The 55,596-nt window shown below is 63.4% G+C and carries 56 protein-coding genes and 1 riboswitch (2 of these 57 only partly in view); of the genes, 43 read left to right on the forward strand and 13 right to left on the reverse strand.

From position 1 onward, the window contains the following. From ACZ5YV_RS01170 to ACZ5YV_RS01185, 4 genes are all read left to right on the forward strand, one after another. Nucleotides 1-194: the 3' portion of an NAD(P) transhydrogenase subunit alpha gene (locus ACZ5YV_RS01170; RefSeq protein WP_464788217.1), read on the forward strand. Its footprint begins 925 nt before the window's first position; the window shows 194 of its 1,119 coding nt (coding positions 926-1,119); the start codon falls outside the window, past its left edge; its stop codon occupies nt 192-194. 127 nt (nt 195-321) lie between these two features. Then, a complete protein-coding gene (locus tag ACZ5YV_RS01175; protein ID WP_464788218.1) occupies nt 322-603 on the forward strand; it encodes a proton-translocating transhydrogenase family protein in 282 nt (93 codons plus the stop codon). Next, nucleotides 600-1,253, forward strand: a complete 654-nt coding sequence (locus tag ACZ5YV_RS01180; RefSeq protein ID WP_464788219.1) for a hypothetical protein — start codon at nt 600-602, stop codon at nt 1,251-1,253. Before ACZ5YV_RS01175 ends, ACZ5YV_RS01180 begins: the two co-directional genes overlap by 4 nt. Before the next feature lie 57 nt (nt 1,254-1,310). Continuing rightward, nucleotides 1,311-2,003: an aspartate/glutamate racemase family protein gene (locus ACZ5YV_RS01185; RefSeq protein ID WP_464788220.1), complete on the forward strand. Its 693-nt coding sequence runs from the start codon at nt 1,311-1,313 to the stop codon at nt 2,001-2,003. 101 nt (nt 2,004-2,104) lie between these two features. On the opposite strand, the gene ACZ5YV_RS01190 is transcribed toward ACZ5YV_RS01185, so the two are convergent. Genes ACZ5YV_RS01190 through ACZ5YV_RS01220 form a run of 7 tightly spaced genes read right to left on the reverse strand, consistent with a single transcriptional unit; the run spans nt 2,105 to nt 9,164 of the window. Continuing rightward, nucleotides 2,105-3,094 (reverse strand): type II secretion system F family protein, encoded by a 990-nt coding sequence (locus ACZ5YV_RS01190; RefSeq protein ID WP_464788221.1) that lies wholly within the window; start codon nt 3,092-3,094, stop codon nt 2,105-2,107. A gap of 16 nt (nt 3,095-3,110) precedes the next feature. Then, nucleotides 3,111-4,106 carry a type II secretion system F family protein gene (locus ACZ5YV_RS01195; protein ID WP_464788222.1) on the reverse strand — a complete coding sequence of 332 codons (996 nt, stop codon included), beginning with the start codon at nt 4,104-4,106 and terminating at the stop codon, nt 3,111-3,113. A 59-nt stretch (nt 4,107-4,165) separates the two neighbouring features. Next, nucleotides 4,166-5,443 (reverse strand): AAA family ATPase, encoded by a 1,278-nt coding sequence (locus ACZ5YV_RS01200; protein WP_464788223.1) that lies wholly within the window; start codon nt 5,441-5,443, stop codon nt 4,166-4,168. A 2-nt stretch (nt 5,444-5,445) separates the two neighbouring features. After that, nucleotides 5,446-6,087, reverse strand: a complete 642-nt coding sequence (locus ACZ5YV_RS01205) for a CpaD family pilus assembly protein (RefSeq protein WP_464788224.1) — start codon at nt 6,085-6,087, stop codon at nt 5,446-5,448. Nucleotides 6,088-6,104: 17 nt separating this feature from the next. Beyond that, nucleotides 6,105-7,622: a type II and III secretion system protein family protein gene (locus tag ACZ5YV_RS01210; protein ID WP_464788225.1), complete on the reverse strand. Its 1,518-nt coding sequence runs from the start codon at nt 7,620-7,622 to the stop codon at nt 6,105-6,107. 1 nt (nt 7,623) lies between these two features. Then, a complete protein-coding gene (cpaB, locus tag ACZ5YV_RS01215) occupies nt 7,624-8,640 on the reverse strand; it encodes a Flp pilus assembly protein CpaB (protein ID WP_464788226.1) in 1,017 nt (338 codons plus the stop codon). Between the two features lie 50 nt (nt 8,641-8,690). Next, nucleotides 8,691-9,164, reverse strand: coding sequence for an A24 family peptidase (locus tag ACZ5YV_RS01220; protein WP_464788227.1), 474 nt, complete (start codon nt 9,162-9,164; stop codon nt 8,691-8,693). Between the two features lie 41 nt (nt 9,165-9,205). Here ACZ5YV_RS01220 and ACZ5YV_RS01225 point away from each other — a divergent pair, with 41 nt between their 5' ends. The 3 genes from ACZ5YV_RS01225 (at nt 9,206) to ACZ5YV_RS01235 (ending at nt 11,907) form a co-directional block, all read left to right on the forward strand. Then, on the forward strand, nt 9,206-10,171 hold the full coding sequence (locus tag ACZ5YV_RS01225) for an alpha/beta fold hydrolase (protein WP_464789117.1): 966 nt from the start codon (nt 9,206-9,208) through the stop codon (nt 10,169-10,171). Continuing rightward, nucleotides 10,168-11,271, forward strand: coding sequence for an NAD(P)/FAD-dependent oxidoreductase (locus tag ACZ5YV_RS01230; RefSeq protein ID WP_464788228.1), 1,104 nt, complete (start codon nt 10,168-10,170; stop codon nt 11,269-11,271). The genes ACZ5YV_RS01225 and ACZ5YV_RS01230 overlap by 4 nt, the downstream gene beginning before the upstream one ends. A 225-nt stretch (nt 11,272-11,496) precedes the next feature. Then, nucleotides 11,497-11,907, forward strand: a complete 411-nt coding sequence (locus ACZ5YV_RS01235) for a UrcA family protein (RefSeq protein WP_464789118.1) — start codon at nt 11,497-11,499, stop codon at nt 11,905-11,907. A 34-nt stretch (nt 11,908-11,941) separates the two neighbouring features. On the opposite strand, the gene rnhA is transcribed toward ACZ5YV_RS01235, so the two are convergent. From rnhA to ispH, 3 genes are read right to left on the reverse strand one after another with little or no spacing between them, the layout of a single operon-like run. Beyond that, nucleotides 11,942-12,388 carry a ribonuclease HI gene (gene rnhA, locus ACZ5YV_RS01240; protein WP_464788229.1) on the reverse strand — a complete coding sequence of 149 codons (447 nt, stop codon included), beginning with the start codon at nt 12,386-12,388 and terminating at the stop codon, nt 11,942-11,944. After that, nucleotides 12,385-13,362 (reverse strand): homoserine kinase, encoded by a 978-nt coding sequence (gene thrB, locus ACZ5YV_RS01245; protein ID WP_464788230.1) that lies wholly within the window; start codon nt 13,360-13,362, stop codon nt 12,385-12,387. The genes rnhA and thrB overlap by 4 nt, the downstream gene beginning before the upstream one ends. Nucleotides 13,363-13,366: 4 nt before the next feature. After that, a complete protein-coding gene (ispH, locus tag ACZ5YV_RS01250) occupies nt 13,367-14,314 on the reverse strand; it encodes a 4-hydroxy-3-methylbut-2-enyl diphosphate reductase (protein WP_464788231.1) in 948 nt (315 codons plus the stop codon). A gap of 151 nt (nt 14,315-14,465) precedes the next feature. Between ispH and ACZ5YV_RS01255 the strand changes: the two genes are divergently transcribed. The 10 genes from ACZ5YV_RS01255 to tatC all read left to right on the forward strand — a co-directional run bounded on the left by ACZ5YV_RS01255 (nt 14,466) and on the right by tatC (nt 22,270). Then, entirely contained in the window at nt 14,466-15,074 is a 609-nt protein-coding gene (locus ACZ5YV_RS01255; RefSeq protein WP_464789119.1) for a hypothetical protein, read from the forward strand. Between the two features lie 121 nt (nt 15,075-15,195). Beyond that, nucleotides 15,196-16,923, forward strand: coding sequence for an arginine--tRNA ligase (argS, locus tag ACZ5YV_RS01260; RefSeq protein WP_464788232.1), 1,728 nt, complete (start codon nt 15,196-15,198; stop codon nt 16,921-16,923). Nucleotides 16,924-16,943: 20 nt separating this feature from the next. Then, nucleotides 16,944-17,654, forward strand: a complete 711-nt coding sequence (locus tag ACZ5YV_RS01265; protein WP_464788233.1) for an SPOR domain-containing protein — start codon at nt 16,944-16,946, stop codon at nt 17,652-17,654. Between the two features lie 45 nt (nt 17,655-17,699). Then, nucleotides 17,700-18,146: an endonuclease domain-containing protein gene (locus ACZ5YV_RS01270; protein ID WP_464788234.1), complete on the forward strand. Its 447-nt coding sequence runs from the start codon at nt 17,700-17,702 to the stop codon at nt 18,144-18,146. A gap of 56 nt (nt 18,147-18,202) precedes the next feature. Further along, nucleotides 18,203-19,216 carry a beta-N-acetylhexosaminidase gene (gene nagZ / locus ACZ5YV_RS01275; protein WP_464788235.1) on the forward strand — a complete coding sequence of 338 codons (1,014 nt, stop codon included), beginning with the start codon at nt 18,203-18,205 and terminating at the stop codon, nt 19,214-19,216. A 161-nt stretch (nt 19,217-19,377) separates the two neighbouring features. Beyond that, the gene (locus ACZ5YV_RS01280; RefSeq protein WP_464788236.1) at nt 19,378-20,160 is read left to right on the forward strand and encodes a segregation and condensation protein A; all 783 of its coding nucleotides are present in this window, start codon (nt 19,378-19,380) and stop codon (nt 20,158-20,160) included. Further along, a complete protein-coding gene (gene scpB, locus ACZ5YV_RS01285; protein WP_464788237.1) occupies nt 20,160-20,750 on the forward strand; it encodes an SMC-Scp complex subunit ScpB in 591 nt (196 codons plus the stop codon). The genes ACZ5YV_RS01280 and scpB overlap by 1 nt, the downstream gene beginning before the upstream one ends. A gap of 29 nt (nt 20,751-20,779) precedes the next feature. Then, complete coding sequence (locus ACZ5YV_RS01290) at nt 20,780-21,022, forward strand: twin-arginine translocase TatA/TatE family subunit (protein WP_097091035.1); 243 nt, start codon at nt 20,780-20,782, stop codon at nt 21,020-21,022. A 31-nt stretch (nt 21,023-21,053) separates the two neighbouring features. Next, entirely contained in the window at nt 21,054-21,479 is a 426-nt protein-coding gene (gene tatB, locus ACZ5YV_RS01295; RefSeq protein WP_464788238.1) for a Sec-independent protein translocase protein TatB, read from the forward strand. After that, entirely contained in the window at nt 21,476-22,270 is a 795-nt protein-coding gene (gene tatC / locus ACZ5YV_RS01300; RefSeq protein ID WP_464788239.1) for a twin-arginine translocase subunit TatC, read from the forward strand. Before tatB ends, tatC begins: the two co-directional genes overlap by 4 nt. A gap of 50 nt (nt 22,271-22,320) precedes the next feature. Here tatC and ACZ5YV_RS01305 read toward each other — a convergent pair whose 3' ends face one another. Together ACZ5YV_RS01305 and ACZ5YV_RS01310 are read right to left on the reverse strand one after the other, a co-directional pair. Further along, nucleotides 22,321-22,449: an entericidin A/B family lipoprotein gene (locus tag ACZ5YV_RS01305; protein WP_196225439.1), complete on the reverse strand. Its 129-nt coding sequence runs from the start codon at nt 22,447-22,449 to the stop codon at nt 22,321-22,323. 344 nt (nt 22,450-22,793) lie between these two features. Then, entirely contained in the window at nt 22,794-23,708 is a 915-nt protein-coding gene (locus ACZ5YV_RS01310) for a cell wall hydrolase (RefSeq protein ID WP_464788240.1), read from the reverse strand. Nucleotides 23,709-23,893: 185 nt separating this feature from the next. On the opposite strand from ACZ5YV_RS01310, the gene ACZ5YV_RS01315 reads away from it, so the two are divergent. The 26 genes from ACZ5YV_RS01315 (at nt 23,894) to ACZ5YV_RS01440 (ending at nt 54,089) form a co-directional block, all read left to right on the forward strand. Then, nucleotides 23,894-24,889, forward strand: a complete 996-nt coding sequence (locus ACZ5YV_RS01315; RefSeq protein WP_464788241.1) for a cysteine synthase A — start codon at nt 23,894-23,896, stop codon at nt 24,887-24,889. Between the two features lie 40 nt (nt 24,890-24,929). Further along, nucleotides 24,930-25,235 carry a hypothetical protein gene (locus tag ACZ5YV_RS01320; protein ID WP_449471330.1) on the forward strand — a complete coding sequence of 102 codons (306 nt, stop codon included), beginning with the start codon at nt 24,930-24,932 and terminating at the stop codon, nt 25,233-25,235. A 497-nt stretch (nt 25,236-25,732) separates the two neighbouring features. Next, nucleotides 25,733-26,230, forward strand: a complete 498-nt coding sequence (locus ACZ5YV_RS01325) for a division/cell wall cluster transcriptional repressor MraZ (RefSeq protein WP_460987560.1) — start codon at nt 25,733-25,735, stop codon at nt 26,228-26,230. Next, the gene (gene rsmH, locus ACZ5YV_RS01330) at nt 26,227-27,195 is read left to right on the forward strand and encodes a 16S rRNA (cytosine(1402)-N(4))-methyltransferase RsmH (RefSeq protein WP_464788242.1); all 969 of its coding nucleotides are present in this window, start codon (nt 26,227-26,229) and stop codon (nt 27,193-27,195) included. The genes ACZ5YV_RS01325 and rsmH overlap by 4 nt, the downstream gene beginning before the upstream one ends. Beyond that, nucleotides 27,192-27,842: a colicin transporter gene (locus ACZ5YV_RS01335; RefSeq protein WP_464788243.1), complete on the forward strand. Its 651-nt coding sequence runs from the start codon at nt 27,192-27,194 to the stop codon at nt 27,840-27,842. The genes rsmH and ACZ5YV_RS01335 overlap by 4 nt, the downstream gene beginning before the upstream one ends. Next, the gene (locus ACZ5YV_RS01340) at nt 27,842-29,554 is read left to right on the forward strand and encodes a peptidoglycan D,D-transpeptidase FtsI family protein (RefSeq protein WP_464788244.1); all 1,713 of its coding nucleotides are present in this window, start codon (nt 27,842-27,844) and stop codon (nt 29,552-29,554) included. The genes ACZ5YV_RS01335 and ACZ5YV_RS01340 overlap by 1 nt, the downstream gene beginning before the upstream one ends. Before the next feature lies 1 nt (nt 29,555). Beyond that, the gene (locus ACZ5YV_RS01345; RefSeq protein WP_464788245.1) at nt 29,556-30,998 is read left to right on the forward strand and encodes a UDP-N-acetylmuramoyl-L-alanyl-D-glutamate--2,6-diaminopimelate ligase; all 1,443 of its coding nucleotides are present in this window, start codon (nt 29,556-29,558) and stop codon (nt 30,996-30,998) included. Beyond that, entirely contained in the window at nt 30,995-32,374 is a 1,380-nt protein-coding gene (locus ACZ5YV_RS01350; protein WP_464788246.1) for a UDP-N-acetylmuramoyl-tripeptide--D-alanyl-D-alanine ligase, read from the forward strand. Before ACZ5YV_RS01345 ends, ACZ5YV_RS01350 begins: the two co-directional genes overlap by 4 nt. Then, nucleotides 32,374-33,447, forward strand: coding sequence for a phospho-N-acetylmuramoyl-pentapeptide-transferase (gene mraY / locus ACZ5YV_RS01355; protein WP_464788247.1), 1,074 nt, complete (start codon nt 32,374-32,376; stop codon nt 33,445-33,447). The genes ACZ5YV_RS01350 and mraY overlap by 1 nt, the downstream gene beginning before the upstream one ends. Nucleotides 33,448-33,452: 5 nt before the next feature. Then, entirely contained in the window at nt 33,453-34,775 is a 1,323-nt protein-coding gene (gene murD, locus ACZ5YV_RS01360) for a UDP-N-acetylmuramoyl-L-alanine--D-glutamate ligase (protein WP_464788248.1), read from the forward strand. Nucleotides 34,776-34,808: 33 nt separating this feature from the next. Further along, nucleotides 34,809-36,011: a putative lipid II flippase FtsW gene (gene ftsW, locus ACZ5YV_RS01365; RefSeq protein WP_464788249.1), complete on the forward strand. Its 1,203-nt coding sequence runs from the start codon at nt 34,809-34,811 to the stop codon at nt 36,009-36,011. After that, on the forward strand, nt 36,008-37,174 hold the full coding sequence (gene murG / locus ACZ5YV_RS01370; RefSeq protein WP_464779049.1) for an undecaprenyldiphospho-muramoylpentapeptide beta-N-acetylglucosaminyltransferase: 1,167 nt from the start codon (nt 36,008-36,010) through the stop codon (nt 37,172-37,174). Before ftsW ends, murG begins: the two co-directional genes overlap by 4 nt. Before the next feature lie 130 nt (nt 37,175-37,304). Then, nucleotides 37,305-38,726: a UDP-N-acetylmuramate--L-alanine ligase gene (gene murC / locus ACZ5YV_RS01375; RefSeq protein ID WP_464788250.1), complete on the forward strand. Its 1,422-nt coding sequence runs from the start codon at nt 37,305-37,307 to the stop codon at nt 38,724-38,726. 49 nt (nt 38,727-38,775) lie between these two features. Next, nucleotides 38,776-39,666 carry a UDP-N-acetylmuramate dehydrogenase gene (murB, locus tag ACZ5YV_RS01380; protein WP_464789120.1) on the forward strand — a complete coding sequence of 297 codons (891 nt, stop codon included), beginning with the start codon at nt 38,776-38,778 and terminating at the stop codon, nt 39,664-39,666. Between the two features lie 124 nt (nt 39,667-39,790). Beyond that, complete coding sequence (locus ACZ5YV_RS01385) at nt 39,791-40,750, forward strand: D-alanine--D-alanine ligase (protein WP_464788251.1); 960 nt, start codon at nt 39,791-39,793, stop codon at nt 40,748-40,750. Next, nucleotides 40,743-41,681 carry a cell division protein FtsQ/DivIB gene (locus tag ACZ5YV_RS01390; RefSeq protein ID WP_464788252.1) on the forward strand — a complete coding sequence of 313 codons (939 nt, stop codon included), beginning with the start codon at nt 40,743-40,745 and terminating at the stop codon, nt 41,679-41,681. Before ACZ5YV_RS01385 ends, ACZ5YV_RS01390 begins: the two co-directional genes overlap by 8 nt. Before the next feature lie 5 nt (nt 41,682-41,686). Continuing rightward, a complete protein-coding gene (gene ftsA / locus ACZ5YV_RS01395; RefSeq protein ID WP_464788253.1) occupies nt 41,687-42,973 on the forward strand; it encodes a cell division protein FtsA in 1,287 nt (428 codons plus the stop codon). A gap of 110 nt (nt 42,974-43,083) precedes the next feature. Beyond that, on the forward strand, nt 43,084-44,544 hold the full coding sequence (ftsZ, locus tag ACZ5YV_RS01400; RefSeq protein ID WP_464788254.1) for a cell division protein FtsZ: 1,461 nt from the start codon (nt 43,084-43,086) through the stop codon (nt 44,542-44,544). Nucleotides 44,545-44,664: 120 nt separating this feature from the next. Beyond that, the gene (locus ACZ5YV_RS01405) at nt 44,665-46,326 is read left to right on the forward strand and encodes a tetratricopeptide repeat protein (protein ID WP_464788255.1); all 1,662 of its coding nucleotides are present in this window, start codon (nt 44,665-44,667) and stop codon (nt 46,324-46,326) included. A 10-nt stretch (nt 46,327-46,336) separates the two neighbouring features. Continuing rightward, entirely contained in the window at nt 46,337-47,494 is a 1,158-nt protein-coding gene (locus ACZ5YV_RS01410; protein WP_464788256.1) for a deoxyguanosinetriphosphate triphosphohydrolase, read from the forward strand. A gap of 111 nt (nt 47,495-47,605) precedes the next feature. Next, nucleotides 47,606-47,705: riboswitch (glycine riboswitch) on the forward strand. A gap of 175 nt (nt 47,706-47,880) precedes the next feature. Continuing rightward, nucleotides 47,881-49,032: a glycine cleavage system aminomethyltransferase GcvT gene (gene gcvT, locus ACZ5YV_RS01415; protein WP_464788257.1), complete on the forward strand. Its 1,152-nt coding sequence runs from the start codon at nt 47,881-47,883 to the stop codon at nt 49,030-49,032. A gap of 60 nt (nt 49,033-49,092) precedes the next feature. Next, nucleotides 49,093-49,464, forward strand: coding sequence for a glycine cleavage system protein GcvH (gcvH, locus tag ACZ5YV_RS01420; protein WP_464788258.1), 372 nt, complete (start codon nt 49,093-49,095; stop codon nt 49,462-49,464). A 122-nt stretch (nt 49,465-49,586) separates the two neighbouring features. Next, entirely contained in the window at nt 49,587-50,945 is a 1,359-nt protein-coding gene (gene gcvPA, locus ACZ5YV_RS01425; RefSeq protein ID WP_464788259.1) for an aminomethyl-transferring glycine dehydrogenase subunit GcvPA, read from the forward strand. After that, entirely contained in the window at nt 50,942-52,513 is a 1,572-nt protein-coding gene (gcvPB, locus tag ACZ5YV_RS01430; protein WP_464788260.1) for an aminomethyl-transferring glycine dehydrogenase subunit GcvPB, read from the forward strand. The genes gcvPA and gcvPB overlap by 4 nt, the downstream gene beginning before the upstream one ends. Beyond that, nucleotides 52,510-53,157: a DUF938 domain-containing protein gene (locus tag ACZ5YV_RS01435; RefSeq protein ID WP_464788261.1), complete on the forward strand. Its 648-nt coding sequence runs from the start codon at nt 52,510-52,512 to the stop codon at nt 53,155-53,157. The genes gcvPB and ACZ5YV_RS01435 overlap by 4 nt, the downstream gene beginning before the upstream one ends. A 56-nt stretch (nt 53,158-53,213) precedes the next feature. After that, nucleotides 53,214-54,089 carry a hypothetical protein gene (locus tag ACZ5YV_RS01440; protein WP_464788262.1) on the forward strand — a complete coding sequence of 292 codons (876 nt, stop codon included), beginning with the start codon at nt 53,214-53,216 and terminating at the stop codon, nt 54,087-54,089. Here ACZ5YV_RS01440 and ACZ5YV_RS01445 read toward each other — a convergent pair. Beyond that, nucleotides 54,046-55,596 carry the 3' portion of an ATP-binding protein gene (locus ACZ5YV_RS01445; RefSeq protein WP_464788263.1) on the reverse strand. The gene runs 441 nt beyond the window's last position, so the window shows 1,551 of its 1,992 coding nt (coding positions 442-1,992); its start codon lies off the right edge, out of view — the gene reads right to left on this strand; its stop codon occupies nt 54,046-54,048. The genes ACZ5YV_RS01440 and ACZ5YV_RS01445 overlap by 44 nt on opposite strands.

Here is a 55,596-nt window from a genome sequence, read left to right on the forward strand (position 1 = left end):
TGAAGATCGTCGGTCACAAGAATGTGCCCTCACGGCTTGCCGCCGATGCTTCGGCCCTGTTCGCGCGCAACCTCTATAATTTCCTGTCGGCATTCTGGAACAAGGACCAGAATGCGCCGGTGCTGGACGAGGAAATCGGCAACGCGATCCGCCTGACGCAGGGCGGCAAGGTCGTCAGCGACCGATTGCAGTAAAGGGCTGCTCCTCTCCCGCGTCTTGCGCGGGGGAGGAGGTCTTCGTTTTGGGGACGAGCAGTAGCGGCGGCCCTGCCGTGCGGAACGCCGTTCCGATCGGCCTCAACGTGATCTTCAAAAGGCGGGAATGAGCGGGCTTCTCCTCTTCAGCTTCCTTCTTGCCTGCGCGGTTGGTGCGATAGCCGCATGGCGCCTGTCGATGGACGAGTTCAGCAGCCGAGTCGTCCCGCTATTTCTGCTCACCCCTGCTGGCATTGCCGGAACGCTGGTGGTCGCGGCGGAAGTGAGCAGCACTTGGGCGCGCTATCTGAGCCTGATCGCCCTCATTCTTGCCAGCGCCTCCTTCTGCGGCGGCTATGTCGCGACGCGCCGGGCTGAAAAATCGCATCAGGCGGCGAAGCGCCCGTGAGCCTGAGCTTTGACTCGATCATCCTTGCTCAGACCGTGGCGGCGATGCTGTTCGTTTTCGCGCTCTGGCCGCTGGGTACGGTGGCTGGCAGGCGGCGGCGCCAGGCGGCTCTGGCAGGGACGGTGTTCCTGTCCGCAGCCGCCGTCTACGATATGGACGTCCTCAACGCACCGGAGATTATCGGCGCGCTGCTGATCGGCGGTGCGGTCGGCCTGTTGCTCGGACGGGAGTGGCCGGAAAGCCGGTTGACGGTGCTGCTGACGATATTCACCGGCTTCGCGGGAGCGGCGATGATTTCCGCCGCAGCTGCCGCCTGGCTCAATCCCTTCGCCTTCGGACTGGTTGGTGAGGGGAGCGCCGACGTCGCGACGCACCATTTGCTGGCTCTCGGCGCGGTGGCGCTGGCGGGAGGTGGCGCCTGTGCCGCCGCTGTCGTCGCGCTGTTGAGGCGTGGGGGCGGAAATATCGCATTGCTCGCGATCAGCATCGGCATGGTCGGCTGGGCCGCCGCAGCCTTCGCTTTCCTGCTGGAAAATATGGGCCTGGCCGTTGCCGGAGGGCTTGGCGGAGCGGCGGGAACGGGAATCGCGTTGCGCTTATGCGGTGGCGCGCGCGGGAAGGGGCTTGCCGACGCGGAGGCCCGTCCGTAACGCTGAAGCGGACAGACGCCGGGGCACTCCCGGACGGCAATTGGGGTAAGACGCACCATGCAGAAGCTCGGCCTGATCGGCGGTCTCAGCTGGACATCGACGGCACGTTATTATCAGATCATCAATCAGGCGGTGTACCGCGCGAAGGGCGGGCAGCACAGCGCCCCCCTGCTGATCGAAAGTCTCGACTTCGCCGACATCGGCCGCTCCACCACGGAGGAGGAGTGGGCGCATGCCGCGCAGGTGCTGACCGCGTCCGCCCGGCGGCTGGAGCAGGCGGGGGCAAAGGCGCTGCTGATCTGCGCCAACAGCATGCACCGCGTCTATGAAGAGGTGCAGGGCGGGGTGGATACGCCAATCATCAACATCGCCGATGCGGTCGGCCGCAAGATGAAGGCGGACGGCGTGCAAAGGGCCGCCCTGATCGGCACCCGCAACGTCATGACCGAGAAATTCTACCGCCAGCGGCTGGTTGGCCATGGCATTTCCCTACTGCCGGCGGACCTGGAACTTGCCGAGCGGATCGACCGCATCGTTTATGAGGAACTGACGATCGGCAAGGTCAGCCGCGAATCCGAACGCTATATGCGGTCGGAACTGACCGACATCGCCAAAGAGAATGTGCAGGCGGCGATCCTTGCCTGTACCGAACTGGAAATGATCGTCGATGTGAAGGCGAATGTGCTGCCCATCTATGACGGCACGGCGATCCACGCGCGCGCTGGCGTGGATGTTATCATGGGCGAATAACCCGGAACTCCGTTCGTTTCGAGCGCAGTCGAGACACGAGTAGGCCGACGAGAAAAGGGGACGCCCTCACGGACGTCCCCTTCCTCCCCTTTTAGCTTGTCTCAGAAAGCCGTGCTGATCGAGCAGGCCGCAGGGCCAAGGATCACGACGAACAGCGTCGGCAGAATGAAAAGAATGAGCGGCACCGTCATGATGGCGGGCAGGCGCGCGGCCTTTTCCTCGGCGCGCATCATGCGTTCATGCCGGAATTCAGCGGACAGCACGCGCAGGGCCGAAGCGAGCGGCGTGCCATATTTCTCGGTCTGGATCATGGTCGTGACCACGCCCTTGACCGCGTCCAGCTTCACGCGGTTGGCGAGATTTTCGAAGGCCATGCGCCGTTCGGTCAGGAAACTGAGTTCGATCGCCGTCAGCTGAAACTCATCACCCAGCTCGGGATAGGCCTTGCCCAATTCCTTGGCGACGCGGCTGAAGGCGGCATCGACGGTCAGGCCAGCCTCGGCGCAGATGACGAGCAGGTCGAGTGCGTCAGGCAACCCCTTGCGGATCGCGGCGGAGCGCTTCTGGATCTTGTTGTCGATGAAGATGTCGGGCGCCTTGTAGGCCAGCAGCAGCGCCACGGCGAAGGCCATGAAACGCTTGGCGCCGCCCCAGTCGGGATAAATGCCGACACCATAGAGCAGCAGCGCGGCCAGCCCGCCAATGACGATCGGCAGCACCATGCGGCCGAAGATGACGGCGACCGCCAAATCCTTCGACCGGATGCCCGCCTGCGCGAGCTTCAGCTGGGCTTCTTTCAGCTGGTCGTCCTGCAACACCTTCAGGCTGGACAGGAAGGACCGCATCTGGTCGGTCGTCTGGCTCTTCTTGACCAGCTTGGCGCGGCGGCGCGCGGTCGACGCGGTGATCCCCGCCTTCAACTGTTCGCGTCGTTCGTTGAGCGCCTTGACCCGCTTTGCCATCGGGTCGCGCACGGTCATCACCGTATAGAGCACGAACAGCATGGCGAGCGTCGCCATGGCGGCAAGCAAGGTGCCAAAATCCGTGGCATTCATGCCGAAAAGGGTGCCGGCGGGGGAAGCGGTTTCCATGTCTTTCTATCCCCCGTCAGATTTCGAAATTGATCATCTGCGCCATGATGAAGACGCCTATGCCCATCCAGCACATGCCGCCCAGACCGATGACCTGCATCGTCGACATGCCGAACAGGCCCGCCGGATCAGGCGTGAAGAAGGGATGCATGTAGCTGAAGTTGATGTAGCAGATCATGCCGAACACCAGGAACGGCAGGGCACCGATGATGTAGGCCGACGCCTTGGATTCCGACGACATGGCCCGGATCTTCAGCTTCATCTGCGCGCGCTGACGCAGCACAGTCGCCAGGTTGGAAAGGGTTTCGGCAAGGTTGCCGCCCGTTTCCCGCTGGATCGCGAGGCTGATGACGAAAAACTGGAATTCCGGCGTGCCGAGGCGATCGGCCGTTTCCTGCAACGCCTGATCCATCGTCTTGCCGATCTTGATGCGCTCGGTGATCAGCTTGAATTCCTCGCCCACTGGCCCCGGCACTTCGTTTGCCACGACACCCAGCGTTTCGGTGATGGGCAGGCCCGATCGCAGACCGCGTGTCAGCAGTTCGAGCGCGTCGGGGAATTTCATGGTGAACTGCAGCACCCGCTTCTTGATCAGGCGGCCGACCCACATGTGGGGCAGGGCGAGCCCCGCCGCCAGGCTGACCATGATGGCGAGCAGCGGCGCGAAGCCGCGCACGAACAGAAAGGCGCACATGCCCAGCGCAATGAAGGCGCAGGAGGTCATATATTGGCTGACCGTCCATTTCTTGCCGGTCATGCGGATGCGCTTGGCCAGATTTTCCGGGTTCGGAACCAGCGAAACGAGCATCTTCATCTCGTTGCCGGGCTGCCGATTGGAAATGGCCTTGCGCATGCGCGCTTCCATCTGTGCATCGGCAGATCCACTGTGACGTTCGCGGATCAGGGCGACACGGCGCTTGCTGGCCTTTTCAGCCGATGGCCCGGCAAAGGCCACGACGGCCAGACCAGCCAAGGTCATCAGCAGCATGATCAGCAATATCGAATTGCTCATGGTATCGCCCGTTCCGTAAAAAGGCATGCCGCCGGATGAACGACATGCCAGAACCAAATCTAGGCCTTGGCCTTGTCCTTGCGCGCCGGGATCAGCCCCTTGAGGTCACCGATCTTGCCGAGCAGGGAGTCGCCCTTTTTCTTCGCGGGCTTGCCATCGAGTTCGCTATCCTCGACAGCCCCCATGGTGGCGTCGAGCAGGCTGACGCACGCGGCGCCGACCTTGCTGCCCTTGGCGGCTTCGGCCAATGTCTTGCCCAGCTTTGCGGCCTGCGCCGCGACCCGCAGGTCGAAGGGGATCAGAATGTCGACCTTGCGCTCGATCGATGTTTCGAAATCCTTGCGGCTGATTTCCTGAGCGCCTGCATGGACGCGGTTGGCGACGACGATCACGCGCGTTTGGGGCGCGTTGCTCTTCAGCCAGGACAGGATGCGGATCGAATCGCGCGCCGCCGCCAGTGTCAGTTCCGTGACCACCACGGCGACATTGACGTCGCTCATCAGGTGCGGGTGCTGGATCAGCATATGGCGCGGCAGATCGACGACGCTGCATTCGAAAGCGGCGCGGAATTCCTCCAGCAGCTGGTAGAAGGCGCCGCCATCGGTCAGCATCGGCTGGCTGATGGGCGCTTCGGCCGACAGGATCGCAAGCGTGTCGCTGGCGCGCACCATTGCGCGTTCGATGAACAGGCCATCGATGCGGCTCGGGTTTTCGATCGCGTCGGTCAGGCCGCGGCCCGGCTCAAGGTCCATCGCCAGCGCGTTGGTGCCGAAATGCACGTCGAGGTCGAGCAGCGCGGTCGGCCGCTTCTGCTTGTCACTCAGCAGCCAGGCGAGCGAAGTGGCGATGCTGGAAGCGCCCACGCCCCCACGCGTGCCGATGACGGCGGTGGTCAGATGCGGCCGTTCGGGCGCGGCGTCGCGCGGGGCGAAGAACACGGCCTGTGCCTGGGCCAGCGCATCGCGCAACTGGTCCGCGCCAAAGGGCTTCAGCAGATAATCCTGAATGCCGCTGGCGACGAGATCGCGGTAAAGCCGGACGTCGTTGACCTGACCGGCGGCGATCACCACCGTGCCGGGTTCGCACACTTCGGCAAGGCTGTTGATGTCGTTCAGCGGATCGCCGCTTTCGGACATATCGACGAACAGGATTTGCGGGCTGGCGCTGACCGACAGGCTCTGAACGGCATTGCGCATGCCGCCCTTGTTCACCTTTTCTGGTGCCCAGCCCATCTCGGCCGCCACCATGGCGAGCAGGTCATGGCTATGATCGTCGCAAACGAAGGCGTGGAAGGGATCGCGCTGTCCAGACATGGCAGGTTTCCAGGGTGCGTTCATGATCAGCGTCCTAAGTTCTTGAGATCGCCCGAACCGGTCGGGATCTTTTCACGATAGGTCGAAATGGCCCGGTTGGATGTCGCTGTGCGCAGGTCGCTTTCGCTGCTCTGGCCGCGCACCAGATCTTCAGGATTGGCGACCATCGCGGCAAGATTGCTGTTCACGGCGCAGCCGTAGTTGGAGGTGGCGCCGAGCTGGGATTCGGTCTCTTTCTTGCTCGACCAGTCGGGGCAGCCGGGCACGCGTGCCGTTGCACGGCGCACCACCAGCCGAACGCTGCCAGCAGGCGCGGAGCCTGCCGCAGCGGAGCTATCCTCGCCCACCAGCATGCCGTGGCGGGCGACGACATCGGCGATGCCTTCGCGCAATTCAGGGCTGTAATAGGCGTCGGTAACGATCGCGACCTGATCGCCATAGCCAAGACCGATGGAAGCGAACCAGTCGTCCAGGCGGCGCGCTTCCGAAGGCGCGAGGGCGCCGTCAGGGCCAGCCTGAACGTCGAAGGTGTAGGCATCGTGGCTGACGACCGGCTGATGCACCGATTCTACCCCGCGATTGACGCTGGAATTGCAGGCGGCAAGCGGCAGCGCCAACAGGGCGAGCGTGCCGAAGCGGAGGATATTTTTGGCGGACAGGGAAGTCATGACTGTCGTCCTTCCGATCAGAAGCTGAAGCCAGGCGCGGCGGCGGCTTTCGCCGAACGCTTGCCTGTGTCGCGGGGGGCTGCGGCCTGCGGGTCGGACGTCGGCGCCGGGCCGGGTTCGCGGCGTGGCAAGGGCGCGCGCGCGCCGCTCACCCCGTCATTCCCCTGCTGGAGCAGAAGGCCCTGGGCGATATTGGCATTGCGGAAGCCATCGGTCGGCAAGTGCACGTCCGACGCGTTCATCGGCTTCACCAGATAAGGGGTGACGACGATGACCAGTTCGGTCTCATGACGCTGGAACCGGCGCGATTTGAACAGGCTGCCAAGGATCGGGATTTCACCGAAGCCCGGCGTCTTGCTGATCGAGTTGGCGGTGTCGTTGTTGAGCAGGCCCGCGATCATGAAGGCCTGACCCGAACCCAGTTCGACCGTGGTTTCAGCCGTGCGGCTCTTGAGAGCCGGGACGGTGGTGTTCACCGAGAAGTCGAGGCTCGACACGGTGGGGCGGACGCGCAGCGATATGCGGCCATCGGCCAGCACGGTCGGCGTGAAGGCAAGCTGCACGCCATATTGCTTGAACTCGATGCTGTTGCCCTGCGTGCCGTTGCTGACCGTGTAGGGATATTCACCACCCGCCAGGAAGCTCGCCGTCTCACCCGACAGCGCGGTCAGGTTCGGCTGGGCCAGCGCGGTGGCAAGGCCGCTTGATTCGGCAAGGTCCAGCGCACCCGCCACGTCCATGCCGAGCAATTTGGCAACGAAGCCGAGCGACGTGGTGCCATCGATTGGACTGTTGAACGTCCATTGACGAGAGATATCGCTATTGGGAAGGCCCGGCACGAAACTGCCTGAAGTCACGAAGCCGCGATCGGATCGGTTCATGTAGCCGCTGAAGTTGCCTGATCCCGTCCCCAGACCTCTCAGATTTATGCCGATCTGATGCCCTATGTCGCGGCTGACTTCGGCGATCTTGACCTGAAGGTTGACTTGCAGCGGTGTCGCGGTGCGCAGGCGGCTGACCACGGTCACTTCCTTGCCGACGAATGCCTGCGTCAGCCGTTCGGCCTCTGCTGCGTCCTCAGGCGCGGCGACGGTGCCGGTCAGCAGGACCATGCCGTTCATCTTGTTTACGGCGATGGCGGCCTCGGGCATCGCGAGCTTCAGCATTTCGTCGATGTTCGACAGATTGTTGCCGACGCGGACGGTGCCGGAAAACAGGACTTTCCCGTTGGTCGCGGTCACAAATACGGTCGTTTCGCCCGCTGCCTTCGCGATCAGGTAAAGCTGGTTCTGGGCACGGACATGGACGTCGACCACATTGGGGTCGCCGATCACCACGTCGGACATCTTTGCACCGAGGTTGATGACCTTGCTGCCGCCCACCGACATCAGGATCGCATTGTCCTGCATCGATGAAGGCGCGGCGTTGAGTGCGGTGGTTGGCGTGGCGGCCATGGCGGCGGCGAGGCCGAGAGCGATCGCGGGGCCGATGAGCGGTTTGACCGCCTTGCCCGCAGGAAGGTTGATACGCTTCATCTTATTTCCCCCCGACCGGAACGACGGTCACATTGGTGCCGCGTGCGACGCGGATCACAGGCCCGCTGATGACGCCCGCGCCGGCCGGTGCGCCGCCCCCGGCGGGCACTTCGACACCCGCGGTTTGCACTGGCTTGGCGGGGACGGAGCTGCGCTGGTAGCGAGACACGTCGGCGCCGGTGGAATAGGTGCCGCCCTTGTCGACCGGGCGCGCGGCGAGCTTTGCGATGATCTTCTTTTCCGCGTTCGGGTTTGCGCCATCGGGCAGGTCGACATCAGCGCCAGCGATGGCGGCGTCGAGGTCGGATGCATTGTCGGCGATCGAACGCAGCGTCAGCGACAGCGAACCGATGGTCTGCGCCACCGCGATCTTCTCCGCGATCTTGGGCGTCACTTCGATGGTGACGTTGGAATAGGTCTGCACGACCGGCTTGCCGTCCGCGCCCAGCGCATCCATGCGCTGGTCGGTGGCGAGTACGCGCAGGTTGCGCAGGATAGTCTCGGAAACCTTCAGCGGGTCACCGTCGCCGCCGCCCGCCACGCTCTGCGTCAGCATCAGGTCGACGCGGTCGCCCGGAAAGACGAAGCCCGCGACGGAGTTCTGTGCCGACACCGGCACGGTGACAGCGCGCATGCCCGGCCCGAGCGCTGCGGCAAGGAAGCCGCGCTCGCCCGGCTTTATCACCGAACCGACGGTCATCGGCTGACCAGCGGAGATGGCGGTGCGGACGACACTACCCGCCAGCTTGGCGGGATCGGCCTGGCCCTGGATATAATAGGCCTGTTCGACCAGATCTTTCGGCCATGGCTGGAAGCGGAAGCTTTCCGCGTCCAGGATGGTGCCGACCGGCAATGCCTTGGTCGCGACCAGCACATGGGGTTGATCCGCTTCCACTGGCATCGATGACGCACTGGCCTGGGGCGCGCTAGACGAACTCAGCATGTTGCGCGCGAGAAGAGCTGTTGTGACCGCTATGATAAGCGCCCCCGCCAGCAGCACGATTTTCTTGCCGTCCATGATGAAATTCGCCTCCCTCAGTCAGGCAAATGTCGCCCGAGCCCCGAATTTTACGCAAAATGGTTAAGATATCGTTCGCCAATCAACCAAAGCGCCGCGACCGATATTGCGATACCGTAAGGAATCTGGGGCTGGCCCAGCCGTCGGGTCGTCCGGTGGTGGACCACGGTGACGATCGTCACCACGCCCCCGACCATGGCCATGACCATCAACATCGACAGCACGGCTTCCCACGGGAACCACAGCGCCAGCGCGCCCAGCAGCTTGACGTCGCCCCCGCCCATGCATCCCATGGCGAAGAGCGCGGCGAACAGCGCGAACACGGCGAGCGCCAGCGCGACCTGCAACAGCATGCCCGGCCAGACCGGCATGTCGTTGGCGATCCACCACAGTGGAGCCAGTCCAGCGATGACCAGGTTCAGCCGGTTGGATATGATCCGGGACCGCAAATCCGTCACGGATGCGATGACCAGCAGCACGCCAAGGGCGCACAGCAGCGCCGTCGTGAAATATTCCCCCGTCATGAATCTAAACCCTAGACCGAATGGCTTACCAAACCGTAACCATGCGCCCCATGGATTCGCCCGTGTCTGTTCCCCCGGCCTTTGACCGTCGCGCATGGCCGATGGATGGGCGGCTCGATTACTGGACCGCGCCCGATGGCTGGCCGTTGCGCCGCTACCGGCTGGGCGAGGGACAGCGCGGGCGGTTGCTGATGCTCGGCGGGCGCGGCGACATGATCGAGAAATATCTCGAAGTCATCCACCACTGGGCGAGGCAGGGCTGGGCGGTCACCGCCTTTGATTGGCGCGGACAGGGCGGCTCGGGCCGCCTGAGCAGCGACCCGCTCTGCGGCCATATCGACGATTTCGCGCTATGGGTGGCGGACCTGGAGGCTTTCGTCACCGATTGGCGGGCGCAGGGGGCAGGACCCTGCGCCATCGTGGCGCACAGCATGGGCGGGCATCTGCTGCTGCGCGCTCTGGCCGAGGGCATGACCCCACCCGACGCTGCGGTCGCTGTCGCGCCAATGATGGGCGTCCATACCGCCCCGCTGCCACGCTGGCTGGCGGTGCTCATCGCCCGGACCATGTGCGCGCTCGGTTTGTCCCATCGGCAGGCCTGGACCCAGAAGGAAGATTCACAGCGGCAGCGGGCAATGCGGCAGAAGCGGCTGACGCATGATCCGGAACGCTATGCCGACGAACTCTGGTGGCGCGATCATAGCCGGGACGTGGCGCTGGGTTCGCCCAGTTGGCGCTGGGTGGTGGAGGCGCTGCAATCGACCTTCACGCTGGAGAAGGGCGGCAAGCTGGAGCGCATCGCCGTGCCGCTGTTGATCCTTGCCACCAGTGCCGACCGGCTGGTGTCCACGCCCGCCATCCGCCGCATCGCCGCGCGCATTCGGGGCGCGCGCCTGCATGTCTATGGGCCAGAGGCGGCGCATGAGATCTTGCGCGAAATCGACCCGGTTCGGCTGGATGCCCTGCGGCGGATTGACGCTTTTCTGGATGAGAACGCGCCAGCATGAGCCGGTTCGACATCGTGATCGTCGGCGGCGGCATAGCGGGCGCCAGCCTGGGTGCGGAACTGGCGGGCGAGGCGTCGGTGCTGATCCTGGAACAGGAGGAAAGCGCCGGTTATCACGCCACCGGCCGCTCCGTCGCTTTCTGGGAGGAAACCTATGGCGGGCGGCGGGTGCAGCCGCTGACCACGGCGTCCGGGCCGTTGTTGCGCTCGCCCGATCCGGATTTTGCAAGCCGATCCTTCCTGACGCCCCGACAGACGCTGTTCGTCGGGCGGGAGGCCGACAGGGCAGAGCGCGACCAGTTGATGCGGGAATTTTCGGGCTGCGTCGAACTGCGCCCTGTCGATCCCGCCGCGCTGGTAGCGGGGCTGCGATCCCATTGGACGATCGGCCTGCTGGAACCGGGCGTGTGTGACATCGACGTCGCCGCGCTGCACCAGGCGTATCTGCGGCGCTTCCACGCGAAGGGCGGCAAATTGCGGCTGGGCACTGTTTTCGAGCAGGCGATCCCAACGCCGGGCGGCTGGCGCATTCAGACGAACGGCGGCGTCATCGATTGCGGCATCATCGTAAATGCCGCTGGCGCATGGGCTGATGACGTCGCGCGGCGCAGCGTCGTCGCGCCCATCGGCATAGCCCCACTGCGCCGCACCGTCGTGCAATTGCGCGTGCCCGCCATGCCGTCGCCTGACCTGCCACTGGTCATGGACCTTGGCTCCAGCTTCTATTTCAAGCCGGAAGGCGAGGGGCGCGTCTGGCTGACCCCGCATGATGAAGAACCTTCGCCACCCTGCGATGCCGCGCCTGAAGAACTGGCGGTGGCGCAGGCGATCGCCCGCTTCGAAGATGTCGTGGACTGGCCGGTCGAGGCGGTCGAACGCAAATGGGCGGGGCTGCGCAGCTTCGCGCCGGATCGTGCGCCCGTTTATGGCTTTGACGCCGACGCACCGGGTTTCTTCTGGTTCGCGGGGCAGGGTGGTTTCGGCATTCAGACCGCACCCGCAGCGGCATTGCTGGGATCGGCGCTGGTGACCGGCGGATCGATGCCCGAAGCGGTGGGCGGGATCGATCCCGCCGCTTATTCTCCCACTCGTTTCAAGTAAACCAGGGCCGGGTAAGGCTATCCGGAACGAAGAGGCGGCCATCACGTTGGGTCAATGGCCGCGCCCATATAGATGGGATGCAATAAAGATGCGGTCGATCCTGGAGCATTTTCGGAGCGGATGGCCTCATCTGTTCGCAGGAAAAATGCTGAAAACAAAAGACAATTAGAGCATGATCCAATTCAGTCTGATCGGCTCATGCTCTAGGAGTAGGAGAATGCCGTGATGAGAAAGTCGATATTATCAGGATCGGTCCTGATCCTCTCAGGGCTGTTTATGGCAAGCAGCACCAGCTTTGCTCAGCCAACAGAGGAAATTATCGTGACGGGTCGCTATAGCGACGCCCAGTCCCTTTCGCAGAATATCAGTTATGCCGATCTCGACCTCAGCACAAAGGCCGGGAAGGACGAACTGCGCCACCGTGTCGCGCTGACCGCCCGCTACCTGTGCGATAAGCTGGGCGAATCGGGTTCATCGTCAGCCGTCGTGCCCAGTTGTCGGGATGCGGCGGTGAAGGACGCGATGGGGCGGGTCGGCACGGTCGAAGAAGGCTTTGCGCCGCGTGGCACGACATGGGTTGCCGGTACGCGCTGGCAACCGCCCTATCCTGCGGATTGGACAGAAAAATATCCCTGAGCCTTATTGGGGGAGCGGCGTTTCGCTCCCCCGTTCAGACGCGGAAGAGTTCGGCGGCGGCGCAGGCCAGTTGATCGGCACGCTCATTTTCAGGGTGCCCGGCATGGCCCTTCACCCATTGCCAGCTGACCTTATGCGGCGCGGCGGCGGCGAGTAGAGCCTGCCATAGTTCGGCATTCTTGACCGGCTTGCGATCGGCGGTCTTCCAACCGTTCTTCTGCCAGCCGAACACCCACTTGGTGATGCCGTCCATCACATATTTGCTGTCGGTGTAGAGCGTTACCTGACAGGGCCGCTTGAGCGCATTCAGTGCTTCGATGGCGGCCGTCATCTCCATGCGGTTGTTGGTCGTCTGTGCCTCTCCGCCGGAAATTTCCTTTTCCGTGGCCCCAGAGCGCATCACCGCGCCCCAGCCGCCGGGGCCGGGATTGCCCTTGCACGCGCCGTCGGTGAAGATTTCGACCTGCGACAGCGCGCTCACGCTCGCAGCAACTCGGCCGGGGCGATCTGCGCATAGAAGTCCAGCCGCCGCAGATAGGCCAGCGGGTCCTTGCGCGTCACCAGCGCGTCGGCGGGCGTGTTGATCCAGTCATAGGCCCGCGTCAACAGGAAGCGGAGCGCCGCACCCCGGCACAGGATCGGAAAGGCGGCCTGCTCGGGATCCGAAAGCCCGTGCGCCGCCTGATAGCCGACGAGCATTGCGGCCGACCGGTCGGCAAAGAAGTGCGTGCCGTCATTGCTGAACACCCATGCGCTGTGCGTGACGGCCAGATCATAGGCGCGGATATCGGTGCAGCTGAAATAAAAGTCGATCAAGCCCGTCACCTCATCGCCCAGCATCAGCACATTGTCGGGGAAAAGGTCCGCATGAATGACGGCGCGTGGCAGTTCGACGGGCCAGTGCGCGTCGAGATAGGCAAGCTCATCCGTGACCCGCTGGCCAAGGCCGGGGGCGATATCATCGAAATGATCGCCGCACTTGGCCGCCAGATCGTGCCAGCCCGCGATGTCGAGCGCATTGCGGCGTTCGCCCGCAAAGCCTTCCGCCGCGCGATGCATCTGGCCCAGCGCCGCGCCTGCGGCTTTCGCCTGTCCGGCGGTCGGCTCGGTGACGGATATGCCGGTCAGGAACTCGATCAGGCAGGCGGGCCTTCCGCCGAGCTTTTGCAGGCGCTTGCCCTCTCGATCAGCGATGAAGCGCGGCACCAGACAGCCGCGCGCGCCCAGATGATCGAGCAGGTCCATGAAAAAGGGGAGGTCGGCCTCATCCACCCGCTTTTCATAAAGGGTTAGGATATAGCGGTGCCCCTTCCCGTCGGCACCAGTAGTTTCCAGCAGATAATTGCTGTTTTCCACCCCCTCGGCGATCCCCTTAGCGGAGACCAGCCGTCCCGCGTCATAACGGGTCAGAAAGGCGTCGATTTCCTCGGCCGGGACATGGGTGTAGACCGCCATCGCCTTACGCCGATCCCAATTCGCGGGGGAGCTTGAACGAGATGGTTTCGCGCGCCGTCTCCACCTGTTCCTCCGTAACGTCGAATCGGGCGGCGATCCGGTCCACGACTTCGCGTACCAATATTTCGGGGGCGGAGGCGCCTGCCGTAAGGCCGAGGGTCGCTACATTCTCCAACCACGCAAAATCGATGTCATCCGCGCGCTGGATGAGCCGGGCTGGCGTGCCCTCGCGCTCGGCCACCTCGACCAGGCGCAGCGAATTGGAACTGTTGGGCGCGCCGATCACATAGACCGCGTCGCAGGCCGCAGCGATCGCCTTCACGGCTGCCTGCCGGTTTGACGTCGCGTAGCAGATGTCCTCACCTTTGGGCGCGTGGATCGACGGGAATCGGCGCTGAAGCGCTTCGACGATCGCGGCCGTGTCGTCCACCGACAGGGTGGTCTGGGTCAGAAAAGCAAGATTGTCGGGATTTTCGGGGATGAAGCTCTCTGCATCCTCGACCGTTTCGATCAAGGTCATGTTGCCCGCATCGACCTGCCCGAAGGTGCCGACGACCTCCGGATGCCCCTTGTGACCGATGAACAGGATATGGCGCCCTGCCTCGACCTGCCGCTCTGCCTGGCGGTGCACCTTGCTGACCAATGGGCAGGTGGCGTCCAGATAGTCGAGCCCGCGCTCCTCCGCCTTGGCCGGGACGGCTTTGGGCACGCCATGGGCGGAAAAGACCACCGGCACGCCGTCGGGCACCTGATCCAGTTCCTCGACGAAGATCGCGCCCTTCGCCTTCAGATTGTCCACGACATATTTGTTATGAACGATCTCATGCCGGACATAGACGGGCGCGCCATATTTCTCGATCGCCTTTTCGACGATGATGATGGCGCGATCGACGCCAGCGCAAAAGCCGCGCGGGGCGGCGATCAATAGCTTCAGGGGAAGACGGGCGGTCATGCCAGCCGCTTAGGCCAATGTCGCGCCGGAAGGAAGGGGTGAGGGGAGGCGCGTTCCTTTCGGTTGCGTGAGCGGCGGGGTGCGGATAAGAAGCCCCAGCCTGTTCCCAAGGGATTGCCTCGTGACCTTTTCTCGACTTGCGCTGACCGGAATGCTTGCCCTTGCCCTTGTGGGCTGCTCGCGCCGGGGAGAAATCGATGCCACGGGTGGCGTCGTCGCCGTCCGATCGGCCTGCCCGACCGCCGCGATCCCTGCCTATACGGGTGACGTGACGCTGTTCAATCCGGCGGGCAGCACTGACGCTCGCGCGATCGATGTGGTGGCGAACATCACCGACCTGCGCGCGACCTGTGCGGAAGGCGCGCAATTCTACAGCGAGGCGACCTTCACGGTGAACGCCCGCCGTAGCGACGCCACCGCCGCGCGGCAGGTGACGCTGCCCTTCTTCTCTGCCGTGGTGCGTGGCGGCAACGCCGTGGTCGCCAAGCGCGTCGGTCAGGTCGTGCTGGACTTCCCCGCTGGTCAGTATCGCGCCAGCGTGAGCGCGAAGGCAGGCTCATATGTCGATAAGGCCGCCGCGACGCTGCCCGCTGACATTCAGGCGAAGATCACGCAGAAGCGCAAGGCGGGCGATGCCGACGCGGCCATCGATCCCTTCGCCCAGCCCGACGTCCGCGCGGCGCTGCAACGGACCAGTTTCGAACTGCTCGTGGGTTTCAACCTAACCCAGGACCAGCTGCGATATAACGCGACACGTTAAGAGCGAACTCAATCTTCCGTTCGCCCTGAGCTTGTCGAAGGGCTCTACTTCTTGCAGGGAAGGATGAGGCTTCGATTTTAGCCCAGCCCGGACGGGTCTTGTGCTTTTCGAGGAAACACCCTTGTCTCTCTACATTCGTTTCACTGCCCATCTGAACGCCGTGCTGGACGCGCTGGAGGCGGACGGCGCGCTGCCCGCTGGCCTCAACCGCAAGCCGGTCACGGTCGAGCCGCCCCGCGACGCCAGTCATGGCGACCTCGCCACCAACGCGGCCATGGTCCTCGCCAAGCCCGCAGGCACCAACCCGCGCGCGCTGGCGGAAAAGATCGTGGCGGGCCTTGAAAAGCTGGAAGAGGTGGAAAGCGCCACCATCGCTGGCCCCGGCTTCATCAACCTGACGCTGACCGACGCCACCTGGCGCGCCGAACTCGCCGCGATCCATGCCGAAGGCGCTGATTACGGCCGGTCGGACACGGGCAAGGGCGTCACCGTCAACGTCGAATATGTCTCCGCCAACCCCACCGGCCCCATGCATATGGGCCATTGCCGGGGCGCGGTAGTCGGCGACGCGCTCGCGACCCTGCTGGAATATGCCGGGCACAAGGTCATCCGCGAATATTATATCAACGACGCAGGCGGCCAGGTCGATGTGCTCGCCCGCTCGGCGCATGTCCGCTATCGCGAGGCGCTGGGCGAAGATGTCGGCGCGATCCCCGAAGGCCTCTATCCCGGCGACTATCTGGTCCCGGTCGGCCAGGCACTCGCCGCCGAATATGGCGACAAGTTCGTAGGCGCACCCGAAAGCGAATGGCTCGTCCCATTCCGCACCAAAGCCGTCGCTGCCATGATGGAGATGATCCGCAGCGACCTCGCCCTGCTCGGCATCCACCACGACATCTTCGCGTCCGAAGCCGAACTGCAAGCCGCCGGAAAGCCCGAAGCCGCCGAGCAATGGCTGCGCGACCATGACCTCGTCTATGATGGCGTGCTCGAAGCGCCCAAGGGCGAAACGCCCGAAGATTGGGAGCCGGTCGAGCTGCCCCTGTTCCGCTCCACCAAATTCGGCGACGATCAGGACCGCCCGATCAAGAAGTCGAATGGCGCCTGGACTTATTTCGGCGCCGACATGGCTTACCATTTCCAGAAGGCACAGACCGCCGACCAGCTGATCGACATCTGGGGCGCCGACCATGCGGGCACGGTGAAGCGCATCCAGGCCGCCGTCGCCGCGCTGACCGAAGGCAAGGCGCGCTTCGACGTAAAGCTCATCCAGATGGTCCGCCTGCTGCGCGAAGGCGAGCCGGTGAAAATGTCCAAGCGCGCGGGCAATTTCGTGACGCTCGCCGATGTAGTGCGCGAAGTGGGCAAGGACGTCGTCCGCTTTACCATGCTGACGCGCAAGGCCGATGCCCAGATGGACTTCGACTTCGCCAAGGTGGTGGAGGCGTCGAAGGACAATCCTGTCTTCTACGTCCAATATGCCCATGCCCGCATTTCCTCGCTCGGCCGCCGCGCCGAAGAGGCACAAATCGCACTTCCTGCGCCCGACCTGTCCCGCCTTGGGACTGAAGAACTTAACCTTGTTAAGTTAGCGGCGCAGTTCCCACGGGTGGTCGAAGGGGCTGCATCGGCCCGTGAGCCACATAGAATAGCTTTTTATCTCAATGATTTGGCTGCTGAATTCCACAGCTGGTGGAATTTGGGGAACGACAATCCGCGCGCCCGCGTCATCCTGACGGACGATCCGGACGTAACTTCTGCGCGCCTTTTCTTAAGCCGCGGAATCGGGCAAATCATCCGTAATGGCCTTGCCCTGATGGGCGTGGCTGCGTTGACGGAAATGCAATAGCCAGGCGGAGGCACGGATAAATGGGCGACTTTGCGAGGGGGCGGCTCGATCTGGACGACGACGAGCGTCTGCCCTGGCTGGAGCCTGGTATCGAGGATGAGGAGGATGAGGGCCTGTCCCCCGTCCGCCTGCTCGGCTTCATCCTGATTGCTCTTGTCCTGCTCGGCGGCGTTGTCGCAGGCGTCTGGTTGCTCAAGAACCGCTCGACCGGCGGCGGCGAAGGCAAGCTGATCGCCGCGCCCGCTGGCGATTATAAGGTCCCCGCGCGCGAGGCTGATGCGAAGAAGTTCGAGGGCGAGGGCGATGCCAGCTTCGCCGCCAGCGAAGGCGTCGTGCGCGACGGCCGCATCGATCCCAGCCGCGTGCCCGAAGCGCCCGTTACCGCCACGGCTCCCGCAAAGACGCGTCAGGCCGTGCCCGGCAAACCATCGCAGAGCGTGACCGCGCGTGTCGCCGACGAAACCAACGTCCGGCCCGCCGCCGCCCAGCCCGTGCACAAGGGCGGGGCCGTGATCCAGCTCGGCGCCTATGGCAGCAAGTCGGGCGCGCGCGACGCCTGGACTCGCCTCTCCAAACGCTTCGCCTATCTCGCCCCGCTCACCATGTCGGTTGAGCCTACGCAGGTCGGCGGCAGCACCCTCTACCGCCTGCGCGCGACGGCGGGGGCACAGGCGAACACTCTCTGCGGCAAGCTCAAGGTGGCTGGTGAGAGTTGCATAGTTGTGAACTAAGCTGCCCCTAACTCCCTCTCCCCTTCAGGGGTCGATGAGAGGCACGTGACTCTCATCGAGGTTGGGGAGAGGGGAGCAACGGTGCGGGATCGAAAATCGCTAGGTTTTGCGAAGCAGCTACGCACTGACCAGACAGCCGCCGAAGCTCGCCTCTGGTATCACCTGCGCGCCAAGCGCTTCTCTGGGGTCAAGTTCCGCCGCCAAACCGTGATCGGGCCATTCATTGCCGATTTCACCTGCCGGACTGCAATGCTGATCATCGAGATTGATGGCGATATGCACGGTTCAACTACTGAGTACGACGCAGATCGCACTGCCTATCTAAGCGAGCAAGGCTGGAGCGTCATCCGCTTCATCAACACAGACGTCATGCACGACCTTGAGGCCGTCTTGTCCACGATAGCGCAGCGCCTTCCCCTCTCCCTAGCCTCAATGAGAGTCACGTGCCTCCCATCGACCCCTGAAGGGGAGAGGGAACATTTCGCTCCTTAACCACACCCCAACAACCCCTTCGACACGACGCTCCTTCGCCGCTACCATCCTGCCTCATGAAACCGGTAATCTACGGCCTCTCCGGCGAGACGCTCACCTCTGACGAACGCGCCTTCTTCGCCGACGCCCAGCCTGCGGGCTATATCCTCTTTCGTCGCAACATAGCCGACCGCGCCCAATTACGAGCGCTGACGGACGACCTGCGCGCGCTTCATGGCCGCGACGACCTGCTGATCATGATCGATCAGGAAGGCGGCCGCGTCGCGCGCATGCAGGCGCCCGTTTGGCCCAGCTTCCCGCCCGGCGCCGTGTTCGATCGCCTCTATGACATCGCCCCGTCGAGCGCGATTGCCGCCGCCCGCGCCAATGCCCATGCGATTGCGGTGACACTGGCCGAAGCGGGCATCACTGTCGATGCGCTCCCCTTGCTCGACGTCCGGCAGGACGGGGCCAGCGACATCATGGGCGACCGCACCTTGGGCGCCGAGCCGATGCGGGTCGCCGCGCTTGGTCGCGCCACTCTCGAAGGATTGGCCAGGGGCGGGGTCGTCGGCATCATCAAACATATGCCGGGCCATGGCCGTGCGATGGTGGACAGCCATCAAGAGCTGCCCATCGTAACCGCGAGCGAGGAAGAACTCGCCATCGACCTCGCGCCCTTCCAGACATTGAAGGACGCAGCCATCGGCATGACCGCCCACGTCATCTATACCAACTGGGACCCGGATCTGCCCGCCAGCCTTTCCGCCTCGGTGATCGAAACGATCATTCGTCAGCGGATCGGCTTTAGCGGTCTTCTCATGTCGGACGACCTCGACATGAAGGCGCTGAACGGCAGCATCCCCGAATTGGCGGCGGGCGTCGTCGCGGCGGGCTGTGACCTCGCGCTCAACTGCTGGGCGCGGATGGACGACATGATCGGCATTGCCAACAGTCTTCCCGATATCAGCACGCAGTCCAAGGCCCGGCTGGACCGCGCCATGATGTCAGCGCAACTCGATCAAGACAGCCCGCCCCTCGAACAGCTTCTCGCCACCCGTGACAGTCTGCTCTCCGTGGTGGCTGCGTGAAGGCGAACGCCGTCCGCCACCTTCAGGCGGAGCCACTTCAATGCTCGCGCAGAGCCCCCAGAATGCGCGGAGAAAGCGCGATGCGGCATCTCTGCGTCTCCGCGCCTCCGCGCGAAAAATCGCTCTTCGTACGGCCTACGCGCCAGAGAGCCGCCTGAACCATGGAAGACCTCTTCATCCCTCCACCCCAGCCGCGCGAAGACATGCTGACCGTCAGCTTCGAAAGCTGGGAAGGGCCGCTCGACCTTCTCCTCGGGCTGGCCCGTTCGCAGAAGGTCGATCTGCGGGAAATCTCCATCCTCGCGCTGGTCGAACAATATCTGGCCCATATCGAGGGTGCGCGGAAGTTGAAGCTGGAGCTGGCGGCCGATTATCTGGTGATGGCGGCGTGGCTCGCCTACCTCAAATCCTCGCTGCTGCTGCCCAAGCAGGCCCAGCCTGATCCCAACCCCGACGAACTGGCGCTGCGCCTGCAATTGCGGCTCCAGCGGTTGCAGGCCATGCGGGAAGCCGGAGCCCGCCTGATGGCGCGCGACCGCGTCGGCCGGGACGTGTTCGTTCGCCCCCGTCCGGAGGGGCTTCGCCTCGTGCGCAAGGCGAAGTGGGCCGCCAGCCTCTACGATCTTCTGCAATGCTATGGGCAGGTGCGCGCGCGGACCCAGCCCGTCGTTCACATGGTCGTCGCCCGGCCGGTGATGACCCTCGACGAAGCGATCCAGCGTGTCGGCGCGCTGGTGGGGTCGGCGATCGACTGGACGGTGCTGGAATCCTTCCTGCCCGATGGTCAGGACGGGCCGATGGCGAAATCCGCGCTCGCCAGCAGCTTTGTCGCGGCGCTGGAACTGGCACGGCAGGGGCGGCTGGAAATCCAGCAGGACGGCATTTTCGAGCCCATTTACCTGCGCGCCGCGCTGCCCGAACAAAGTGGGGGACGTTTGTTGTAATGCAGGAACCGGACGATTTCATGCGCGCGGTGGAGGCCGCTTTGTTCGTTGCCGAACATCCGTTGACCACCGTCGAATTGCGGCAACATGTGGGGGATGCCGGGGACATCGCCGCCGCGCTTGCCGCGCTGTCCGATCATTATGCCGGGCGCGGCATCAATCTGGTGGAACGGGGTGGGCGCTGGCATTTTCAGACGGCGGCGGACCTTGCCCATATCCTGCGGCGGGAAAAGGATGAGACGCGCAAGCTGTCCCGCGCGGCGATGGAGACACTGGCCATCATCGCCTATCACGAACCCGTCAGCCGCGCGGAGGTCGAGGCCATTCGCGGTGTGCAGGTGGCAAAGGGAACGCTGGACGTCCTGATGGAAGCGGGCTGGGTCCGGCCAGCGGGCAGGCGGGAGGTGCCCGGCCGTCCACTGATTTACGCCACCACGCACGAATTTCTGTCACATTTCGGGCTTAGCAGCCGCCGGGATCTGCCGGGCATGGACGATCTGCGCGCTGCCGGATTGCTCGATCCGGTCGATCTTGCGCTGGAGGGCCTCGGCGCTCAATCCGTTCTGGAAAATGATGAGGAAGAAGCCTAGAAAGGGCTTCCATTCAGGAGAAAGTTAAAATGGGTTCCTTTTCGTTGATGCACTGGGTCATCGTTCTCCTGGTGGTCATGCTGCTGTTTGGCGGTGGCCGTATCTCCGGGTTGATGGGCGACGTTGCCAAAGGCATCAAGAGCTTCAAGAAGGGCATGGCCGACGATGACGACGACATCGCGCCCGCCAAGCCTGCTACGCGGATCGAAGGACATCGTGTTCCTGAACAGGACGCACCGACCGCTACGACCGAAGAAAAGACCAAGGCCTGATTTCCATTTCACGCCCAAGCGGTAGGCGCGCATGTTCGATATCGGCTCGTCCGAACTTCTACTGATCGTGATCATCGCGGTTATCGTGATCGGTCCAAAGGATTTGCCGCGCGCCTTGTACAAGGTCGGGCAGATCGTCGGCAAGGCGCGGGGAATGGCGCGCCATTTTCGCACCGGCATCGATGCCATGGTGCGGGAAGTCGAGATGGAAGAACTGGAAAAGAAGTGGGCCGATCAGAACCGGCGGATCATGCAGGAACATCCTGCCGACGCTTCCGCCACTCCCGCGATGGAGCCATTGCCGGGGTCTTCTAGCGATCCCGCGCCCGCCGCCACCACGCTTCCGCCGCCCTTCGTGGCCCAATCGGCGCCTGTCGCTCCGGCCCCTGCCGCCGAGGGTCCACCCTATATCGCGGCGCAGTCCGCTCCGGCCGGTAAGGGCGACGCGCAGGCATGAAGGACATCGATGATTCCAAGGCGCCGCTGCTCGACCATCTGATCGAACTACGCGGGCGCCTTCTGAAATGCGTATGGGCGTTGTTCATCACCGGCGCGGTCTGCTTCTATTTTTCGGATAAGCTGTTCGCCTTTCTGGTGCATCCTTTGAAGGAAGCCTTTGGCGACGCGGGTGGGCGGCTGGTCTATACCAAGTTGTACGAGGCCTTTTTCGTGCAGGTGAAGGTGGCGATCTTCGGCGCTTTCTGTATCTCCTTCCCGATCATCGCGAACCAGCTCTGGGCCTTCATCGCTCCGGGCCTTTATGCCAAGGAAAAGAAGGCGTTACTGCCATTTCTGGTGATGACCCCGGTGCTGTTCCTGATGGGCGCCAGTCTCGCTTATTATATCGTGATGCCGACCGCGTTCCATTTTTTCCTGGAATTTCAAGGAAATAGCAGCGGCCTTAAGGTGGAAGCGCTCCCCAGCGCCGATGCCTACCTCACATTAGTTATGCAGTTCATCCTTGCATTCGGCATCAGCTTCCTGATGCCCGTCCTGCTGATGCTGCTCAATCGCGCCGGTTTCGTCACTCGCGCCCAACTGATTGGCCTGCGCCGCTACATGATCGTCGGCGCCTTCATTCTCGCCGCCGTGCTGACGCCGCCCGATGTCGTGTCGCAGCTGATGCTCGCCATTCCCCTGCTGCTGCTTTACGAAATCACGATCGTCGCGATCTGGTTCACCGATCGCAAACAGGCCCGCGAAGCCGCCGCCGCAGCCACGGATGGAGCCGACACCTCGACCAGCTAAAAAAAGGCCCGCCAGTGGCGGGCCGCAAGGGTGGGAGCCTGTTACGCTGCTTACTTCGCCGCGTCTTCCACAGCCGCGCCAGCGCTCTGCACGTCTTTGCCAGCGCCTTCGACGGTGTTGCACGCAGCCACCATCAGCGAACCGGTCAGTAGCAGAGCGGCAAGGATCTTCTTGGTCATGGTCGTCTCCTAGGAAAAACTCGAGCCGGACAGCCTCGCTATCCAGCGGCTGAGGAGGAGAACCCACGGCTGCGAAATACGTTCCGCATCCGGAAATATCTGGTTTCAAACGGAAAAAGACCCCAAAAAATCTGAGCCCGGAACGCGTCGGGGGGGGGAGATGCGTTCCGGGCTCATGTTTTTTTGGATAGCAAGAGCGGGGGGCAAAAGATTTGCTATCCGGTATGCAGAACCCCCCATCACAAGATTTGGTTCCGCTGTTTTTCCATTCAGCTCTATTTTTTATTTTCTAGCAAAATCAGCTATTTGGAGAATGCATGGGAAAATATCTCACGCAGGCTCCTTCAGATGAGCGGCCGTCCGCTGTTTCTATATTCGGGCCGGATGGTGGACGGCGGCAGCGTGTCCTGAGGTGCTGGGGGCGGAAAAATGATAGGCTCTGTCACATCGGCACCGACGGGTTCGGCGTGGCGCTCAGCGATGCGTGGACTGGTCGGCCAAGCGCGCATAGATGGGCCTGACTGCCATTCCCGGCCGGGATAGGGAATGCGAAACGCCGCCTCCGTACCGTGAAACCCGGGCATCTGATAGAAGATGTGCGCGCCGATCACGGCGACGGCGCGCTTCGACGCAGCCCAGCCTGGGTGGACTGCCAGCGTGTGGTAGAAGGTCGCGAGCCCCACCGGGGCATAGACACGGCCCGCAAGCGCCTGCTCCGCTATGCGGCGGGCGCGCGTCCAGCTTTGCACATGGTTGGCCCGGCCCATGGACCCGTCGCAACTGAAGGTGAATTGACACAGGGAGTCGGTGCGTTCGGACCCCTGATAGACGACGCCGCAGACGCTATGTGGCCAGAGCGGATTGCGAACGCGGTTGAGAACAACCTGAGCGACGGCGCGCTGGCCTTCTTCGGGTTCGTTGGCAGCCTCATAATAGATGGCGGAGGTAAGGCAGTTTATCGCCCGGTAGCTGTCCAGCGGTGTTTGCCCGCGAAAGGCGGCGGCGGGAGCCGCATCCACCGTGTCGAGCTTCAGGACATGGGGGCTGTCGCCGGGTGCAGCGGGCAGATCCTGAAAGACGCCGTCGACGAAGAAGTAGGCGGAACCGGGGAAATTTTCGCCCGTCCTTTCCGCGACAGCATCGCGCGCCGCCGCGTCGGCAAGCATATCGAGCGGAGCGGCCGTGATCAGGCGCGGCAAGGCAAGCGCGATCAGCGCCAGGGCGGCCAATGCTATATGCCATAATCGCGCGCGCGCCATGTCTGAAGCCGTCTGCTTTCACAAATTCATCGCGGCGGTGTGCCGCGCAACCTGTCCTTAGCGCAAAAGCCTTGCCACTTTCTTCCCGGCCGATGCGATCATTGCGCAGCCGTGAAAACGGCTCTTTGGGTGGATGAGCATTCCCTTGCTTGGCAAGCGTGCATCCGCTCCGCTATGCGGGGAACATGCTGGTTCAGAATGATAGCCTCGCCCTGATTGGCAACACGCCGCTGGTACGCCTTACCGGTCCATCGGAAGAGACGGGGTGCGATATTTTCGCCAAGTGCGAATTCGCCAACCCTGGCGCGTCGGTAAAGGATCGCGCGGCACTCTTTATCGTCAATGATGCGGAGGAAAAGGGGCTGTTGCAGCCGGGCGGCACCATTGTCGAAGGGACAGCGGGTAATACCGGCATCGGGCTTGCGCTGGTCGCCAATGCGAAGGGCTACAAAACAATCATCGTCATGCCCGAGACCCAGAGCCGGGAGAAGATGGACACGCTGCGTGCACTGGGCGCGGAGTTGGTGACCGTGCCTGCCGCAGCCTATTCCAACCCCGGTCATTTCGTCCACACATCGCGCCGGATCGCCGAAGAGACGGAGAATGCGGTCTGGGCCAATCAGTTCGACAATATTGCGAATCGCAAGGCGCATATCGTCGGTACGGCCGAGGAAATCTGGCAGCAACTGGAGGGACAGATCGACGGCTTCACCTGCGCGGCGGGCACTGGTGGCACGATCGCGGGTGTTGGCCTCGGCCTCAAGGCGCATGACGAGAATATCACCATCGCGCTGACCGATCCCCATGGCGCGGCGCTCTATAATTATTATGCACATGGCGAGCTGAAAGCTGAAGGGTCGTCTGTTGCGGAAGGGATTGGACAAGGCCGTATCACCGCCAATCTGGAAGGTGCGCCGATCGACACGCAGTTCCGCATTTCCGATGAGGAAGGGCTGCACTGGGTCCAGCGTCTGTTGGCGGAGGAAGGGCTTTGCCTTGGCCTGTCCTCGGGGATCAACGTCGCAGGCGCGGTGGCGCTGGCGAGGGAGCTGGGGCCGGGCAAGCGGATCGTGACCATCCTGTGCGACACGGGCTTCCGTTACCTCTCGACCCTCTACAATCGTGAGTGGCTGGAAGCGAAGGGCTTGACGGTCTTCCCTTGGCTCGCACACAATCGCTGATCGCCGACAAGGGTCGCGGCGACAAGATAAAGAGCGCTTAATGGCTGAACATCCCCGCCGACAGGAAGGGTTGCAGCGTGTCCAGATCGGCCTGACGGGGCTGGCGGGCGTGGTGCTCCTCGTGGGTCTGGCGAATATCGTGATCGACAAGGCGCGGATCGATGATCCGGCGGTGCCCCCGCCGACCGTGCCGACCCTGGACGTCAATGCAGTCGCGCCCAAGGAGCCTTTGGCGGAACTGGGCGTGCAGCCCGCGCCGGAACAGCAGCCGATCGTCCCGGATCTTCAGCCGGATCCCAATCTAAGCAAGCCGATGGATCGCGATCCACAGCCATCCGGCCGCTGAAATCCCGAACCGAGCCGCGCATTGCATGAAGGCGGCTCTACGCACATTCGTGATGCTTTGGCTGGGACCGATGCTGGTTCTGGCCGTTGGACTGCCGTCATGTTGCGGACGAGCCGCTTGATGCGCGAAGATGGATGTGGCCAGCGTCGAATCTTATTCCCTTCGCTCTTTCAGTCAGCGCCGGTCGCTTCTGCCATCAGGTAGGGATTCTCTGGGCGATGTCGGGATGTGTCGCTTTGCAGCGGCATGCGGCGTCGGCTGAGCTGCGTAAGTCCGGTTCAAAACGCCGTCTGGTGGTCTGAATATGACTTAGAACCAGAACAAAACGGGATTTCCCAAAATCTCCCGACTTTTCCCTTTTCTTGTGCCTCGGCCCTTGGTATCTAAAACGCATAGGGGTTTGTCAGGCTTTGCTAGTCCTGCGCACCGGGCCGCAATGACGCGGGTTGGTGAGCGGCTGCCTGCGCCCTTGCGAACAGAGGGGCAGCAGTCCGCACGTGCCGGAAATCATTCTCTTTACAGGCAACGCGTTCAGCGTAGCGGACGGCAAGGGCCGTTTCGTGCTGCCTCTGGAGATGCGTCGGCAGGTCAAGCTGTCCAGCGCTGGCGAAACGCGGCTTTATCTCTCCGTCCATGGCGACAACCCCTGCGCCACGGGCTTTGGAGAATCGCATCGCCGTTTCCTGTTCACCGAAGTCGAGGAGCTGGCTCGCGAAGCACGGGCGCATGGCCGCGACTATAATGCCGACCTGGAGCTGGAACGCCGACTCGGTACGATCGAGGAGGTGAATTTCGATGATGGCGGCCGTTTCGCCATGCATCCGGACATCAAGGATGAATATGGCATCACCGATGCTGTCTTCTTCTATGGCGTGGGCCGTTACATCCAGATCTGGAAGCCGGAAACCCTGGTCGATAGCAAGGATCGGCCGGAATTGATCCGCAACAAGGTGCGCCGCTGGCTGGACCAGCGGACGGCGGGGGACGGTAAGTGACCTCTCCTGCCGATCTGGATCGTCACATCCCGGTTCTGCTCAATGAAGTGCTCCATGCCCTCGCCATCAACCCCGGCGAGATTCATGTTGATGGCACGTTCGGCGCAGGCGGTTATTCCAGTGCGATGGCGGCGCAGGGCGCGAAGGTTTTTGCCTTCGACCGCGATCCCGATGCCATCCGGGAAGGCGAGGCACTGGCGACGGAGAAGGGCATCACCCTGATCGCCGGTGAGTTTTCCCGGATGGAACAATTGCTGGCGGATCGCGGCATCACCTCGGTAGCGGGCGTGACGCTCGACATCGGCGTGTCTTCGATGCAGCTCGATCGCCCGGAGCGCGGCTTTTCCTTTCAGGCGGACGGCCCTCTCACCATGACGATGAGCCAGAACGGGATGAGCGCCGCCGATTTCCTGAACAATGCCCCTGAGCAGGAGATCGCCGACGTCCTCTATCGTTATGGTGAGGAGCCTCGCTCGCGCCGGGTGGCTCGTGCGATCGTAGAGGCTCGCCCGTTGGAGCGCACCGGTCAACTCGCCAGCGTCGTTCGCCGGGCGCTGGGCCACAAGCCACACGACAAGAAGGACCCGGCAACCCGCACCTTCCAGGCGATCCGCATCCATGTGAATCGCGAGCTGGAAGAATTGGAGCGTGGGCTGGAAGCGGCGGAAGCGATGCTGGAAGAAGGTGGTCGATTGGCCGTGGTGACTTTCCACAGCCTGGAAGACCGTATCGTCAAGCAGTTCTTGCGTCAGCGCAGCGGTGGTGAAGGCGCGGGATCGCGCCACCTGCCGGAACGCAAGGCCGCCGCCGAGCCCACCTTTCACAAACCGGCCAAAGCTATTCGCCCCGGCGAGGCTGAGCTGGCCCGCAACCCGCGCGCGCGCTCCGCGACCCTGCGCAGCGCCGTTCGTACATCAGCCGCCATTCCTTCCCGGTCCAGTTCTTCCAGGAGCGCGCGCCCATGATCGCGGTGAAGAGGTTGCAGAGCCTGATCTGGATCCTGCTCGTAGCGCTCGGTGCGCTTGGTGCTTATCTGGTATCGCTGAAGGTCGCGACCGAGCGGAATGAACTGATGAAGGTGCAGACGCAGATTGTGCGCGCGCGGGCGGACATTCGTTATCTGGAAACTGAATTCAGCGCGCGGGCTAGCATGCGGCAGCTGGAGCGGTGGAATCAGGATGATTTCATGTACGCGACGCCGACCGCGCAGCAATATCTGGGCGGTGAGCGGGCGCTGGCGAACCTGGATGGCATCCAGCCCAACGGCCCCGACTATGTCGCGCCGCCTGTGATGGTGGCGATGGTCGAAAGCCCTGCCGACCTGCCATCTGCGCCGCAGGCCGCCCCGGCGAGTCCCGCCGCCACCCAAATCCGCAGCGATATCGCCGTGATCCGTGAAGCGCATGCGGCTGACAATGTCGAAAAGATTGTCAAACCCGCCGCCAAGACCGCTGCCGAAAAGGCGAAGGACGATGCGGACGTGTCGAAGCCTAATCCGATGGCTCGCCACGCCGAACGGATGGCGATGCTGGATGCCAAGCTGCTTGACGACAGCACCATCGGTGACATCAGCGCCAAGGCGGCGCGCGAACGCAAGAAAGGCGCGCGCTGATGGCAACGATCATCGTTCAGCCGGGCGGCGCCAGGGCAGGCAAGCAGCGGGTTGACCTGACGGCGGTTGCGCATAACCGGCTGATGTTGCTGCTGATCCTGTTCATGGCAATCACGGCAGTGGTGATTCTACGGCTCACCTGGGTGGGCATCTTCGCGCATAGCGCGGGCGGGAATGGGGACGTTTCGGGCCTGCTTCCAGCGCGCGCTGACATCGTGGATCGCAATGGCGTGCCCCTTGCCCGGACGATGGATGCCTATTCGATCGCCGTGCGCCCGTCGAAGCTGATCGGTGAGCCTGCCGAGCTTGCGCGCAAGCTGCACGAAATTTTCACTGACGAGCCCGAAGCGGCTTTCTACAAGAAGCTGACCGGCAAGGGCTGGGCCTATCTTCGTCGCCGCGCGCTGCCGGAAGAAGTTGCGGCGGTGAATGCGCTGGGCGAGATCGGCATCGAATTTCCCCGTGAGAAGGAACGCCTGTATCCGCAGCGCAGTCTGGCGGCGCATGTGCTCGGCTTTGCGCCCAATGCCGACGGGCAGGGCGGTATGGGGGTCGAGGCGGCGTTCAATGACCGGCTGACCGATCCGGCGCTGCGCGGGCAGCCTTTTGCCATTTCGATCGACAGCCGGGTGCAGGGCGCGCTGGAGAGCGAGCTTTACGCGCAGATGGTGGCGCAAAATGCCAAGGGTGCAGGCGGCATCATCATGGACGCGAACACCGGCGAAGTGATTGCGATGGCGTCGATTCCCGTGTTCGATCCCAACAAGCTTCAGAATTACGCGGGCAAGAAATGCAGCGAATCGCCGCTCTGCAACCATATGGTTCAGGCGCGCTACGAACTGGGTTCGACCTTCAAGCCATTGTCGATCGGCGAGGCGATGGATCGTGGCGTCGTCACTTCGATGGCGAAGCGCTACGACGCGACCGCCCCGCTTGCCGTGGCCGGATTCAAGATCAAGGACGACCACGCGCTCGGCCGTTGGATCAATGTGCCGGAAATATTGGTGCACAGCTCCAACATCGGAACGGCACGTATCGCCGATGAAATGGGCGCGGCGCCGATGCAGCAGCTGTTCCGCAACCTTCAGTTCGATCAGCGGGCACCCATTGAGCTGAAGGAACGGGCCAAGAGCATCTGGCCTTATAATTGGGGCCGCATCACCACGATGACCGTGTCATACGGCCATGGCATCGCGGTGACGCCGCTGCACCTTGCCGCCGCCTACGCGGCATTGGTGAACGGGGGCATCTGGCGGCCTGCCACCTTGCGCAAGCTGCACGCGAATGAAGTGCCCGAAGGCCATCGCGTCTTTTCCGCCGCCACCAGCGCGCGGATGCGGCAGCTGTTGCGGATGATTGTCGCGGCGGGTACAGGTCGCAGCGCCGACGCCAAGGGATTCCGGGTGGGCGGCAAGACGGGTTCCGCCGAGAAGCCTGAAGAAGGCCGGTACAATAAGAGTTCACTGGTGACGACTTTCGCGTCCGCATTTCCGATGGATAATCCCCGCTACGTCGTGCTGACGATGATGGACGAGCCCAAGGGCAACGCGCAGACTTTCGGCCTGCGCACGGCTGCCTGGACGGCCGCGCCGGTGGTCAAGCGCGTGATCGAACGCACCGCGCCGATGCTGGGTGTGCTGCCCGACGAACGGCGGGACGTCGATATTTCCGACCTCATGCCTCTGCTTGGCCAAGACAAGGACAAGGATTGAGATGCGCCTCGGGTCGCTTATCGAGGGGCTGGATGTGAAGCTCGACACCGGGGCGCCGCTGGACGCCTTGGTGTCGGGCTTCGCGATCGATAACCGGAAGGTTGCGCCGGGCACGGTCTTTGGCGCCTTCCAAGGACTGCGGGTGAACGGCGAGGATTTTATTGCCGACGCCGTGCGCGCGGGTGCTGTTGCCGTCGTTGCGCGGCCGGAGGCGAAGGTGGAGGGGGCGGTCCATATCGCTCATGACAATCCCCGTCGTTTTTTCGCGCTGCTCGCCGCCCGTTATTTCGCGCCTTTTCCAGAAGTAACCGTTGCCGTCACCGGCACCAACGGCAAGACTTCCACCGTGGAACTGGCCCGCCAGCTATGGCGGATGCTGGGCCATCATTCCGCTTCGATCGGGACGCTCGGCGTCACCACCTCGGTCGATCAGGTATCGACGGGCCTGACGACGCCGGACATCGTTACCTTCCTGTCCAACATGTCGGGCCTGAAGCGTGAGGGCATTACCCATGCAGCCTTCGAAGCGTCGAGCCATGGCCTGGCCCAATATCGGACGGAAGGACTGCCGGTGTCGGCGGCCGCCTTCACCAACCTGTCGCGTGATCATCTCGATTATCATGGCGACATGGACAGCTATTTCGACGCCAAGATGCGACTGTTTGACGAAGTCGTCGCATCCGACGGAACGGCGATCGTCTGGGCCGATGACGCATGGTCCGACAAGGTCATCCAGCGAGCTACGAAGCGGGGGCTTCGTGTGCTGAGCGTCGGGGTGAAGGGGCAGGCTTTACGTCTTGCCAACCGCACCCCGACCCAGTTGGGCCAGACGCTGGAAGTCGAGGCTGGGGGCAATCTCTACAAGGTCAATCTGCCGCTGATCGGAGCCTATCAAGCCGCGAATGCCTTGACCGCCGCCGGGCTCGTCATTGCAGGCGGCGAGGATGTGGCGAAGGTTTTGGAACTGCTTGGCCGGGTTCAGCCGGTGCGTGGCCGTCTGGAACGCGCGGTGATCACAAAGGCGGGCGCCCCCGTCTATGTCGATTATGCGCATACGCCAGACGGCCTTCGCGCCGCGATCGAAGCTCTGCGCCCTCATACGCGTGGCAAGCTGATCGCGCTGTTCGGCGCTGGCGGCGACCGGGACGCTGGCAAGCGCCCGCAAATGGGCAAAGTTGCCGCAGAGTTGGCTGATCATGTCATCGTCACGGACGACAATCCCCGTTCAGAGGACCCGTCCGCCATTCGCGCCGCCGTCATGGCGGGGGCGTCGGGCGCGGAGGAAATCGGCGGCCGCCGTGCCGCCATCGCCGCCGCCATTGCGCGGGCCGGTGGGGATGATATCGTGCTGCTCGCGGGCAAGGGGCATGAACAGGGGCAGATCATCGGCGATCGGGTGTTGCCGTTCGACGATGTCACTGTTGCCCGGGAGTGCGCTGGGTGAGCGAGCTTTGGACTTCCGAGGAAATAGCGCAGGCTACAGGGGGTGCCGCTTCGGCACCCTTCGCCGTTTCGGGCGTCGCCTTCGACAGCCGTGAAGTGACGAATGGTGACCTGTTTGTCGCGATGAAGGGCGAGACGACGGACGGCCATCATTTCATCGACAAAGCTTTCGGTCAGGGCGCCGCTGGCGCGATCGTCAGCGAACCTGTTCCTCAACCTCATATATTGGTCCCCGACAGTGCCGCTGCGCTGGAAGCGCTGGGCCGCGCTTCGCGTGCGCGCATGCAGGGCAAGGTGGTCGGGGTCACGGGGTCAGTCGGCAAGACCGGCACCAAGGAAGCCTTGTTTCAGGCGCTGGACCGCATCTGCCCGGGTCAGGTGCATCGGTCGGTCAAGAGCTACAATAATCATGTCGGCGTGCCGCTCAGCCTGTCGCGCATGCCCCGCGCGTCGGCCTTTGGCGTGTTCGAAATGGGTATGAATCATGCCGGTGAACTGGCGCAGCTGACGCGGCAGGTGCGGCCGCACGTCGCCATCGTGACCGCCATCGCCCCGGCGCACATCGAGTTTTTCGGCACCGAAGAGAAGATCGCGCAGGCAAAGGCGGAGATATTCGAAGGGCTTGAGCCCGACGGCACGGCGGTCATCCCCTATGACAGTCCGCATGTGGCGACGCTCTACGCAAAGGCAGAGCAGCATGCCTCCCGCATCCTGACCTTCGGTTTTGACGAAGAGGCCGATGTGCGCGCGCGTGACATGGTTCCGGCGGCGAATGGCGGGACATTGGTCACGGCTACGCTGCCCAGCGCCGAACTTTGCTTCACTGTTGGAGCGCCGGGCGAACATTGGGTGTCGAACGCACTGGCGGTGCTCGCGGCTGTCGAAGCGTTGGGCGGCGATCTGGCGGCTGCGGGTCTGGCGCTTGCCGAAATGCCAGGCCTGCCGGGCCGTGGCGAGCGGCGGTCTGTCGCAGTCGCTGGCGGCGAAGCGCTGCTGATCGATGAAAGCTACAATGCCAATCCGCTGAGCATGGCCGCCACGCTCAAGCAATTGGGCAAGGAAAATGCGAGCCGCCGCATCGCCGTGCTGGGCGGCATGCGCGAACTGGGCGATCGCAGCCACGAACTCCATGCCGGACTTGCCGAGCCGCTTGCCGTCGGTCAGGTCGACTACGCCATTCTGGTGGGCGATGAAATGAAACCGCTGGCCGAGGCGCTGCACGGTCAGCAGTTGGCCTTTGATCATGTGCCGGATACGGCGGCCGCCACCAATCTCATTCGGACGGAAATGCGCGCTGGCGACGCCATATTGGTCAAGGGCTCGAACGGCATCGGCCTGTCGCGCCTGGTCGCCGCGCTTGGGGAACATAAGAACTGATGCTCTACTGGCTCGCCCAGACCATGGATTTCGCGGGGGTTTTTAACCTCATCCGCTATCTGAGCTTCCGCGCGGGCGCGACGATCGCGACGGCCTTCGTCATCGGCCTTGTGCTGGGACCGCGCTTCATCGGCTGGCTGCGGGTGCGGCAGGGCAAGGGTCAGCCGATCCGCGATGATGGTCCGCAGACTCATCTGGCAAAGCGCGGCACGCCGACCATGGGCGGGCTGATGATCCTCACCTCCATGATCACATCGGTGCTGCTCTGGATGGATCTGTCGTCCATCTATGTTTGGGCATGCCTTTTCGTAACGCTGGGTTTCGGCGCGATCGGTTTTCTGGACGATTATGACAAGGTGACGAAGGCCAGTCACAAGGGGCTGTCGGGCAAGATGCGTCTGGTGTTCGAGTTCCTGATTGCAGGCATAGCGGCCTGGTTGATCGTCAACCAGCATGGGAATACGGCGCTCTACCTGCCCTTCTACAATGGCCCGGCGATCGAGCTTGGCCCCTTCTACTTCCTCTTCGCCGCCTTCGTGATCGTGGCATTTGGCAATGCGGTGAACCTGACCGATGGGCTGGACGGCCTGGCGACCATGCCGGTGATCATCGCCTGCATGGCGTTCATGGCGATCGTCTATCTGGTCGGTCGCGCGGACTTTGCGGCCTATCTTGGCATCCCGCATGTGCCGGGCGCGGGCAATCTTACCATATTGTGCGGTGCAATCATTGGCTCAGGCCTCGCTTTCCTTTGGTTCAACGCTCCTCCCGCCGCCGTCTTCATGGGCGATACCGGCAGCCTCGCGCTTGGCGGCACGATCGGCGTCATCGCGGTAACCGCGCATCATGAAATCGTGCTGGGCGTCATCGGCGGGCTGTTTGTGGTCGAGGCGATGAGCGTGATCATCCAGGTGTTCTTCTACAAGCGGACGGGCAAGCGCGTGTTCAAGATGGCGCCGATCCACCATCATTTCGAGCAACTGGGCTGGGCCGAACCCACGGTCGTGATCCGGTTCTGGATCATCTCTTTCGTGCTGGCCCTTGCCGGTCTCGCCACGCTGAAGCTGCGGTGAGCGGGATGACCCTTACCTCCCCCGCCTTCGCTGGCAAAACATATGCGGTCCTTGGCCTGGCGCGATCCGGACTGGCGACTGTAGAGGCGCTTGTGACCAGCGGCGCGCGCGTCGTCGCCTGGGACAATCGGGACGAAGCGCGCGCGGCTGTCGCTGACAAGGCCGAGTTGGCTGACCCGCTGGAGATCGACCTCGCGGGCTTTGATGGGGTCGTTGTTTCTCCCGGGGTGCCGCTTAACAAGCATCCCATCGCCATGCATGCCAAACTCGCGGGCGTGCCCGTCATCGGCGATATCGAGCTGTTCGCGCTCGCCCGTCCTACACTTCCCGCACATCGGGTGGTGGGCATCACCGGCACCAACGGCAAGTCGACCACGACCGCGCTCGTTCATCATATCATAGAAGCAGCAGGCATCCCGACCCGCATGGGCGGGAATATCGGCCTGCCCATTTTGGGGCAGGAGCCGTTGCCGGAGGGCGGCATCTACGTGCTGGAACTGTCGAGCTATCAGATCGACCTGACGCAGAGCCTCGACTGCGATGTCGCGGTGCTGCTCAATATCACGCCGGATCATCTCGATCGCTATAATGGCTTTGAAGGCTATGTCGCGTCGAAGGCCCGGCTGTTCGCCATGCAGTCGGCCGAGCATGTCGCGGTGATCGCGACGGAGGATGAACCGAGCCGGTCCATCGCGGCCCAGCCGGGCGCTCGGCGGGTAGAGGTGAAGGCCGGGGACATCGATCCCGCCGCGCAGGCGAACTGGCCGTCGCTTCAGGGACCGCACAACGCGCAGAACGCAGCGATAGCCTTCGCCGTCGCGCGCGCGCTGGGCATCGATGAAGCGACGATCGAGGCTGCCCTCGCCAGCTATGCCAGCCTGCCGCACCGGATGCAGCGCGTAAAGGAACTGAACGGCGTTCTTTACGTCAACGATAGCAAGGCGACCAATCCAGCTTCGACGGCGCCTGCACTGGCGGCCTATCCGCCCGTTGATGGTCGGCCGCGCCTGCACTGGATCGTGGGGGGGCTGGCAAAGACCGATAATCTTGACGAATGCGCGCCATGGTTCGGCAATGTCGCTGCAGCCTATACCATCGGCGAAGCGGGGCATATGTTCGCCGACCTGCTCAAAGATAATATGGCGGTGGATGACAGCGAGATGCTATCGGCCGCCGTTCGCCGCGCGGCGCGTGTAGCACAGCCGGGCGACGTTGTGCTGCTTTCGCCAGCCTGTGCCAGTTTCGACCAATTCCGGGATTTCGAGGCGAGAGGCGATGCCTTCATCGCGGCGGTCACGGCGCTGGAAGAAGGGGGCCTGGACGGCTAAAGGCGGTGCAGGGGCGCAGAAGGGGCGATTACGATGTTCAGGGCAGGCGAACTGGTGAAGGGGTTCAAGAACCGCACCGTTCCGCGCGAGCGTACGGCCCTGGCCATTTGGTTCTGGGAGATCGATCGCGTTCTCCTCTCGCTGATCGTCGCGCTGATGGCGATCGGTCTGGTTGCCGTTGCGGCTGCTTCGCCCGTGGCGGCGATCGACCGTTCGACCAGCAGCGTATCCGTCACGCCGCTCATCTATTTCTATCGCCAGCTTATGTGGGTCTTCATCGGCCTGCCGATCATGCTCGTCATATCGATGTTGCCCCGTCAGCAGGCCCGGCGGTTGGCCATGTTCATGACGGCCTTTTTCATCGTGATGCTGCTGTGCGTGCCGATCCTGGGGTCGAGCGTGAATGGGGCGCGGCGCTGGATCGATCTGCCCGGATTTCGCTTCCAGCCCTCGGAGTTTCTGAAGCCCGTCTATGTCGTTTCCATGGCCTGGCTGCTTTCGTTGCGGGGGAAGGACATGTCCCTGCCGGTTATTCCGCTGACCGGCGTGTTGACGTTGTTGATCGCGGCGATCCTGATGAAGCAGCCGGACTTCGGCCAGACGGTCATTTTCCTTGCCTGCTGGGGATGCCTGTTGCTGCTGTCCGGCGTGTCGATGCGGTTCATCGGCATGATGGGTGGCGTGGCGCTGGCTGGCCTGATCGCCATGTACATGTTTTACGAAAATGGCCGTCAGCGGATCAATGACTTCCTTGGCATCGGTGTCGCGCAGGACACGGGTCCGGACCAGACGGAACTGGCGTTCCGCACGATCACCCATGGTGGATTCACGGGCGTGGGGCCAGGGGGCGGTCAGGAGAAATTCCGCCTGCCCGAAGCGCATACCGACTATATCTTTTCCGTGATCGGTGAAGAGTTCGGACTGCTCGCCTGCATCGGCATCGCCTGCGTTTACCTGGCGATCGTCGTCCGCGTGCTGCTGCGCATGCTGGACGAGGATGATAATTTCACGATCCTGGCCGCAGCGGGACTTACAACGCAGTTCGGGTTGCAGGCGATCATCAACATGGGCGTGAATGCCCAGATATTTCCTTCGAAGGGCATGACGCTGCCCTTTATCAGCTATGGCGGCTCCTCTATGCTGGCTCTTTGTATCGGGGTCGGCCTGCTGCTTGCGTTCACACGGCGCAATCCCTTCATGGGGCGGCATACCGTCGTCAAATGGAGTGGTCGATGAGCATTTCCCGTCACTTCGTCCTCGCCGCGGGTGGGACGGGCGGTCACATGATTCCGGCGCATGCAGTCGCGGAAGAGTTGATGGCGCGCGGCCACCATGTCGCCTTGGTCACGGACGAGCGCGGCGCCAAAATCCCGGGCATCTTCGATCGGGCGCAGGTCCATGTCCTGCCCGCCGGGCGCATGACTAAGAACCCGAAGAGCTGGCTGGGCGCGCTTAAGGCCATCCTTGCAGGCCGCGCCATGGCCCGCCGCCTCAATGAGACCTTCCGCCCCACCGCTGTCGTCGGCTTTGGCGGCTATCCCGCCATGCCTGCGCTGTTGGGCGCGCTGGCGGACGGCATCCCGACCGCTATCCACGAACAGAATGCCGTGCTGGGCCGCGTGAACCGCTTCCTCGCCCGTCGCGTCGATGCGATCGCGACGGCTTACCCGAAGGTCGAGCGCCTGCGCGACAAATATGCGGGCAAGGTGCATCTCGTCGGCAATCCGGTTCGCGAGGAAGTGAAGGCACTACGCGACGAGGAATTTCCGGCGCTGACGGACGAGAGCGTATTCCGCGTGCTCGTGATTGGTGGCAGCCAGGGTGCCAGCATCCTGTCTTCGGTCGTGCCGGACGGCCTTGGCATGTTGCCGCTCAGCCTGCGCCGCCGTTTGCAGGTAACGCAGCAATGCCGGGCCGAGGATATCGAGCGGGTTCGCCGCTTCTACGCCGACCTGGAAATTCCCGCTGACCTCGCGACCTATTTCAATGATGTGCCGGAAAAGCTGAGCTGGTCGCATCTGGTGATTGCCCGAGCAGGCGCATCGACGCTGGCGGAACTTACCTGCGCGGGCCGTCCCGCCATCCTCGTCCCGCTGCCGAGTGCGATGGATGATCATCAGACGGTCAATGCGCGGGAGATGACCGAGGCGGGTGGCGCGCGGACCATCCCGCAGTCGCGCTTCACCGCCGTGGAACTCGCCAAGCAGATGCAGAAGATGGCGATGGAGCCCGGTGCCCTTCAGAACGCCGCCAAGCGCGCCCGTGCCTGTGGCCGTCCCAATGCGGCGCGTGACATGGCCGACCTGTTGGAAAGCATTGGGCCTGCGCCGATCATGAACGATCCTTTGAAGGTCGGCCCGATCCCGACGAGCTTGAATTTGCAGGGTGTCCCTGCATGATCATGAACCCCCCACGTCATCCCAGCGAAGGCTGGGATCTCATTCCTTCTCGCGCCGTCGCTCTCAAGGGACCGAGAGATTCCAGCTTTCGCTGGAATGACGGTGCTTTTCGCATTCTGGAGACTATCGCATGAAGGGTGTCGGCACCGACATCGGCACGATCCATTTCATCGGCATCGGCGGCATCGGCATGTCCGGTATCGCCGAGGTAATGCATAATTTGGGTTATAAGGTTCAGGGGTCGGACGTGGCGGAAGGCTATGTCGTCGAAGGTTTGCGTAAGAAGGGCATTGACGTGATGATCGGCCACAAGGCCGAAAATCTGGGCGACGCCGCCGTTGTCGTGACCTCCACCGCGATCAAGAAGGGCAACCCCGAAGTCGATCTGGCGCTGGAAAAGCGTGTGCCTGTCATTCGCCGCGCAGAAATGCTGGCCGAACTGATGCGGCTCAAATCTACTGTCGCTGTCGCGGGAACCCATGGCAAGACCACGACCACCTCGATGGTCGCGGCGCTGTTGGACGCGGGCGGGGTTGATCCGACCGTCATCAACGGCGGCATCATCAACAGCTATGGCTCCAACGCCCGCCTTGGCAAGAGCGACTGGATGGTGGTGGAGGCAGACGAGAGCGACGGCAGCTTCCTGCGTCTCGATGGCACGCTGGCGGTCGTCACCAACATCGATCCCGAGCATCTCGACCATTATGGCAGCTTCGACAAGGTGAAGGACGCCTTTGTCGAGTTCGTGGAGAATGTACCCTTCTACGGCGCTGCGATGCTCTGCCTCGATCACCCGGAAGTGCAAGCGATCCTGCCGCGCGTGCAGGATCGGCGCATCGTCACCTATGGTTTCTCGGCGCAGGCCGATATTCGCGGCGAAAATGTGCAGCCGATCCCCGGCGGCAACCGCTTCGATGTGCAAATCCGCGAGCGGGACGGTTCGCTTCGCCGCATCGAAGGGGTCGAAATGCCGATGCCCGGCCGTCACAATGTGCTGAACGCCATGGCGGCGATCGGCGTGGCGCTGCAAATGGGCATCGATGATGCGACGATCCAGACGGGCTTTGCGAAGTTCGGCGGGGTGAAGCGCCGTTTCACCAAGGTTGGCGAGATCCCGGCGGGGCAGGGCGTGGCGACCGTCATCGACGATTATGGCCACCACCCCGTGGAGATAAAGGCCGTGCTGGCCGCCGCGCGCGAGGGTGCCAAAGGCCGCGTTATCGCGGTTGTACAGCCGCACCGCTATACCCGCCTTCGCGACCTGATGGATGAATTTCAGCAGGCCTTCAACGACGCCGACATCGTCTATGCGGCCCCGGTCTATCCGGCGGGCGAGCAGCCGACCGAAGGCGTGGACAGCGCCGAGCTGGTCGCGGGTCTGAAGCGTCGGGGGCATCGCCACGCCGCTACGGTCGAGGGCGCCGACGATCTGGCCCGCGTGATCGCTGACGATCTTCAGGCTGATGACATGATCATCTGCCTTGGCGCGGGTGACATCACCAAGTGGGCCGCAGGTCTGGCACAGGCCGTAGCGGCGAAAGAAGCCGCCTGATGAGGCCTCGTCAAACCTTCCTTCTGGGGGCATTGGGTTGACCACGACAGTGGCGCCCCTTCCTTCGGTTCGCGGGTCGCTGAAGACTGACGCGCCGCTGGCTCCGCTCGTCTGGTTCAAGGCGGGCGGCGTCGCGCAGTGGCTCTTTGAGCCCAAGGATGCCGAGGATTTGGCGGACTTCCTGGCGCATCTCGATCCGGCGATTCCGGTGATGGCGCTTGGCCTTGGCTCCAACCTGATCGTGCGCGATGGCGGCGTTCGGGGCGTTGTCGTGCGTCTGGGCAAGCCCTTCGCGAAGGTTGAGCAGATTGATGCCACCGCCATCCGCTGTGGGGGAGGGGCATCGGGCATCCTCGTATCCTCGACCGCGCGGGATGCGGGCATCGCGGGGCTTGAGTTTCTGCGCTCGATCCCCGGCACGGTGGGCGGTTTCGTGCGAATGAATGGCGGTGCCTATGGGCGCGAGACCTGCGACATTCTGGTCGAGTGCGACGTAGTGCTGCGTTCCGGCGAGCGCTTGACGCTGCCGCTCGACGCGTTGGGCTATACTTATCGCCACAGTAGCCTGCCCGAAGGCGCGGTGGTGGTAAGCGCCGTGTTCCGGGGTGTTCCCGGTGATCCTCCCGCTATTCAGGCCGAAATGGATCGCATCGCGGCAGCGCGCGAGGAAAGCCAGCCGCTCCGCAGCAAGACCGGCGGATCGACCTTCAAGAATCCGGATGGTCACAAGGCCTGGGCATTGGTCGATGAGGCGGGCTGCCGGGGACTGCAATTGGGTGGCGCTCAGGTTTCGGAAAAGCATACCAACTTCCTCCTCAACCTTGGCGATGCCACCAGCGCGGACATCGAGGCGCTGGGAGAGGAAGTGCGCCGCCGGGTGAAGGCAAAGAGCGGCGTCGAGCTTGAATGGGAAATCCAGCGCGTGGGAGTGAATAAGTGACTCGCGCCACCTTCCCGTCATCCCAGCGAACGCTGGGATCTCGTTCCTCATTTTCCGCTCTCGACGGCATGAAGATTCCAACTTCCGCTGGGATGACGAATATATTTGTTCTGGAGTTCTACAAATGACCCGTGGCCCCTGGCACGTCGCCGTCCTGATGGGAGGCTGGTCCGCCGAGCGTCCGGTTTCGCTGATGAGCGGCGAGGGCGTCGCAAAGGCGCTGGAATCGCGCGGGCACCAGGTCACGCGGATCGACATGGACGACAATGTCGCCGCCCGTCTCGCGGAAGCCAAAGCAGATGTCGTTTTCAACGCGCTCCACGGCGTCCCGGGCGAGGATGGTACGGTGCAGGGCATGATGGACCTGATGGGTCTCACCTATACTCATTCCGGCCTCGCCACCTCCGTCATCGCCATCGACAAGCAACTGACCAAGCAGGCGCTGGTGCCTCACGGCATCCCGATGCCCGGCGGTCACATCGTCGACAGCGCCAGCCTGTTCGAAGCCGATCCCCTGCCGCGTCCCTATGTGGTGAAGCCTGTCAATGAGGGCAGCTCCGTCGGCGTCGCCATCGTGACGCAAGACGGCAATTACGGATCGCCCATCGGCCGGGATGTGGAAGGCCCCTGGCAGCATTTCGACCAGCTGCTCGCGGAGCCCTATATTCGCGGCCGGGAACTGACGACCGCAGTGCTAGGCGATGAGGCCTTGCTGGTGACTGAACTGCGTCCCAAGAGTGGCTTCTACGATTTCGATGCCAAATATACCGACGGCATGACCGAACATGTCTGTCCGGCCGAAATTCCGAACGACATCAGCGAAGCGTGCAAGGCCATCGCCCTGCGCGCGCATCAGCTTCTGGGCTGCAAGGGCGCTTCGCGTTCGGATTTCCGCTGGGACGATACGCAGGGAGTAGAGGGCCTCTACCTGCTGGAGGTAAACACCCAGCCCGGCATGACGCCGCTCAGTCTTGTCCCAGAACAGGCGGCAAAACTGGGCATTGACTATGCCGAGCTGGTCGAGCGTATTGTCGAGGATGCGCTGATGCAGAAACAGGGCGCTAAGGGGGCAGGGCATGGCTGAAGCACGTATCCGGCGGGGAGGCACGGCGCGTCTGACGGGTGCGGGTGGACCTCGCGGCCGCAATGGATCGGGCCGGGGCAAGCCGGGCAAGCGTCGTTCCTGGTTTGGTCGCATGCTTCATGCACTTCCAGTCAGCGAAGACACGCTGCAACGCATGGCGAGCTGGGCCATCGTGGGCATCGTCGTAGCCGCCGTCGGTGGCATCGCCATGCTGCTGGGCGTGCCCGCAATGGCCGGACAGAAGGCGGCGGAGGTTGCAGCCAACGCCGGTTTCGAAGTGCAGAAGGTAGAGGTGCGCGGCGTCGAGCGCATGGACGAGCTGCCGGTCTATAATATCGCGCTCGGCCAGGTGGACCGCTCCATGCTGTCGCTCGACCTGCCCAAGGTCCGCGACGAAATGCTGAAGCTCGGCTGGGTCAAGGACGCGCGCATTTCGCGGCGCCTGCCGGACACGCTGGTGGTCGATATCGTCGAACGTGACCCCGTGGCGGTGTGGCAGCATGATGGGCAGTTGCACCTGATCGACGTGCAGGGCGTGGTGCTTCAATCCGTGTCTACGGATGCGATGCCCGACTTGCCGCTGGTCGTCGGCCCCGATGCCAATCGCCAGACGGCGGGCCTCAACAAGCTCATGGAAAATGCGCCCGCGCTGAAGCCCATGCTGGCTGGTGCGACCTGGGTCGGGAACCGCCGCTGGGATTTGCGCTTTCAGTCGGGGGAAACGCTTTCACTGCCTGAAGGAGACAGGGCCTCTGCGACCGCGCTCGTTAATTTCGCGCGCATGGACGGCGTCAACCGCCTGCTGGGTCGAGGCATCGTGAAGTTCGACATGCGCGACCCGGATCGCTTCATCCTGCGCCTGCCGCAGAACCAGGTGAGCGATAAAGCCGAAGTCAATGCGCCCGCCGCGCCTCAGGGCGAGGAAGGCTGACGCGCATGGCCCAGCCCAAGGTCGATAAACTCGTCACCGCGATCGATATCGGATCGTGGAAGGTTTCCGCGCTCATCGCTGGCCGGACCGAAACGGGTGAACTCGCGATATTGGGCACGGGCCAACGGGAAAGCCGTGGTGTACGGCGGGGCTTCATCGCCGACATGGAGCGCACCGAACTGGCCGTGCGTGAAACGGTCGAGCAGGCGGAGCGCGTCGCGGGCACCAACATCGAGGATGTGTGGGTCAGCTTCTCTGGGGGGAGCCTCGTCAGCGACGTTGTGACGGTCGAGCGCGACATGGGCGGCTATCGCGTAGAGCAGCCCGATATCGACGATCTGCTCGCGACGGGCCAGCAGGGCATTGATCCCGATGGGCGGGTTGTCCTTCATGCCCAGCCCACTTGCTTCACGATCAATGGCAAGGTGCCGGTCAAGAAGCCGCTCGGCATGCATGCCGACCTGCTGGGCGTCGATATCCATGTCGTGCTGGCGGACGGCGCACCGCTCGCCAATCTCGACCTGTGCGTGCGTGGGGCCTATCTCAACGTCAATTCGATTGTCGCATCGCCAATCGCGACCGGCCTTGCCTGCCTTTCGGAAGAGGAAAGAGATCTGGGCGTCGCGCTGGTGGAATTGGGCGCGGGGGTCACCAATGTTTCCCTCTATGCGGGCGGAATGCTGGTTGGCCTGCACAGCATAGCGATCGGCGCGTCGGACATTACCGATGATATCGCCTCCGCCTTCGGCATTCGCCGCAGCCAGGCCGAGCGGATCAAATGCTTCTACGGTTCGGCAATGCAGAACCGCCGGGACTTCCGCGAGATGATTGAGATCGCGGCGCCCCACGGGGATGTCGCCGTGCCGGGGCAGAGCGCTGGCCCCAATGCGGACGGCGGCAAGATCACGCGGGCCGCGCTGGTCGCCGTCATCTGCGAACGGCTGAACCAGTTGATGACGGAAATCAACGCGGCGCTCGCGGGTATGGGCTTCAATACGCCGACCGGACGCCAGGTCGTGCTGACCGGTGGCGGTGCGGAAATGAAGGGCATTGCCGACTATGCACAGGGTGCGCTGGGCCGCGCCGTCCGCATTGGCAGGCCGCGCGGTCTGGCTGCGCTGCCGGAAGCGCATAGCGGCCCTGCCTTCGCAACGCTGGCTGGTTTGGCGCTTTACGGCGCATCGAACCCGGTTGATCTTAGAACGATAGCGCCTGCGCCTCAGACCGTTCATCGTATCAACGCGCCGCTATGGTGGCAGCGGATGGTGCGGGCGATGAAGACAAACTATTGAATAAATCTAAAGCCAGACGAACTTTGCTAGTGAAATACGCTATTTTCTGTTGCATTAACTTTCGATGACAGTTTCGCTCATGTCGCCGAAGCTGGAGGGAGCTAGAATTTATGAGCATTGAGATCAGCCCACCGCATGTGGACGAGTTGAAGCCTCGCATCGCGGTGATCGGCGTAGGCGGCGCGGGCGGTAACGCCATCGCGAACATGATCGCCGCGTCGGTTGAGGGCGTGGATTTCATCGTCGCCAACACCGACGCGCAGGCGCTGAACGCCTCGCCCGCCGAGCGCCGTATTCAGCTTGGCCCGCAGATCACCGAAGGTCTGGGCGCAGGATCGCGTCCGGAAATCGGCAAAGCGGCCGCTGAGGAAACCATCGTCTCGGTCGAAGAGGCGCTGAACGGCGCGCATATGTGCTTCATCGCCGCCGGCATGGGCGGTGGCACCGGGACCGGCGCTGCCCCTGTTATCGCCAAGGCGGCGCGCGACAAAGGCATCCTGACCGTCGGCGTGGTGACCAAGCCCTTCACCTTCGAGGGCAATCGCCGCATGAAGTCGGCCGAGAGCGGCATCGAGGAACTGCAAAAGCATGTCGATACCCTCATCGTCATTCCGAACCAGAACCTGTTCCTGATCGCGAACCCGAACACCACCTTCAAGGAAGCCTTCCAGATGGCTGACGAGGTGTTGCAGCAGGGCGTTCGCGGCATCACCGATCTCATGGTCATGCCGGGCCTCATCAACCTCGACTTCGCTGACGTCCGTTCCGTGATGGGCGAGATGGGCAAGGCGATGATGGGCACCGGCGAAGCCGAAGGCGACGGCCGTGCGCTTCAGGCGGCGGAAAAGGCGATCGCCAACCCGCTGCTCGACGGCGTGTCGATGCGCGGCGCGAAGGGCGTGATCGTTTCCATCGTGGGTGGCGACGACATGCGCCTGATGGAAGTCGACGAAGCCGCCAACCATATTCGCGAACTGGTTGATCCGGACGCGAACATCATTTGGGGTTCGGCCTTCAATGATGGTCTCAACGGCAAGATCCGCGTTTCGGTTGTCGCCACCGGCATCGATAGCGAAGCGACTGGCGGCGCCGCGCCGCTGACCCAGCCGTTCAGCTTCGCCAGCCGCCCGGCTGTCGCCGTTCCTGCCGCAGCGTCGCGTCCGGCTCCGCAGCCTGCTCCGGTTTCAGCCCCCGAAGCCGAGCCCGAAACGCTCGAACTCGATGTGCCTGCCGCGCCCGAACCTGCGCCGATCGCCGCGCCGGTCGAGGAGCGGGCCGCCGCAGCGCCCCGGCCTGCCCCGGCGGCTGCTTCCGCGCGTCCTGCTGCCGTGTTTTCGGACGAGGACCCGTCGCAGGATGAACTTCTGCTCGGCGCAGAGGAAGTCGAAGCACAGTCTGCACCAGCTCCGGCTCCCGCGCCTCAGGCTGCGCCGCGCGCCGCTTCTGGCGGAACCCTGTTCGAACGTATGGCCGGTCTCACGCGAGGGTCCGACAAGAATGCCGGACTGAGCGATGATGCCGGATCGACGCCCGACATTCCACGGTTCCTTAACCGTCAAAGCAACCAGTAAGACGGCGGTCCACAGGCTGTCTTATGTTTTGAAGCGCGCCATCGGCTGCATCGGGCGGTCGGGCGCGCTTTATCTTTCGGTAAATTTCCCATTCACGCATTGATCCGGTAAAGGGCTAGTGTGAAACGCTCAGCTTTATGGATCCTTGGCGGCCTGCTCCTGACGGGAACCGCCCAGGCACAGCCCGCTCAGATTCAGTCGATCAGGCCGTCAGGCGCTGAAAATCTCAGCCGGAACCTGTCTCGCCTTGCATCCAACCCCCGCGACGTCGATGCGCTGGTCGGCGCGGGTGAGGCTGCGATCGAGATGGACGACATGCGTGCGGCTGCTGGCTTCTTCTCGCGTGCCGATGCGATCCAGCCCAACAATGGTCGAGTGAAGGCCGGGCTTGGCCGGGCCGCGCTCAAGGCGCAAAATCCCGCCGAAGCCTTGCGCCTGTTCGATCAGGCTACCCGTCTCGGCTACGGCGAGGCAACGCTGATGGCGGATCGTGGCCTCGCGCGGGACATGACCGGCGACCAGGCCGGGGCTCAGCGTGATTATCAGGCCGCGCTCAAGCGTGCTCCTGACGATGCCGAACTCATCTATCGCTATGCCGCGTCTTTGGGCATTTCGGGTCAGGTCGATGCGGCCGAAAAGGCGCTCCAGCCGCTGCTGTACAAGGGAGACCGTGCCGCGTGGCGATACCGCGCGTTCATCCTGGCGATGAACAACAAGCAGGCCGAGGCGCGAAAGATCGCCAGCCAGACTCTGCCCGCGCAACTTGCCGCTGCCTTGGCGCCCTATATGGAGAAGATGCCCTATCTCACCCCGGCGCAGAAAGCGGCGGCGGTGCATTTCGGTCACTTCCCGACCAATGTGGGGACGTCGCTGGCGGCTGCGACCCCCAGGCCTTCCGCGCCTATGGTGGCCCCCGCTCCAGTTCAGGCCACACCCTCCGCGCAGCCCACCATCCCGGCGGCGCGCCCGCAACTGCCACAGCCAACCCGGCCCTCGATAGCAGCCACGCCAGCGCCATCCGCTCGTCCAGTTCCTGCCAGCCCCGCGCCCTCCACGTTCGCGCAGACCTCAACTGAAACACGCGCTGCACAGGTACAGGGGCCGCCCGCTTCAATTCAGGATACCACCCCGCGCCCGGCCGCTCCGCTACCCGCGTCTCACAGTCAGCCCAGCGCCCCAGCGCAAGCGGCCGTTCCAACTTCGCAGCAGGCCGCCCCCGTCCAGCGCCAGCAGCCCGATCCGCAAGCGACCCGGACATTGGCCGACATCATCCACGCCATCGATGTTCCCGACTCCGAACGCCAGGCGAGTGTAGCCGCTGTCGATCTGTCCGAGATCGAAGCGCTTCAGGCCGCTCGCCGCGCAGAACGGCAGGTCGCCGCCGACAAGGCGAAGAAGGCGGCCACGACGGCCAAGGAAAAGGCCGACGCAGCAGCCAAGGCCAAAGCGAAAGCCGAAGCTGACGCCAAGGCGAAGAAAGCCGCTGAGGAAAAGGCTAGGCTCGCCGCCAATCCATCGCGCAACTGGGTGCAGATCGGCACGGGTGCCAATCGCAATGCACTGGGCTTCACGCTCAAGGCTCTTCGCCGGAAATATGACACTGTTGCGCCGCAGGACGGCTGGGTCGCCAGTTGGGGCCGCACCAACCGCCTGCTCATAGGTCCCTTCGCCAGCTTCACGCGCGCCAAGACGGTGGAAGCGAAGCTGAAGTCCGCCGGTGCCGATGTCTTCGCCTGGCAAAGCGACGCGGGCGAGGTGGTCGAACAGCTCGGAGGCAAGTAAGAGCGTCCAGATGACGACGCTCGCCCCCTATGCCGCCCACCCCGCCCGAAGCCGTGGCCGCCTGCATCCCGAAGCGGGAGGCGAGACGCGTGGTCCTCGTGACATTTTCCAGCGCGATCGCGATCGCATCATCCATTCCATCGCTTTCCGCAGGTTGCGGCACAAGACGCAGGTATTCGTGTCGCCCGATGGCGATCATTTCCGCGTCCGCCTGACCCACAGTCTGGAAGTCGCGCAGATCGGCCGCACCACAGCGCGCACTCTGGGCCTGAATGAAGATCTGACCGAGGCACTCTGCCTCGCCCATGACATCGGTCATCCGCCCTTCGGTCATGCGGGCGAAGACGCGCTGGAAGCGGCGCTGGATGATCATGGCGGCTTCGATCACAACGCGCACACCCTGCGCACTCTCATGCTGCTTGAATCGCCTTATCCCTGTTTCCAGGGGCTTAATCTCAGTTGGGAGATGCTGGAGGGCCTTGCGAAGCATAATGGTCCCGTCGACCATCCCGGCTGGGCGATGCGGGAAGTCGATGCGCTCTTTCCGCTGGAGCTATCCTCTCATGCCTCGCTGGAGGCGCAGCTGGCGGCCATCGCCGACGATATCGCCTATGACAATCACGACATTGACGATGGCCTGCGCGCTGGCCTGCTGACGCTGGATCAGCTACTCGCCGTGCCCGTCGTCAAACATTGCTGGGACCGGGTGCGCGCCCGCTATCCGCACATCCCGCAGGATCGCCTGCTTCGTGAACTGGTGCGTGAACAGATTGGCCTCATGGCGAACGATCTCATCGCTTCCACCCGGCGGAACATCGCTGAGGCCCGCGTAGAAACGGTCGAGGATGTGCGATCCGCCGGACGCCCTCTGGTCTGCTTCTCGCCTGAACTCGCGGCGCAGGAACGCGACCTGAAGCGCTTCATGTACGCGTCGCTCTATCACCATCCATCGCAACTCGCTGCGGCCAACCGTGCGCGGATCATCGTGCGCGACCTGTTCCGGGCCTATCAGCAGCAGCCGGAACTCATGCCGTCTGAATGGCAGGACGATCGCCTGCTGAATGAGCCGGGTCGCAGCAGGCATATTGGCGACTTCATCGCGGGCATGACCGATCGCTATGCGGAAAAGCGCCACGCGGAAATTTTCGGAGAGATGGCGCTCGTCTGAACGCACCCCATTTTCAAGACCATCACTACGAGCCAGCCGATTGAGCAATTGACGGCGCCTCCCATTTCCCGCAATGCGACAGGGTCCCCGGCGCCCGATAGATTCGGGTCCGGACATGATGCGGGAGAGCATGGGAAGCCTTTTAGGCCACCCCGTCGCCGAAGGAGCAACCGCCCCGGAATCTCTCAGGCTAAAGGACCGCATCATGGGCAGGCACTCTGGAAAGCGGACGGGTCATTCCGTCCCACCGAAGGGGTAAGCCATCCGGTCGCTGGGCCGGTGGTCAAAGCTCTCAGGTTCCGTGACAGAGGGGGTGGCAGACGCCAGGATTCCGACTCCGGATCATTATGTCTGTCGCCATGAACCCTGCACGAAAGGCCGCTCTCATGTCCGGCAATGACGACATCGCCCATATCGAAGAAGAATTGCCGTTGCAGGATATGCCGCTCGACGCCTGGCATCGCGCCAAGGGCGCGCGCATGGTGGGCTTTGCGGGCTACCATATGCCCATCCAATATGAAGGCATCATGGCCGAACATGCCTGGACCCGCGAGCATGCCGGGCTGTTCGATGTCAGCCATATGGGTCAGCTCACCTTTTCCGGTGAAGGCGTTGACGAGGCGCTTGAACATTTACTGCCCAGCGACATCAAGGGGCTGAAGCCCTTTCGGCAGCGTTACTCGATGCTGCTTGATCAGGAGGGCGGCATCCTCGACGATCTCATGGTCTCGCGCCTTGGTGCGGAGGCGTTTGACGGCGCGGACATTTATATGGTCGTCAATGGCGCGACCAAATATGACGATATGGGCTGGATGATCGAAAATCTGCCTGATGAGGTCGTCATGAACCATATGGACGAGCAGGCGCTGCTCGCCCTGCAAGGTCCTGAAGCGGGTGAGGCGCTGGCCAGCCTGATCCCTGGCACCGCCGACCTCCTTTTCATGCAATCTGGCCTTTTCAACTGGCGCGGCGTTCCGCTGTGGGTGAGCCGTTCCGGTTATACCGGCGAAGACGGGTTCGAAATCAGCATATCCGCCGCTGACGTCGCGCTGCTGGCCGATGCGCTATGCGCCTTGCCGCAGGTAAAGCCGATCGGGCTGGGCGCGCGCGATTCGCTTCGGCTTGAGGCTGGGCTTCCTCTTTACGGCCACGACCTGACGCCTGCTGTCAGCACCATCGGCGCGGATCTTGGCTTTGCCATCCAGAAGCGCCGCCGGGAGGAGGGTGGCTTCATCGGTCATGCGCGCGTGATGAAGGAACTGGCCGATGGGCCGGGGGCCAAGCGCGTGGGTCTGAAGATCGAAGGCCGACTACCCGCCCGCGAAGGGGCGCCCATCTTCGCCGATGGTATCAAGGTGGGAGAGGTGACCTCTGGCGGCTTTGCGCCGACCGTAGGCGCTCCTATCGCCATGGGCTGGGTCAGCTTGCCGCACAGCGCCATCGACACCGCGCTGGAAATCGAAGTGCGCGGCAAGCGCATCGCCGCCACCGTCGCGCCTATGCCGTTCGTGCCGCACCGTTACCGCCGCAAGGCCTGAATTTCCTGATTTTTTGTTGGTCGTGATTTTCAAGTAAATCACTCCGAGGGGAGCAGTAAAATGAGCCGTTATTTCACCGACGAACATGAATGGATCGACGTAGAGGGCGAGATCGCCACTGTCGGCATCACCGATTATGCGCAGGAGCAGTTGGGCGACATCGTGTTCGTCGAACTGCCTGCTGAGGGCGCAACCTTCGAAAAGGGCGACGACGCCGCCGTCGTTGAATCCGTGAAGGCCGCTTCGGACGTCTATGCGCCGATTTCCGGCGAGGTCGTCGAAGCAAATGGCGCGCTGGAGGAAGAACCCGCCCTGGTGAACAGCGACGCCGAAGAGGATGGCTGGTTCTTCAAGCTACGCATCGCCGACGCCAGCGAGTTGGATGGCCTGATGAACGAAGCCGGCTACAAGAAGTTCGTGGCCTCGCTTTGAGAACCAAATAGCCCCTCCCCTTCAGGGGAGGGGTTGGGGTGGGGATCGCCCAACGCACTGTGCCCGGCGGTAAGCCCCCACCCCCGGCCCCTCCCCTGAAGGGGAGGGGAGAGGAGATATGAATGCGCTACCTACCCCTTACCGACACCGACCGGCAGGACATGCTGTCCGTCATCGGCGCGCCTTCGGTCGATGACCTGTTCGTGGACGTGCCCGCCGAGGCCCGCCTTTCCGGCAAGATCGCGGGATTGCCCGATCATGCCAGCGAATTGGCGGTTGAGCGCCACATGGCGGCCCTCGCGCGCAAGAATCTGTCGGCGGGGGAGGCGCCTTTCTTCCTCGGCGCGGGCGCATATCGGCATCATGTTCCCGCCAGCGTCGATCATCTGATACAGCGCGGTGAGTTCCTGACCGCCTACACGCCTTACCAGCCCGAAATCGCGCAGGGCACATTGCAGGTGCTGTTCGAATTCCAGACCCAGGTGGCGCGTCTGCTTGGCTGCGACGTCGCCAACGCGTCCATGTATGACGGCTCCACCGCCTGCTGGGAGGCGATCGGCATGGCCCGCCGCATCACCAAGCGCGGCAAGGCGATCCTGTCGTCGGGCTTGCATCCCCATTATGTCTCGGTCGCGAACACCATGGCGAAGTTTACTGGCGACGCGCTGGTGCATGAAGCACCGAGGCTCGAAGCCGCCACCGATATCGATGTGCTGATCGCCGGGATCGACAAGGATACCTCCTGCGTGGTCGTCCAATATCCCGACATTCTCGGCCGCATCGCTGACCTGACCCCGCTCGCCGACGCCGCTCATGAAGCAGGCGCGTTGCTGGTCGCGGTCGTGACCGAGCCGGTGGCGCTGGGCGCGATCAAAGCACCGGGTCATATGGGCGCGGACATCGTCGTGGGGGAAGGCCAGTCCATCGGCGTCGGACTCCAGTTCGGCGGTCCTTATCTCGGCCTCTTCGCGTGCAAGCAGAAATATGTCCGCCAGATGCCCGGTCGCCTTTGTGGCGAGACGGTGGACGCGGCGGGCAATCGCGGTTTCGTACTCACCCTCTCAACCCGCGAGCAGCATATCCGCCGTGAGAAGGCGACATCGAACATCTGCACCAATTCGGGCCTCTGCGCGCTGGCGTTCAGCATCCATATGACGTTGCTGGGCGAAAAGGGCCTGCGGGACCTCGCGACGCTCAACCATGGCCTCGCCGTTCAGGCGGCCGAGCGTCTGGCCCAGGTGCCAGGCGTCGAGCTGCTCAACGACAGCTTCTTCAACGAGTTCACGCTGGTCCTGTCGAAAGATGCCCGCGATGTCGTCCGCAATCTCGCTGATAAGGGCGTACTTGGCGGCGTGTCGCTCGGCCGCCTGTTCCCGGATGCGGCGGAGATCGGCAACGGCCTGGTTGTCGCCGTCACAGAGACCGTGACCGCGGAGGATATCGAAACCTTTGCCAAGGCGCTTGAGGAGGAAGTGGCATGACCATGCTCAAGGAAGGCCGCCCCACCGCGCCCCAGGCCATCACCGGAGCCGATAGTGCCCCGGTCACTGCCACGGGCAACCGCGCGTTGATGTTGGAAGAAGCGCTGATCTTCGAGATCGGATCGACCGAAACCACCGGCGTTGACTTCGCCGAGGCGCCCAAGGTCGCCAGCCGCCTCGGCAATCTCGCTCGCACCGAAAGCATCGGTCTGCCCGGCCTGTCGGAGCAGGAGACGGTGCGCCACTATACCCGCCTCAGCCGCCAGAATTACGCCATCGACCTTGGCCTGTTCCCTCTTGGCAGTTGCACGATGAAGCACAACCCGCGCCTCAATGAAAAAGTCGCGCGGATGCCCGGTTTCGCGGACCTCCACCCGCTTAGCCCCCAGTCGACCGTTCAGGGTGCGCTGGCGGTGATCCACGAACTCGCCGAATGGCTGATCAAGCTGACCGGCATGCACTCGGTCGCGATGAGTCCCAAGGCGGGCGCGCATGGTGAACTATGCGGCCTGCTCGCGATCCGCGCCGCGCTCGAAGCCCGTGGCGACGCGCGCAGTGTCATCCTCGTCCCGGAAAGCGCCCACGGCACCAACCCGGCGACCGCAGCCTTCTGCGGTTACAAGGTCGAGGATATTCCCGCGACCCCCGATGGCCGCGTCGATCTGGCTGCTCTCAAGGCGCGCCTCGGCTCGGACGTCGCGGCGGTGATGATCACCAACCCCAACACCTGCGGCCTGTTCGAGCGCGAGATGAAGACCATCTCCGACGCGGTCCACGCCGCCGGGGCCTTCGTCTATTGCGATGGCGCGAACTTCAACGCCATCGTCGGCCGGGTCCGCCCCGGTGACCTGGGCGTCGATGCGATGCACATCAACCTGCACAAGACCTTCTCCACCCCCCATGGCGGCGGCGGTCCCGGCTCCGGCCCGGTGGTGCTCAGCCAGGCGCTCACCCCCTTCGCGCCGCTACCCTTCGTGGAGAAGCAGGGCGACAAGTTCGTACTGATCGAGGAAGAAACGGCGGACGAACATCACGCCAGCAGCTTCGGCCGCATGGTCGCCTTCCATGGCCAGATGGGCATGTTCACCCGCGCGCTGACCTATATCCTCAGCCACGGCGCCGACGGCCTGCGGCAGGTCGCGAGCGACGCGGTGCTGAACGCCAACTACATTCTGCGCAGTCTGGACGATGTGCTGGACGCACCGTTCGGGCAAAGCGGCCCTTGCATGCATGAGGCACTGTTCAGCGACAAGGGTCTGGCAGAAGGCTTCACCACGCTCGACATCGCCAAGGGGCTCATCGACGAAGGCTTCCACCCGATGACGATGTATTTCCCGTTGGTCGTCCATGGCGCAATGCTGGTCGAACCCACCGAAACGGAAAGCAAGGCTGCACTTGACCAGTTCATCATGGCGCTGCGCAGCCTTGCCGAACGCGCGAAGGCCGGTGACGAAGCGCTGAAGGGCGCACCCTATTTCGCGCCCCGCCGCCGCCTTGATGAAACGCTTGCCGCGCGCAAGCCAGTCCTTAGCTGGAGCGATCCGGCGCTCGCGGAAGCGGCCGAATGACGGACGGGCCGGAGCCGTGGGAACCCGGCTCCGGTCCCGTGGCGTCGGGCAAGCGCCATGCGCCCGCGACGCAGCGTAACCGCGACGCCATCCTCGCGATATTGCGTGAGGCGCTTCCATCTGCGGGCCTGGTGCTGGAGGTGGCGAGCGGCAGTGGCGAACATGCCCGCTATTTCGCGGCGGCGCTGCCCACCCTCGAGTGGCAGCCGAGCGACCCCGATCCCGTTGCGCTGGCATCAATTGAGGCATGGCGCGCCGAGGAACTGCTTCCGAATCTTCGCGCGCCCATCAGACTTGATGCCGCCGCCGCATGGCCGGTCACAAAAGCTGACGCGATCCTCTGCATCAACATGACCCATATCAGCCCCTGGGCAGCGACCCTTGGCCTGATGGCGGGGGCGGGGAGGGCGCTGCCCCCGGGCGGGCTGCTCTATCTCTATGGACCATTCATACGGGATGACATCGATACCGCGCCCAGCAATCTTGCCTTCGACGCTTCGCTAAAGGTGCGCGATCCGCAATGGGGCTTGCGCCGCGTCGAGGATGTGGCCGCAGCCGCAGCGGAGCGCGGGCTGGCGTTCGACCGGCTTGTGGAGATGCCCGCCAACAATCTGTCGCTACTGTTCCGAAGGGCTTCTTCCTGAAAGTCGGCCGCGCTGACCCTTCGACAAGCTGAGGCCGAATGGATATGGGAAGCGCAATGCCCAATCAACTCCTACCCCTTGTGACCGCCGAACTCACCGCGCCCGCCGATCCGCGCGCGGCGGCGATGGGCGGTGCGTTGGCGGCGCAATATCCGCATGCCGCCCGCGCTGTGCTCTTCTACGGCTCCTGCCTGCGGGAGCAGAATCTCGATGGGCTGATGCTCGATTTCTACCTCATCGTGTCGGATTATCGCGCGGCTTATGGAAAGCGCTGGCTCGCCACGGCCAACCGGCTGATCCCGCCCAATGTCTTTCCGTTCGAACATAATGGCCTGATGGCGAAATATGCCGTGCTGTCGGAAGCGGACTTCGCGCGCCTCAACAGTCCTGCCGCCGATAATGTCTCGGTCTGGGCGCGCTTTGCCCAACCTTCCCGGCTGCTGTGGGCAGCGGACGACCTCGCCCGTCAGCGAGCGATCAGCGCAGTTGCGGGCGCCGCGCCCACCTTGTTGTCGCTCGCCCGTCCCGTGACGGACGCGCCGGACGCGCTATCGCTCTGGAAGGCTGGCTTTACGCTCACCTACAATGCCGAATTGCGGGCGGAGAAGAAGGGGCGTTCGGTTTCGATCGTCGATGCCGACCCCGATCGCTATCGCCGCTTCGGAGAAGCTGCCTTGGCCCAAGGCCTGCCGCCATCGCCGTCGGAACCCGCCAAGCGTTGGCGCGCGCTGCAACGACGCGGCAAATATCTGTCCGTCATTCGCCTTGCCAAAGCCAGCTTCACCTATGCGGGCGGCATCGATTATCTGGCGTGGAAGATAAACCGCCATGCGGGAACCGCTATCCAGATAAAGCCCTGGCAGCGTCGTTGGCCCCTGATCGGCGCGCTTACTCTGCTGCCGCGGCTGTTCCGGGGTGGTGCGATCCGCTAAGCGCGTTGGACAGCGCGTGTGACAGGCCCTTCAGTGTGTAAGGCTTGCGTAACACCTCATGTCCGCCAAAGTCAGCGCCCTCCGCAATGTCCCCCGCATAACCGGTGACGAACAGCACTGGCAGGCTGGCATAGGCGGCGGGCAGGGTGCGGACCATTTCCGGGCCTGTCATTTCCGGCATCAGCACGTCGCTTATGATCAACCCGATGTCGCGATGGCTGGTCAGCAGCTTCGCCGCTTTCGACGGATGATCGCAGGCCACGGGCAAATGGCCCAGTTCCGCGAGCGCCGCCATCGTCTGGTTCAGCACGCGGGGATCATCCTCCACCACTAGAATGCGTGTCGGCGGATGCAGTACCGGCTCGCGCTCGGGCAGCGAGGGATCCGCTTTTAGCGCGCTGTCCGCCACGGCCTTGCGCGGCAGATATATGGAAACGCAGGTGCCTTCACCGACCTGGGATTCGATGCGGATTTCACCCTGGCTCTGTCGGACAAAACCGAAAATCTGGCTGAGCCCCAGACCTGTTCCCTTGCCCACCGGCTTGGTGGTGAAGAAGGGCTCGAATACGCGGGCCAGCACATCGGGCGTCATGCCGCAGCCATCGTCCTTGACGCTCAGCGTGACATAATCCCCCTCGGCACATTCGCCGATTTCATGATCCGCCAGATGCACCTGGCCCGTGCCGATCACCAGTCGCCCGCGTCCATCCATCGCGTCCCGCGCATTGACGCACAGGTTCAGAATGGCATTTTCCATCTGATGCTGATCGACGAAGATGCGCCAGCCCTTGGACTGGTTCTCTATCGAAACGGTGATCTGATCGCCGATCGATCGGTCAATCAATTCCACCATGCCGCTGACCAGAGCGTCAGGGTCCACGGCGCTGGGCAGCAGCGGTTCTGACCGCGCAAAAGCAAGCAGGCGGCGGGTCAGGGCGGCGGCCCGATTGGCCCCTTCCATCGCATTGTCCAGGTGTCGCGCGGCCTCCTGTGGCTTCAGCCGCAGTCTGCGCTTGGCCAGTTCCAGCCCGCCAACAACCACCGCGAGCATGTTGTTGAAGTCATGGGCAATGCCGCCGGTCAGCTGGCCGACCGCATCCATCTTCTGCATCTGACGCAGAGCTTCTTCGGCCACTGCGCGCTCGGACGTTTCCTTCTTCAGCTGGTCATAGGCACTGGATAGTTCGGCCGTGCGCGCCGTCACCGCTTCTTCCAGCCGATCGGCGCGTTCAGCCTCCATCTCGGCCATGCGTCGCGCGTTACGACGCTCGGTATAGGCGGCATTGGCGACCCACAGGGCGAACAGGACGCATACGAACAGCACCAGCCCGAACAGCCGCGACGTGCGGTCAACAAATTGCGTGCGGTTGCCTGCCAGACTCACCGCAAGGCTACGCTCGCGCAGGCGGGCATTTTCCGCCTGTATGACGCGGTCGAGCAACGTAGTGATGTGTGTCAGGTCTTCCGACCGCCCCGCCTTGTGGAATTGGGCGAGCGCCGCCATCTT

The organism is Sphingobium sp. TomTYG46, from assembly GCF_055396345.1.

What these genes read in the sequence shown, in the direction of transcription:
- ACZ5YV_RS01175 (WP_464788218.1), top strand. Translation starts at nt 322, where the DNA reads ATGAGCGGGCTTCTCCTCTTCAGCTTCCTTCTTGCCTGCGCGGTTGGT.
- ACZ5YV_RS01185 (WP_464788220.1), top strand. Translation starts at nt 1,311, where the DNA reads ATGCAGAAGCTCGGCCTGATCGGCGGTCTCAGCTGGACATCGACGGCA.
- ACZ5YV_RS01190 (WP_464788221.1), bottom strand. Translation starts at nt 3,094, where the DNA reads ATGGAAACCGCTTCCCCCGCCGGCACCCTTTTCGGCATGAATGCCACG.
- ACZ5YV_RS01195 (WP_464788222.1), bottom strand. Translation starts at nt 4,106, where the DNA reads ATGAGCAATTCGATATTGCTGATCATGCTGCTGATGACCTTGGCTGGT.
- ACZ5YV_RS01200 (WP_464788223.1), bottom strand. Translation starts at nt 5,443, where the DNA reads ATGAACGCACCCTGGAAACCTGCCATGTCTGGACAGCGCGATCCCTTC.
- ACZ5YV_RS01205 (WP_464788224.1), bottom strand. Translation starts at nt 6,087, where the DNA reads ATGACTTCCCTGTCCGCCAAAAATATCCTCCGCTTCGGCACGCTCGCC.
- ACZ5YV_RS01210 (WP_464788225.1), bottom strand. Translation starts at nt 7,622, where the DNA reads ATGAAGCGTATCAACCTTCCTGCGGGCAAGGCGGTCAAACCGCTCATC.
- cpaB (WP_464788226.1), bottom strand. Translation starts at nt 8,640, where the DNA reads ATGGACGGCAAGAAAATCGTGCTGCTGGCGGGGGCGCTTATCATAGCG.
- ACZ5YV_RS01220 (WP_464788227.1), bottom strand. Translation starts at nt 9,164, where the DNA reads ATGACGGGGGAATATTTCACGACGGCGCTGCTGTGCGCCCTTGGCGTG.
- ACZ5YV_RS01225 (WP_464789117.1), top strand. Translation starts at nt 9,206, where the DNA reads ATGCGCCCCATGGATTCGCCCGTGTCTGTTCCCCCGGCCTTTGACCGT.
- ACZ5YV_RS01230 (WP_464788228.1), top strand. Translation starts at nt 10,168, where the DNA reads ATGAGCCGGTTCGACATCGTGATCGTCGGCGGCGGCATAGCGGGCGCC.
- ACZ5YV_RS01235 (WP_464789118.1), top strand. Translation starts at nt 11,497, where the DNA reads ATGAGAAAGTCGATATTATCAGGATCGGTCCTGATCCTCTCAGGGCTG.
- thrB (WP_464788230.1), bottom strand. Translation starts at nt 13,362, where the DNA reads ATGGCGGTCTACACCCATGTCCCGGCCGAGGAAATCGACGCCTTTCTG.
- ispH (WP_464788231.1), bottom strand. Translation starts at nt 14,314, where the DNA reads ATGACCGCCCGTCTTCCCCTGAAGCTATTGATCGCCGCCCCGCGCGGC.
- ACZ5YV_RS01255 (WP_464789119.1), top strand. Translation starts at nt 14,466, where the DNA reads ATGCTTGCCCTTGCCCTTGTGGGCTGCTCGCGCCGGGGAGAAATCGAT.
- ACZ5YV_RS01265 (WP_464788233.1), top strand. Translation starts at nt 16,944, where the DNA reads ATGGGCGACTTTGCGAGGGGGCGGCTCGATCTGGACGACGACGAGCGT.
- nagZ (WP_464788235.1), top strand. Translation starts at nt 18,203, where the DNA reads ATGAAACCGGTAATCTACGGCCTCTCCGGCGAGACGCTCACCTCTGAC.
- ACZ5YV_RS01280 (WP_464788236.1), top strand. Translation starts at nt 19,378, where the DNA reads ATGGAAGACCTCTTCATCCCTCCACCCCAGCCGCGCGAAGACATGCTG.
- scpB (WP_464788237.1), top strand. Translation starts at nt 20,160, where the DNA reads ATGCAGGAACCGGACGATTTCATGCGCGCGGTGGAGGCCGCTTTGTTC.
- ACZ5YV_RS01290 (WP_097091035.1), top strand. Translation starts at nt 20,780, where the DNA reads ATGGGTTCCTTTTCGTTGATGCACTGGGTCATCGTTCTCCTGGTGGTC.
- tatB (WP_464788238.1), top strand. Translation starts at nt 21,054, where the DNA reads ATGTTCGATATCGGCTCGTCCGAACTTCTACTGATCGTGATCATCGCG.
- tatC (WP_464788239.1), top strand. Translation starts at nt 21,476, where the DNA reads ATGAAGGACATCGATGATTCCAAGGCGCCGCTGCTCGACCATCTGATC.
- ACZ5YV_RS01305 (WP_196225439.1), bottom strand. Translation starts at nt 22,449, where the DNA reads ATGACCAAGAAGATCCTTGCCGCTCTGCTACTGACCGGTTCGCTGATG.
- ACZ5YV_RS01310 (WP_464788240.1), bottom strand. Translation starts at nt 23,708, where the DNA reads ATGGCGCGCGCGCGATTATGGCATATAGCATTGGCCGCCCTGGCGCTG.
- ACZ5YV_RS01315 (WP_464788241.1), top strand. Translation starts at nt 23,894, where the DNA reads ATGCTGGTTCAGAATGATAGCCTCGCCCTGATTGGCAACACGCCGCTG.
- ACZ5YV_RS01320 (WP_449471330.1), top strand. Translation starts at nt 24,930, where the DNA reads ATGGCTGAACATCCCCGCCGACAGGAAGGGTTGCAGCGTGTCCAGATC.
- ACZ5YV_RS01335 (WP_464788243.1), top strand. Translation starts at nt 27,192, where the DNA reads ATGATCGCGGTGAAGAGGTTGCAGAGCCTGATCTGGATCCTGCTCGTA.
- ACZ5YV_RS01340 (WP_464788244.1), top strand. Translation starts at nt 27,842, where the DNA reads ATGGCAACGATCATCGTTCAGCCGGGCGGCGCCAGGGCAGGCAAGCAG.
- ACZ5YV_RS01345 (WP_464788245.1), top strand. Translation starts at nt 29,556, where the DNA reads ATGCGCCTCGGGTCGCTTATCGAGGGGCTGGATGTGAAGCTCGACACC.
- mraY (WP_464788247.1), top strand. Translation starts at nt 32,374, where the DNA reads ATGCTCTACTGGCTCGCCCAGACCATGGATTTCGCGGGGGTTTTTAAC.
- murD (WP_464788248.1), top strand. Translation starts at nt 33,453, where the DNA reads ATGACCCTTACCTCCCCCGCCTTCGCTGGCAAAACATATGCGGTCCTT.
- ftsW (WP_464788249.1), top strand. Translation starts at nt 34,809, where the DNA reads ATGTTCAGGGCAGGCGAACTGGTGAAGGGGTTCAAGAACCGCACCGTT.
- murG (WP_464779049.1), top strand. Translation starts at nt 36,008, where the DNA reads ATGAGCATTTCCCGTCACTTCGTCCTCGCCGCGGGTGGGACGGGCGGT.
- murC (WP_464788250.1), top strand. Translation starts at nt 37,305, where the DNA reads ATGAAGGGTGTCGGCACCGACATCGGCACGATCCATTTCATCGGCATC.
- ACZ5YV_RS01385 (WP_464788251.1), top strand. Translation starts at nt 39,791, where the DNA reads ATGACCCGTGGCCCCTGGCACGTCGCCGTCCTGATGGGAGGCTGGTCC.
- ACZ5YV_RS01390 (WP_464788252.1), top strand. Translation starts at nt 40,743, where the DNA reads ATGGCTGAAGCACGTATCCGGCGGGGAGGCACGGCGCGTCTGACGGGT.
- ftsA (WP_464788253.1), top strand. Translation starts at nt 41,687, where the DNA reads ATGGCCCAGCCCAAGGTCGATAAACTCGTCACCGCGATCGATATCGGA.
- ftsZ (WP_464788254.1), top strand. Translation starts at nt 43,084, where the DNA reads ATGAGCATTGAGATCAGCCCACCGCATGTGGACGAGTTGAAGCCTCGC.
- ACZ5YV_RS01410 (WP_464788256.1), top strand. Translation starts at nt 46,337, where the DNA reads ATGACGACGCTCGCCCCCTATGCCGCCCACCCCGCCCGAAGCCGTGGC.
- gcvT (WP_464788257.1), top strand. Translation starts at nt 47,881, where the DNA reads ATGTCCGGCAATGACGACATCGCCCATATCGAAGAAGAATTGCCGTTG.
- gcvH (WP_464788258.1), top strand. Translation starts at nt 49,093, where the DNA reads ATGAGCCGTTATTTCACCGACGAACATGAATGGATCGACGTAGAGGGC.
- gcvPA (WP_464788259.1), top strand. Translation starts at nt 49,587, where the DNA reads ATGCGCTACCTACCCCTTACCGACACCGACCGGCAGGACATGCTGTCC.
- gcvPB (WP_464788260.1), top strand. Translation starts at nt 50,942, where the DNA reads ATGACCATGCTCAAGGAAGGCCGCCCCACCGCGCCCCAGGCCATCACC.
- ACZ5YV_RS01435 (WP_464788261.1), top strand. Translation starts at nt 52,510, where the DNA reads ATGACGGACGGGCCGGAGCCGTGGGAACCCGGCTCCGGTCCCGTGGCG.
- ACZ5YV_RS01440 (WP_464788262.1), top strand. Translation starts at nt 53,214, where the DNA reads ATGCCCAATCAACTCCTACCCCTTGTGACCGCCGAACTCACCGCGCCC.